Raw genomic sequence first — 57,671 nt, 5'->3', positions numbered from 1 at the left:
TCGGCGTCGAACGCGATTCCGTGATGCTTGGCGGCGCGCAGTCGTGGCAGCTGGCCAATGAAGTGGTGGAAGCCTATTCCGGGGACTACGAACACTTCACCGCAGCCAAGTCCACCCTGGTCGGCGCGGTGCTGCAGATGGCCGGCGAATGCTCCGAACACCTCCGCACCCCGGCCGAGGTCCGCGCCGAGCTCGAAGCCCACGTGGCCGCGGTCTCGGCGCTGCCGTATCAGTTCGGCAAGCCGAAGGAACCCACCCAGGCCGCCCGGAAGCTGATCAACCGCCTGCGGACGCGCATCTCCGTGACCGAACTGGTGGAAGCGTACCGGCAGGCCAAGGCGGAACGCCGGCAGCTGGACTTCGGCGACCTCGTGGAGCTGGCTGCCCGGATTGCCGCCACCATCCCCGAAGCCGTGGAAATGGAGCGCGCCAAGTTCAAGGTGGTGCTCCTGGATGAGTTCCAGGACACCTCCCATGCGCAGATGGTGCTGTTCTCCAACCTGTTCGGCGACGGCCGCTCCGTAACCGCCGTGGGGGACCCGCATCAGTCCATTTACGGGTTCCGCGGCGCCTCCGCGGGCCAGCTGGGCACCTTCCGGGAGAAGTTCCCGCTGTTCACCGACAACGGCCGGGAGCTGGCACCGCTGGCGAACCTGTCCGTGGCCTGGCGGAACTCCACCTCGGTGCTGGCGGCAGCCAATACCGTCTCCGCCCCGCTGAACGGGGTTGCCCCATGGCTTAAGCACCAGCGCCTGCCGCACGTGCCCGAGCTGCAGGCCAAGCCCAGCGCCCCGGTCGGCGAGGTATATCTGGGCCGCTATCTGTGCGATGTCTCGGTGGAGCCGGGAAAGGGCACGCCGGAACGGATCCTGGGGGAGGCGGAAGCGGTGGCAGAGCAGGTGGCGTTCCACCGCAGCCGGACCTTCGAACGGGACGAGCGCAACCAGCCCGTGAGGCCCACCGTGGCGGTGCTGTGCCGCGGACGCAAGCAGTTCGAGCCGATCCGCAAGGAACTGGAGCAGCGGGGGATTCCAGTGCAGATTGTCGGCCTGGGCGGACTGCTGTCCACGCCGGAAGTGGTGGACCTGCTCGCCGTCCTGCGGGTCCTGGGCGATCCCGGACGTTCGGATTCCATGCTGCGGATCCTGGCCGGAGCACGGTGGCGAATTGGACCGGCCGATCTCATGGCGCTGGCCGACTGGTCCCGGCACCTGGTCCGGGTCCGTGAGCGTGCCGTCCGGGTTGCCGACGCCGCCGATATCCACGGCCCTGATGAAGGCCCGGACCTCGTGGTGGAAGCCGATCTGGTGGAGGCCGGCAGCCTGGTGGAAGCCGTTGACTCCCTGCCGCGGCCCGGCTGGGTCTCCAACGCCGGCCGGTCCCTCTCCGAGGAAGGGCTGCGGCGCCTGACGCTGCTCCGGAACGAGCTGCGGGACCTGCGCGGTTTCGTCGGCGAGGACCTGACCACCTTGATCGGGGAGGTGGAACGCCGGATCCTGCTGGACATCGAGGTGGCGGCGAAGCCCGGGGTCACCCTGCACGAGTCCCGCCGGAACCTCGACGCCTTTATCGACGCCGCAGCCACGTTCAGCTCCTCGGCGGAGCGGGTGGACCTGGCCGCGTTCCTGGCCTGGCTGGAAGCTGCGAACTCCGAGGAAAACGGCCTGCCCGTGACGCCCCTGGAACCCAGCCGGGAAGCGGTGCAGCTCCTCACGGTCCACGCGTCCAAGGGCCTGGAATGGGACATTGTGGTGGTCCCGGGCCTGAACGAAGCCTCGTTCCCCAGCGACAAGGATTCCCGCTGGAGCAGCGGAGACTCGGCGATGCCGTGGACCCTGCGCGGCGACAGCCTGGACCTGCCGCAGTGGGACTGGGAACAGGTGGACCAGAAGTCCTGGCTGGAGAGTGAAAAGCTGTTCAGCGAAGATGCGAAGGGCCACGCCGAACGGGAGGAACGCCGGCTTGCCTACGTGGCGTTCACCCGCGCCAAGTCCGTGCTGATCTGCACCTCTTCCGCATGGGGCGGAGGACGGTCCAAACCGCTGGCCCCGTCGCGGTACCTGCAGGACCTCTACGACCTGGAACAGTCCGGCGCCTCCGGCTACCGGCTGCTGAACTGGGTTATGCCCGAAGACGAGGGGACGGAAAACCCGGCCAACGCCGAGGCAGAGCGGGCGGTATGGCCGGTTGATCCGCTCGGACCGCGCCGGGCGGCGATGGAAGCCGCGGCCGAGGCCGTGCTGGAGTCTGCAGGCAGCCGGACGGCGCGGGCCGGGAGCCCGGAGCAGGAACCCGGCCGCTGGAGCCGGGAAACGGAATTGGTGCTGGCACGGCACCGCCCGCCCAACGAAGTGGTGCAGGTGGAACTTCCGGCACACATTTCGGCCTCCATGCTGGTGGACCTGAAGGACAACCCGGCGGAAGTCACCCGACAGCTCCGCCGGCCGGTTCCGCGGCAGCCGGGCATGGCCGCGCGCAAGGGCACCGCCTTCCACGCCTGGGTCGAGGAATTCTTCGGCACGAGCGGCATGCTGGACATCGACGAGTACCCCGGAGCCGCCGACGCGTACGTGGATGAGGCCTATCAGCTCGAGGACATGATCGCCACGTTCGAGGCATCGGACTGGGCGCAGCGGACGCCTGCCTTCATCGAAGTACCGGTGGAGACCAAGGTGGACACCGTCGTCGTCCGCGGCCGGATTGACGCCGTCTTCCAGGACGCTGACGGCACCTGGGACCTGATTGACTGGAAAACCGGCGCGCCGCCGTCGTCGCAGAAGCTGGATGTGCGGTCAGTACAGCTCGCCGTGTACCGGCTGGCATGGGCCCGGCTCAAGGGGGTCCCGCTGGAGAAGGTGCGCGCTGCCTTCTACTACGTTGCGGCCGACAAGCTGATCCGTCCGTACAACCTGGCCGGTGAAGCCGAGCTGGAGGAGATCATCCGGCAGGCGGCAAAAACCCCGTCCGCCGGATTCTGAGTCGGCGGACGGGGTTCGGGCGGGTGGCCCGGTCGGGGATGGTCAGGGAACGGCGCGCCGGAGCGTGGCGTAAGAAGTCACGGCAAGCAGCGCCCCGGCGGCCAGCACCCACCCGCCCAGCGAGAGCGGCGTGAGCTGCACTATCCAGGCGCCGACGGAAGGCCAGGCATCCCGCCAGGAGATGAGGGCTAGCAGGCCCAGCAGCACCGCGGCGGCGCCGACCAGCGTGACGGTGAGGCCGACAGTCCTCCACCGCTTGTAGATGGTCGAGCTCCAGAAACCCAGCATAAACAGCAGGATGGTCACGCCGAAGTAGAACAGGATCTGTTCATACCAGGTGCCGTCCGCGATCCACGGAATGGCGAAGATCGCCCCGTCCATTCCCCAGCCGTTTGTCGCCTGCTCGATCAGCCCCAGCCCCCAGTACAGGACGGCCAGGGTCAGCGCCGCCAGGCTGAACAGGCCGAGCGTGCCGAGGTAGAAGGCGCGGCGGCTGACGCTCAGCGCCTGGGAGAAGGGGAAGATGAGCGTCATGGCCTGGATGCCGAGGGCGAAAAAATACCACATAACGGACTGGCCGGAGCCTGAAATGACGGTGGGTGCCTCGGGTGGGGCCATCGCGAAGACGGCAAGGGAAATGAGGGTGGACGTGGCAAGGATGATCAGCGGAATCCAGAGATAAATCCATTTATTGGTCAGCTGCATCCGCGCCACGGCTAGTGCGCGGTTCATTTCATGGCCTCCATGCTGTCAGCTGCATCGGCGCCGGATGGTTGGCCGGCGTCGACCTGCAGGGACTTGCGGACAATCAGCTGCTGCAGCGAAACCGGGGTCAGCTGCAGCCCGAGTTCGGCAGCTTCCCGGCGCTCGCCGTCGTCCAGCCGGGATTCCAGGGTCACCGAGGCGAGGGAGCCCAGGGACTCGCTGTGCAGTACCGGCCGGCCGGCGGAGAAGGCTCCTACAATCTCGGCCGTTCCGGTAACGGTTACGGCGCTGCCCCTGATGTTTTCGGCATCGTCGTTGAGCACGATCCTGCCGTGGTCGATCACGATGACGTGTTCCAGGAGGTTGGCTACCTCGTCGATCAGGTGTGAGGACAGCAGGATGGTGCGCGGATACAGGGCAAAGTCTTCGACCAGGCGGTCATAGAAGATCTGGCGGGCCACTGCGTCCAAGCCAAGATATGGCTCATCGAAGAAGGTGATGTCGGCACGCGACGCCAGTCCGAGAATGACGCCGACGGCGGAGAGCTGGCCGCGGGAGAGTTTCTTCAGCCGCCGTTTGAGCGGGAGCTGGAATTCATCCGCCAGGGAGAGGGCAAACTCCCCGTCCCAGTTCGGATAGAACAGCCGGGCCGAAGCCAGGGCATTTGCGGGAGTGAAGTCATCCGGGTACTTCTGTGATTCGCGCACGAAGCACAGCCTGGGCAGCACCCGCTCGTTTTCGAAGGGGTGCTCGCCGAAGACGCGCACCTCACCTGAGGATTCGAAGGCCTGGGCGGTGAGGATCGACATCAGGGTTGTCTTGCCCGCCCCGTTGCGTCCGAGCAGCCCGTAAATGCGGCCGCCGGAGATATCCAGGTCAACGTTGTCAAGCGCTAGCTGGTCCCGGTAACGGCGTGTGAGGTTCCGGGTTTCTATCACATTCGTGGTGCCGACATTCATGGCGCCATGCTCCCTTCGGTTTCAACGGCGCTGCGCTGAATCAATCCGGTGAGCTCCGGGGCATGAATGCCCAGCTTCCGTGCCTCGATGGCCAGGGGACGGACATACTGCTCATAGAACTGGTCGCGCCTCTTTTTCAGTACGGCTTCCCTCGCTCCGGGCGCCACAAACATGCCGATTCCACGGCGCTTGTAGAGGATGCCTTCGTCCACGAGGAGGTTGATGCCTTTGGCTGCAGTCGCCGGGTTGATCCGGTAGAAGGCAGCAAATTCATTGGTGGAAGGCACCTGGCCTTCCTCCTGAAGTGCTCGGTCGAGGATGTCGCTTTCGACGCGGTCGGCGATCTGCTGGAAGATCGGCCTGCTGTCATCAATCACGGCGTCTCCTGCGGTGGATTCCCCGGCGGTGGGGCTGATAACCAAGAACTGGTTCCCTGCTTGGTTGGTTCATTGCCTGCTTGGTTCATTGCCTGCTTGGTTCGCTACTGATGGAACTAACCGTAGGACCGGCAACAGGCCGGCGCAAGAGTTTCCAGAAAGAAAAGGCGCCCCGCCGAATCGGCGGGGCACCAGTGAAGCGGGGGCAGGCCGGCTACTTGTCCGGAACCGGGGTCAGGGGGAGAGCGGTAGTCGCGGTGCCGGGGTCTGCACTGCCTTCGGGTGCGTCCGCTTCCTCCCCGTCTTTCCCCTCTTTCCCGGAGACGGGACCTTTTTCAGGCGCAGCGTTGTCTCCGCCGGTGTCCGTGCGGAGGGCGGCGGCGTCGGCGGTGCCGGCATCACCCTTTTCCGCTTCCGCCGCGGGGCTCTCCTTTGCTCCGCCGGTGCCGCTTTGGTCTCCGTCGCCCTCTGCCGCCGGGGCAGGGCCGTCGGTGCCCGTGCCGTCGGACCCAGCGTCTGCGCCTGCCGGTGCCAGAGCCGTGTCCGCCACGGCGGGAGCCGTGTCCGGAGCGATGGGGACAACAGTGACCTTGCCGGCTGCCGGCCGGACGGCGGCGGCGGCAGCTTCGGCGGCCTCGGCCCGGGCCTCTGCAGCGCGGGACTGGTCAGCGCGCCGGTCGGACGCCTCCTGCGCCCGCACGTCTTCCTCGAGGGTGCCGAGCATCTCCACGGCTTCGTCCACCATGGTGGAGTTTTCGGCGGCGACGCCGCGCACCAGCCACTGGGCAAGGGCGAATTCCGCGGACAGTGCTGCCCGGCGGATCAGATGCGGGTCCTCAGGATCAGTGCTGGCCGCAAGGTACGCGCTGTGCACGGTCTCGGTGAACCGGGGATCGTTGGCCGCGATCAGCCACGCGAAATCATCCGCGGGGTCGCCCACCCGAAGGTCGGTCCAGCCGGTAACCGCGCTGACCCGTTCCCCGGTGAGGAGGATGTTGTCTTCATGCAGGTCGCCGTGGACCACGGTGGGCTTGAAGCGCCAGAGCGAGACGTCCTCCAGTGCATGTTCCCAGCGCCGCAGCAGTACGGAGGGAATCTTGCCCGTGGTGGCCGCCTGGTCCAGCTCGTTCAGGCGCCGCTGGCGGAACTCATTCGCGCTGTAGCTGGGCAGGTCCGCCGAGGTGACGAGTTCCCGGGGAATGGCGTGGATAGCGGCCATAGCCCGGCCGATCTCCGCTCCAACGGAACGCCCGGACGTCATCAGCTCATCGATGCTGCGTGTCGCGCCGGGAAGGTGGGAGTAGACAAAAGTGCACAGCTCTCCCTGGCGGACGGTGCCTGCCACATACGGGAGGGCAAACGGCAGCTCCGCCCGGACAGCGGGGACGAAGGTGCGCAGGACCAGCAGTTCGGTCTCCAGGCGCATGCTGGCCTCGAGATGTTTGGGGGACCGGACGCGCCACCTGCGCCCGGCGTCGTCGATCAGCAGCGCCGCGTCAAAATCCGCAGCATCGTCCGGGGAACCGGCAACGCCGGTAGGGGTCAGCCCCGGGACGGCAGCGCTGGCCATTGCAGCCAATTCCATGGGAGTCCGTTTCACATCTTCAACCGTATGGGCAGATGTGGTCCGAATAACCATTGCCGGGCGGCGAGTCGCCCAAACCGTGAGGAAAACCTCATGCCCGGTGCGGAGCCGGGGGCCAACTACAGTTTGGGGGGAGGGAGTCAGTACGGTAGGTGGTATGAGTATCCCGGCACCGTCAGCAGAAGTTTCTCCATTGGGTTTATTACCGCTGGCGCGCACGGCCGTGGACCGGGGTTCTGACCGCCGCGTCGCGGCAGACCTGTTCGAAACCATCCGCGCCGACGGTGCAACACGAGTCATGTACCTTGCCGGCGGCCGCGCCCTTGTCCGCGACAACGCCCTGGTGCTCCTGGAGCCGCCCGCAGCGGGCTTCGGCGACGTTCCCGTGTATCTGGGACGGACCCTTGAAGATGCACAGGTGCCGCTGGGAACCGACGTCGTTTTGGTGACCCTGCCCGAACCTGACCCCGGGCTGGCCGTCGGCGGCGGAGCCTGGATGAGCCTGCGTGAATGCGCCACGCACCTGGGCGCCCTGGATGCCGGACTGTTTGTCGAGGCAGCGGCGGTTGCCAACTGGCACGCCGTGCACACGCACTGCCCGCGCTGCGGCGCACCGACGGTTCCCGAACAGGGCGGCTGGGTCCGCCGCTGTCCCGAGGACGGCAGCTCCCACTTCCCCCGCACCGACCCCGCCGTCATCGTCGCCGTCATTGATGAGCAGGACCGCATCCTGCTGGGCTCGGCAGCGGCCTGGGCCGGCAACCGGTATTCCACGCTGGCCGGGTTCGTTGAACCGGGCGAGTCCCTGGAAGCCGCGGTCATCCGCGAGGTGGCCGAGGAATCGGGGGTGGTTGTCCACACCCCGCAGTACCTCGGTTCGCAGCCCTGGCCCTTCCCGTGTTCACTGATGCTGGGCTTTACCGCCCGTGCCGGGAACACCGACGCACGGGCCGACGGCGTCGAAATGTCCGATGTCCGCTGGTTCAGCCGGGCGGAACTCGCCGAAGCCGTGTCGAGCGGCGAAATCACCATTGCAGGCCCCATCTCCATCGCCCGGAACCTGATCGAGCGCTGGTACGGCGGCACCATTATTGAACCGGAGGCCAACGCCCGCGCATGAGCAGTGAATCACCCGAAGCACGAATCCTGGCAGGGCTCGACGACGAGCAGCGCGCAGTAGCCACCACCCTCACGGGTCCGCTCTGCGTCCTGGCAGGTGCCGGTACCGGAAAGACCCGTGCCATTACGCACCGGATGGCCTACGGCGTGGCCACCGGTGTCTACAAGCCGCAGCAGGTGCTGGCGGTTACCTTCACTGCCCGCGCTGCAGCGGAAATGCGTACCCGGCTGCGGGACCTCGGGTCCGGCGGCGTGCAGGCGCGGACCTTCCACGCTGCCGCACTGAAGCAGCTGCAGTACTTCTGGCCACACACCGTCGGCGGTGCAATGCCGGGCCTGCTGGACCACAAGGCCCAGATCATCGCCGAGGCCGCGCGCCGCCTGCGGCTCTCCACCGACCGGGCCGCCATCCGCGACGTCGCTGCGGAAATCGAGTGGGCGAAGGTCTCCATGCTCACTCCGGACAGCTATGTGCGGGCGGCCGGGGACCGGGAGCCCCCGGCTGGTTTCGACCTGACTGCCATTTCGCGGATCTTCCAGTCCTACGAGGACGTAAAGGTGGACCGCAACATCATTGACTTCGAGGACGTCCTGCTCATCATGGTGGGGATCCTGCAGGAAGACGAGCGGGTTGCGGCCATGGTGCGGGACCAGTACCGGCACTTCGTGGTGGACGAGTACCAGGACGTTTCGCCGCTGCAGCAGCGGCTCCTGGACCTGTGGCTGGGCGCCCGGGACGAACTGTGCGTTGTGGGCGACTCCAGCCAGACCATCTACTCCTTCACCGGCGCCACCCCGCGGCACCTGCTTGACTTCACCAAGCGGTTCCCGGGCGCCGACGTCGTCAAGCTGGTCCGCGATTACCGTTCCACGCCGCAGGTGGTCGGGCTGGCGAACCGGATCCTCGCGGCCCGCACCGCCGAGGGGGAGCGGAACCGGACCGCGCCGGCATGGCCCACGCCCCTGGAGCTGGTGGCCCAGCGGCCGGCCGGCCCGGAGCCCACCTTCACCGAATGCGCCGACGACGAGGCGGAGGCCGCGCAGGTTGCCTCCGCCATCAAGGCATTGATGGAGCAGGGGGTGCAGGCCAGCGAAATAGCCATCCTCTTCCGTACCAACGGGCAGTCGCAGGCCTATGAGCAGGCGCTGGCCTCGGCCGGCATCGGCTACCAGCTGCGCGGCGGTGAGCGGTTCTTCGCCCGGCGCGAGGTCCGCGACGCCGTGCTGCAGCTCCGTGCGGCGTCCCGGTCCGTGGGCAACGAGCCCGTGCCGCAGCTGGTGCGGGACATCCTGGCGTCGCTGGGCTACACCGCCGAGGCGCCGGCCGGAGGGGGAGCCACACGGGAGCGGTGGGAATCCCTGGCCGCACTCGTGGCCCTGGCCGAAGAGCTGCAGGCAACCAGGACCCGGGATCCGGACAGCATCTTTACCATGCAGGACTTCGTGGCCGAGCTGGAGGAACGCGCGGCAGCACAGCATGCACCCCGGGTCCAGGGGGTAACCCTTGCGTCCCTGCACTCGGCGAAGGGCCTGGAGTGGGACGCCGTCTTCCTGGTGGGCCTGAGCGAGGGCCTCATGCCCATCTCCTTTGCCGACACCCCCGAAGCCGTCGACGAGGAACGCCGGCTGCTGTACGTGGGGATTACCCGCGCCCGGGAACACCTGGCCCTGTCCTGGTCGACGGCCCGCACGCCGGGCGGCCGCGCCAACCGGAAACCGTCACGGTTCCTCGACGGGCTGCGGCCCCGCACCGAGCGCGACGCCGGCCGGACCGCGGGCCCGGCGAAGCAGACCCGGCGCAAGGTGACCGGGCCGGCAAAGTGCCGCAGCTGCGGTGCCCTGCTGAACACGGGTGCCGAACGCAAGGTCGGCCGCTGCGGGGACTGCCCCGTGACCTATGAGGAGGCTACCTTCGAGGCCCTGCGCGAGTGGCGCCGGGAAGCGGCTTCCGAGGCAGGCATTCCCGCTTTCGTAGTGTTTACCGACGCCACCCTGGTTGCCATTGCCGAGGACCGTCCGCCGTCGCTGAACCGGCTGGCCACCCTCCCCGGCGTGGGGCCGTCGAAGCTGGAACGCTACGGCGAAGCAGTGCTGAAGGTGCTGGCGGAAAGCGCCGGAGCCTAGCCGCCGGCCTCCCTCCGGCTACGCCACCTGGTCGCCCCTGCGCTGCAGGCGGCAGCCGCAGGCCGGGTGGTAGTCCAGCTTCCTGAGCTGCGGGTAACCGTCGGAGGTCCTCAGCCTCAGGACCGCGGAGAACACTGCGGGTTGATTGACTCCGTCCAGGAACACCAGCGCCGCCATGGCCGCAGCTCCGGCGGCGAGCACCGATCCGGCGAGTTCCTCGCCGGTTGGGCCTGACGGGTCCGGGGTACCGGCGGGCGCGGCCGTTTCGTCCCTGCCCTTCGCCAGGGCTTCGACGGCGGCATACCACCCGGGATCGGTGTCAGCCCGGTGCCGGTCCAGGCATTCCAGACAGGGAGTAACGCCCGGAACCACCAAGGGGCCGATGTCCCATCCGCCTTCCTGGGCGGTCAGGACGAGCCGGGGAATACCGTCGTCACTCTCCTCCGGAAGATCCGGCTGCCGGCCCTGCCTTCGGGGACCGGCACCCACCGCCCGGATGCTTACAGCCAGGTCCACGGCCGGAGGGACCTGGCGGCCGCGGCCGGCCGCCATCGTCAGCACCTGGACGGTGGGGTCGACACGGAACAGGTGCCGTTTGACCGCAGCGGCCCGGTTCATGCCGATATCGGTCATGGCATAGGCCGGACCGACGTCCGCCGGGGAGACCGGTTCCGGGTCCGCGAGCAGCAGGGTCCCGATGCCGGCGGAGGCAAGGGTCCTCGCCACCAGGGCTCCGGTACGCCCCAATCCGTCCACTGACACTGCGGCAGTGGCGCGCCGCCGGATCGATTCCTCACCGTTCACGCGGTAGGCGGACGAGAGGCGCTGCGCGTCCGGAAGCAGCCGCTCCGAGCGCAGGGAGGGTATGGGCCCGGCTGTTCCTTCGTGCGGTACCAGCAGCGGACCGAGGACCTGCAGGAGGGACACTGCTCGGTCCGGCGGGAGGGCAAATCCGGCTGCGGCTGCCTTTTCCGCACCGTCCGGAACACCCTGCCGCAGTGCCGCGAGGAACGCGACGTCGGCGTCCTGGAGGTTACGCAGCAGCAGGGATCCTGCACCGATTCCCAGTTGCCGGGCTCCCGGCGAAACTTCGAGCACATGTATTCCAGGATTGATCCGCATGGCCTGCTCCCGTGGTCTGGTTATTCCTGCCGAATGCCCGGGCCTGTCCGCCGGGCGGTCGGCACGGCCCCCCTCTGCCGGGCTGCTGACCATGCTGGCACGGCAGCCCCGGGCAGCCGGGGTTATCCACAGGCTGCAGGACTGTCAGCGGCGGCGGCTACGCTTGGAATATGCCTTCCCCGCACCGGACCGTCGACGCTTCAATCCCGGCTACCACCAGCACGGGAATACCGATCCAGGTACGCCGGTCCGCCCGGCGGAAGCGGACCGTCAATGCCGTCTTCCGTGACGGCGTCGCCCTGATCTCCATTCCCGCGCACTTCTCTGCGGCGCAGGAAGCGGAATGGGTGCGGCGGATGGTGGCGCGGCTGGAAGAACGTTCGGCCGGCACACCGGACCCGGAGACCAGCGAAAGCGAGTTGATGCTGCGCGCGGCGGAGCTGTCCCGGACGTACCTCTCCGGACACGCCCGCCCGCAGTCCGTCCGCTGGGTAAGCAACCAGAACTCCCGCTGGGGATCGGCCACGCCGGGCAGGGGAACCATCCGGCTTTCCGACAAACTGCAGGGCATGCCCCAATGGGTCATCGATTATGTTCTGCTCCATGAACTTGCCCATTTGCTGGTGCCCTCGCACGGCCCGGCCTTCTGGCGCCTGCTGGAAAGCTATCCGCAGACGGAAACCGCCAAGGCCTTTCTCTCCGGAGCTGCGTTCGCCAGCGCCCGCGGCCTGAAGGGTGAGATGGGGGAGGACTGACCACTCCTTAAATGCAGCTACTCCAAAGGCTGCTGCCTCTGGAGTAGCTGCGGGGTGGAGGGGACGGGCCGGTTAGCTGGCTCCGGGTTTGCCGTCCCCGTCGCTTCCGCTATCTGCTTCGCCTTCGTCACCTGCGTTGTCTGTCCCGGCGTCAGTGTCGGTGTCTGTCCCCGGCGTCTCCGGAGCAGCCTCTCCGGCCCCCGGTTCCCCGGCATCCGAGTCCTCCGCAGGGGTGTCGAAACCGCCTTCGAGCAGGCGCTTCAGGGCTGCATCGACGTCGGAGTCGGCCGCCTCCAGGAGCTCGCGCCGCCGCCCGAAGCCCTTCGGGTCGTCAAGGTCCTCGGAGGTGGGCATGAGGTCGGGATGCTGCCAGATGGCGTCGCGGCCTTCAATGCCGCGCTCCTGCGTCAGATGCGCCCACAGTGCGGCGGCATCGCGCAGCCGCCGCGGCCGCAGCTCCAGTCCCACCAGGGAAGCAAAGGTGTGCTCGGCCGGGCCGCCGCTTGCACGGCGCCGGCGGATCATTTCCCGCAGCGCTCCGGCCGACGGCAGGTTCACGGTTGCCGCGGCAGTGACTTCGTCTACCCAGCCCTCCACCAGCGCCAGGGCGGTTTCCAGCCGTTCGAGGGCGGCGTCCTGGGCCGGAGTGCGCTGGGGCTGGAAGACTCCGCCGGAAAGCGCGGCCTGGATGGATTCGGGATTCGCCGGATCGATGTCCCGGGCGGCTTCCTCGATCTTGGATATGTCAATGTGGATGCCGCGGGCATAGCTTTCGATGGTGCCGAAGAGGTGGGGTGCCAGCCACGGTGCCTGTGCGAAGAGGCGGGCGTGGGCTGCTTCCCGGACCGCAAGGTACAGGCGGATTTCCGCTTCCGGGATATCCAGGCCTTCCCCGAAGGCGGCAACGTTGGCGGGCAGCAGGGCCATGGTTCCGGCTGCAAGCGGCAGCCCGACGTCGGTGGAACTCACCACCTCCTTGGACAAGGCCCCTACCGCCTGGCCGAGCTGTATGCCGAACATTGCTCCGCCCATGTTGGCGAGCATCGAGGAGGCTCCGCCCATCATCGACTTCATTTCTTCGGGCATCTGCGTGGTGATGGCGTTGGAAAGCGCTTCCGAAATGCTGACGGCCACCGGTTCGGTCAGGCGTCGCCAGGAATCCATGGTCGCTTCAACCCATTCGGCCCGCGACCAGGCCCGGCCAATGCTGGCCGTGGACGCGAAATCGGTGGCGGGGTCAAGCCAGAGCTCAGCCAGGTGCAGCGCCTCGTCAACCTCGCGGGCCGCCGTCGGGCCGGTGGACGGGTCGCTGCCGGTTGCGGCGACCCGGCGGGCGTTGTCCTTGGCCAGCTGCCAGTTCACCGGACCGTCCGAGGAAGCACTGAACATGGCCTGGACCTGCTGGAAGATCATGGCCATGGCGTTGGGATCCGAGGGCAGTCCGGCGGCCTTGGCGAGCTCGGAAGGGTCCATGCCGCCCGCCCCGCCGGCGCCGAACAGGCGCGCGAGCATCTCGGACAGCGGATCCTGGGGGTTGTCCCCGCGGTCGGATGGATTGGAACTCATGGGATACCACCGGTCCTGTGGAAGAAGATAAAGCGGGAAAAATAATGCGTGCAAACGTCCGGCACCTGCCGACCATATTGCCCTTACGTTACCGGCAGTGCCCAACCTCTGTCCCGCACAGCCTGATTTCGTTCGCTGTAGGCAAAGCCTGCGCTGCACGCCCCGGCGGGGAGCCGGGCGTAGGCTTGCAGGGTTGGCAGCCCGACAGCGGGCGCCGGCCCATAACAGCACACGTGCATCAGACGTACATCAGACGCACGGCACTCGAGCGCAGGAAAAGGTTGGTCAGTTGCGCCCCTCTCATGACGACAGCAGCACAGCGGCGCAAGGCGGGCCAGGCAATCCGGTGCCCGGAACATCTCCGGTACCGGCGCCGCAGCCGGACGGAAGCTACTCCGTCTACCCGTACCAGGGGATGGGTGCGGGCCGCCCGGAACCGGCGAAACGCTCCGCCCGTTCCCGGGCCATCATCGCCGCGGGAGGGCTCGCCGCCGTACTCGGCGCTGCCGGCCTGCTGCTTCCCGCCCAGTACGTGGTGGAGTCTCCCGGACCAACGTTCAACACGCTGGGAAGTGCCGGGGACTCGGACATCATCGAGATCGAGGGGCGCAGGAGCTACCCCACGGAGGGTGAGCTGGACCTGACCACCGTCTACGTTTCCGGCGGACCCAGCACCAACATCAGCATCTTCCAGGCCGTGGGAGGGTGGGCCAACAATGACGACGTCGTCTATCCCACCGAGTTCCTCTACGCGCCGGGAACCACAAGCGAAGAAGTGGACGAGGAAAATGCCGCCGCCATGACTTCGTCCCAGGAATCCGCAGTTGCCGCTGCCCTGACGCAGCTCGATATCGGCTTTACGCAGGAACTCAGCGTGGCAGCCGTGGTTGAAGGCTCGCCCGCGGAAGGCGCGCTGCTCCCCGGGGACACCGTGGTTGCGGTCGGGGACACCCGGATCGAAGGCATCGACAGCCTGCGCGCGGTCCTGAACGACGGCGGCGGCTCGGCGGCGGAAATCACTGTACGGCGGGACGGAAACGAAGTAACCGAAACCGTGACTCCGCGGGAGTCCGAGACCGGCGCGTACCAGCTCGGCATCGAACTGGCGACGTCCTTCGAGTTCCCCTTCGACGTCAGCATCGGCGCCGGAATGGAAAGCGTCGGCGGCCCGTCGGCGGGCATGATGTTCGCCCTGGGGATCGTGGACCGGCTGACCCCGGAACCGATGACCGGGGGCAGGCACTTTGCCGGAACCGGGACCATCGATGCGGCCGGAAACGTCGGCCCCATCGGCGGGATCCGGCAGAAACTCATCGGGGCCTCCGACGCAGGTGCCGAGTATTTCCTTGCCCCCGAAGCCAACTGCGGCGAAGTGGTGGGGCACATCCCGGAGGGCCTGGACGTTGTCCAGGTTTCCACTCTGGACGAGGCAGTGAAGGCGGTCGAAAAACTCGCCGCCGGCGGGAGCGCCGCGGACCTGCCTCAGTGCACCCCCTAGTAGTGGACGGCCCGTCCTAGTTACGATCGGGACAAGGTTGTTTGCGGCACCGGATCCAAGTGGCAGCCAATGAGCAATCCAAGGCAGAATGATTCACGGACGGCTTCCGGGCCATCCGGTGGGGAACAGGGCGGGGAACACGACCCGAAGACGCTCCCGCCGGTGCATCCCGGAGAGGCCGCGAGCCGACGCACCGAACGATGAGGTAACTGTGACTTCCGGACCAAACGGCCCATTTTCCCGACCCGGCACGGCCACGGCCGTCGGCAGGCGGCGGCGGCGCAGCCCGCTGATCGCGACGCTGATCGTAGTCGCCGTGCTGGTCATTGGCTTTGTGTATTTCTCCCAGGTCTACGCAAACGTCCTTTGGTACAACCAGCTGGGTTATCTGGAAGTCTTCGTCAAGGAGAACCTGACCCGGATCTCCATGTTCCTTGCCGCCTTCCTCGTGATGGCCGCCGGAGTGTTCACCAGTATCCGGGTGGCCTACACCTCCAGGCCGATCTATGCACCGGACAGCGCACTCCAGGACAACCTGAACCGGTACCAGGCCCAGCTTGAGCCCATCCGCAAGCTGCTTATGATCGGCATTCCGATCGTGGTCGGCGGCTTTGCCGGCACGGCCGCCATGTCGATGTGGCAGCAGGCGCTGCTCTTCTTCAACCGACGCGACTTCGGCAAGACCGACCCGCAGTTCAACATGGACTACAGCTTCTACCTGAACACGCTGCCCTTTATCGGGTTCCTGGTGGGCTTCCTGATCAGCGTCGTCGTCATTGCCGGTATTGCCGGCCTGATGACCCACTACCTCTACGGCGGCATCCGGCTGGAGGAGAAGGGCGTGTTCGTGAGCCGCCCGGCCCGCCTGCACCTGGCGATCGTCGCCGCAGCCTTCCTCATCCTGCAGGGCATCAACTTCTGGCTTGACCGCTATGACACCCTGCTGAGCACCTCCGGAACCTGGACCGGCGCCCTCTACACCGATGTCGAGGCCGTCATCCCGACGAAGGCCATCCTGGCCGTTGCCTCGGTGATTGTGGCCGTCCTGTTCATCCTGTCCGCCGTTATCGGCCGCTGGCGCCTGCCCATCATCGGCACCGCCATGCTGATCATTACCGCCATCGTGGCCGGCGGCGTCTACCCCTGGATTGTCCAGCGCTACCAGGTGCAGCCTTCGGAACTGAGCCTCGAGCGCGAATACATCCAGCGCAACATCGACCTGACCCGGGAGGCCTACGGACTGACCGACACCGAGGTCATCCCGTACGACGCCACGGTGAACGCGAACGCCGGAGCCCTGGCCCAGGACGCCGGAACCACGGCCAACATCCGCCTCCTGGACCCGAACGTCGTCTCCGACGCCTTCGGCCAGCTGCAGCAGTTCCGCCAGTACTACCAGTTCCCCCAGACCCTGAACGTGGACCGTTACGAGATCGACGGCGAGGTGCAGGACACGGTTATCGCCGTCCGCGAGCTGAACGTCGGAGGCGTGCCGGCCGGCTGGGTCAACGAACACATCCTCTACACCCACGGCTACGGCGTGGTCGCAGCACGCGGATCCACGGTGGGGCCGGACGGCAAGCCGAGCTTCATGGAGTCCGGCATCCCTTCAACCGGTGTCCTCAGCGAAGGCGGCGAGTACGAGCCGCGGATCTACTTCGGTGAGAACTCCCCGCAGTACTCCGTGGTCGGCGCCCCCGAGGGCTCCGATCCAGTGGAAATCGACCGGCCGCAGACGGGCAACTCGGAAGAGGAATCCCAGACCACGTTCAGCGGCGACGGCGGCCCGAGCGTGGGGAACCTCTTCAACCAGCTGGTCTACGCAATCAAGTTCCAGTCCACCGAACTGCTCCTTGCGGACGCGATCAATGAGGAATCCCAGATCCTGTATGACCGCGATCCCCGCGAGCGGGTGGAGAAGGTCGCCCCGTACCTGACCGTGGACAGCAACGCGTACCCCGCCGTCATTGACGGCCGGGTGAAGTGGATCGTGGACGGCTACACCACGAGCAAGTACTTCCCTTACTCCACGCAGCAGGAACTGCAGGATGCAACCACCGACTCGCTGACGCCCGGCGCTGCCGCGCTGCCGCAGGAGCAGGTGAATTACATCCGCAACGCCGTGAAGGCCACGGTTGACGCCTACGACGGCTCCGTGGAGTTGTACGCCTGGGACGACGAGGATCCGCTGCTGCAGTCCTGGCAGAGCGTCTTCCCCTCCACCCTGAAGAACTACAGCGACATGTCCGCGGACCTGCTGGCGCATGTCCGTTACCCGGAAGACCAGTTCAAGGTCCAGCGCGAGCTGCTCGGCAAGTACCACGTCACCGACCCGGACTCCTTCTACAAGAACGACGACGCCTGGAGCGTTCCCGCCGATCCCACCGGCGGCAACGGCAGCGTGAAGCAGCCTCCGTACTACCTGTCGCTGCAGATGCCGGGACAGGACGAGGCAACCTTCTCGCTGACCACGCCGTTCATTCCGTTCGTGAGCGAAGGCGGCGACCCCCGCAACGTGCTTTACGGGTTCCTTTCCGCGGAGGCGGATGCGGGCACCGGAGAACCCGGTGTCAGGAGCGAGGATTACGGCAAGCTCCGGCTGCTGGCGCTGCCCACGGATACGGCCGTTCCCGGACCGGGCCAGGCGCAGAACACGTTCAACTCCGATCCCACCGTCTCAAATGCCTTGAACCTCCTGCGCCAGGGTGCGTCGGAAGTCATCAACGGCAACCTGCTGACGCTGCCGGTCGGCGACGGCATCCTGTACGTCCAGCCCGTCTATGTCCAGTCCTCGGGTGAAGCCTCGTACCCGACGCTGCAGCGGGTGCTGGTGAACTTCGGCGAGAAGGTCGGCTTCGCTCCCACCCTGGATGAGGCATTGAACCAGATCTTCGGGGGAGACTCCGGAGCCTCCACGGGCGACGCCGGCAACGTCGGGGCCACGCCTACGGTTCCGGAGGGCGGGGGAGACGTAACGGCCCAGTCCGAGCTGTCCACCGCGCTGTCCGATGCCGGCTCCGCGATCCAGGACGGCCAGGCCGCCCTGGGCCGCGGCGACTTCGCCGCCTACGGCGAGGCACAGAGCAGGCTCCAGGACGCCATTGCCCGTGCCACCGCCGCCCAGGAGCGGATGGAGGGCGCCGGCGACGGCGGTGCCACTGAAGCACCCGAGGACGGCGCCACCGCTCCGGCTGAGGACTCAGACGGCGGCAACTAGCGAAACGACGGCGGAGCCCCCGGTGCTCCGCCGTCGGTTTGCGCCCCGGGGCCGCGGCGGGTAGAGTTAGATATCGCGCCGCGGGGTGGAGCAGTTCGGTAGCTCGCTGGGCTCATAACCCAGAGGTCGCAAGTTCAAATCTTGCCCCCGCAACAAAAGGAAGTCCCTCGAGGATCCGCATGGATCCCCGGGGGACTTCTGTTTTGCCCTTGGGGGTGCGAACTAGACTCTCCCCATGGGCGATACCCCGGCGGAACGGGACCCGGACCGGGGCGAGACCCCGCTGCAGAAGCAGGACAGGAACTGGACGGACCTGCTCCAGGAGCTGCGGGTACTCCAGACCGGAATCCAGATCCTGACCGGCTTCCTGCTGACGCTGCCGTTCCAGCAGCGCTTCACCGAGTTGAACGCGGTCCAGGTGGGCATTTACCTGGCGCTGGTGGTGCTTTCGGTGCTCGTCACCGCGCTGCTCCTGTCAACGGTGGTGATGCACCGTACCTTCTTCCAGCGGCGGATCAAAAGGGACCTGGTGGATAGTGCCGACCTGCTGCTGCGTATCACGCTGGTATTGGTCGGCCTGATCCTGATCGGGACCATCGGCCTGGTGTTCGACCTCGTACTCTCGGGGGCGGCCGGCGCCGTTGCCGCGGCCTCGGTGGCGGTAATGGTGGCACTGCTCTGGCTGCTGCTGCCCCTCCTCCTGCGGCGGCGGGCCGTGCGGCGCCGTGCCTGGCAGCAGCGGCCCCGGCGGCACCGGGACGGGCGGACGAAGGACTAACGAGACGAAGGGCGGGCACCGGTAGCGGTGCCCGCCCTTCGGCAGTACTGGATGCAGCGGTGCGGTTAGTCCTCGATGGCGGACTGCGTCGTGCCGGAAGACTTCAGGGCCGCCAGGCGGGCTTCCACCTCGGTCTGCTCGCCGAGGTCCTCGAGGGACTCGAACTGCGCGTCGAGGCTGGAGGAAGCCAGCTCGTTGGCGCCGCGGACGCGGGCTTCCTCGCGGCGGATCTTCTCCTCGAAGCGGCCTACCTCTGACGTGGAGTCCATAACGTCGATGCTCTTCATGGCATCGTGCATCTGCGTCTGTGCGGACGCGTTGCGGGCGCGGGCAATCAGTTCGTTGCGCTTGCTGGTGAGCTGGTCCAGCTTGCCCTTCATCTGGTTCAGCCCGGTCTTGAGGCGTTCAACGATCTCTTCCTGGGAAGCAATGGTCGGCTGGGCGCCCTTGGCTTCGTTCTCGGAGGCGATCTGGCGCTGAAGGGCCACCTTGGCCAGGTTGTCGAACTTTTCGGCGTCGGCGGTGTTGCCGGCAGCGCGGAATTCGTCGGCCTTGCGGGAGGCTGCCAGCGCCTTGTTGCCCCAGTTCTGTGCGTTCTGGATGTCCTCGTTGTAATCGTCCTGGAGCATCCGCAGGTTGCCGATGGTCTGGGCGACGGCGCTCTCGGCTTCGGCGATGTTGTTGCTGTAATCCCGGACCATCTGGTCGAGCATCTTCTGCGGGTCCTCGGCCTGGTCGAGGATGGCATTGATGTTGGCCTTGGCCAATTGAGTGATACGTCCGAAAATCGACTGCTTAACCACGGTGTCTGCCTTTCAATCTGCTGTGTTCGGAAAAACCCCGTCTCCGCCATGGAGCGTTACGGGTACATCTTGGTGTAATTTTGCGTCTTTGGCTTGTGCGGGCTAGAAGTTTCCGCCGGAGGAGCCGAATCCTCCGCCGCCGAATCCTCCGCCGCCGCCGAACCCGCCGCCGCCGAAGCCGCCGAAGCCGCCGCCGCCCCACCCGCCGCCGTGTGAACCGCCGCGGAGGATGGAATCGATGAGGATACCGCCGAGGAGCGCGCCGCCCAGCCCGTTGCCGCCGCTGACTCCGCCGCCGAATCCTCCGCCGCCGCCGAACCCGCCGCCGAATCCGTCCACGTCCTGCTGTGCCATTTCCGCGGCCTGTGCGGCCAGGGCATTGGCCTGCTGGGCGTAGGCCAGGGCGCTCACCGGGTCACCGGCCTGCATGGCCACGGCCTGCTGCAGGTTGCGTTCCGCCTCGGCCAGACGCGTGCGTGCCTCGCTGCCGACGCCGCCGCGGCGTGCACGGATGTAGTCGGAGGTACCGGAAATCTGGGCCTGCGCCGCCATGATGGCGTGCTGCAGCGAATCGCGGGCCCTCCGCTCCTGCTCCTGGCGGTCGCGGATGCCCTCCAGTGCGGCATCGAGCTGGCTGTTGGCCGTTTCCAGCCGGCGCAGCAGATCCACCGGGTCAATGGGGCCGGCCTGCGTCGCCTGATTGACCGCATCAAGGGCGGCACGGACGCCTGCGGCCGGGCCGGCAAGGCCGGGGGTGGTTCCTCCGGCCGCAATGGCACCGGCCTGGGCAAGGTCCTGGTTGGCATCCGCCACGGCGCGCTGCAGCTCCTGCCGGGCGGCGTCGAGTTCCTGGCTGCGCTTGTCGATGGCGTCCAGCAGCACGTTCGCCTGATGGACGGCTTCTTCCGCCGCGCGGACGGACACCACTGCCGAGGAAGTGTCGCCCCCGGCCAGCTTTTCGTTGGCCGTTGCCGCGGCATTGCCCACGAATGCCAGGCGCTCATGGGCCTGGTCGATGTTGTCGCTGACCTGGCTGACCGCCGAGGCGGCATACCGGGAACGCAGCGAATCGAGTGTCGCCGCCGAGGTGCTCAGGCGTGAGGAGGTCTGGTCCGCAGCCGCCTGTGCCGCCGCCAGCGCTGCCGGTGCGTTCTTCTCCAGCTCCCGGAGGGAATCGAACTCGTCCTTGTGGGCCTGCAGCGAATCGTTCACCGCCTCGCAGCGGCGGATGATTTCCTTCAGCCAGGCGCGCTGCTGCTGTTCGGTGTCCGGAATGTGGTCGTCGAGCTGCTGCTGCAGTTTGAAGGATTCTCCCATGTGTGCCCGTGCCGCGGCCAGGTCCTCGGAGAAGGTGGTCACGGCGTTTTCGCCGTAGGCAGCCATGGCGAATCCGAGTTCCTGCTCGCTGGACTTGATCGCGTCGTCGGCTGCCACAAGCAGGCTTCCGGCGCGCTTGCGCAGGTCCGGCACGCTCATGGTGTCCAGCGGATCCACCGGTTCGGCAGGTCCCTGCTGCTGCACCGGAGCGGCAGCAACTGACTTGCGGCGGCGGTTGCGGATCAGCAGGGCGGTCCCCAGGCCGCCGGCCACTACGACGCCGCCGACCAGCAGGGGCGCCGCGTCGGCTCCGCCGGACTCTTCCGCGGCAACCTCGCCGTCTCCGCCGCGGGCAATATCCGCCAGGGACTCGGCGGCATTTACCGCACTGTTGGCCCACTGCGCGGAAGAGATGTCCTGGGCGCCCAGCAGCGGGTCGGTGGCCGCCGCGAGGATGGCATTGCGGCGTGCCTGGTTCAGGACGCTCTGGTCCCCGGTGGAAACCTGGATTTTCCGTTCCTCGGTGGCGATGCTCAGGAGCGCTTCCTTGGCCCCCATGCCCTTGCCCTGCACCACCTGTTCCGACCAGGCAACGGGATCCGAGGGGCTGGTGAAGGAATCCACATAAACGACGTACAGGGTGTAGCCGGTGCTTCGCTGCACCTCGGAAACGGCCTCTTCCACTTCGGAGGCGTCGCCGCCCAGCACATCGGCCGGATCCACAACGAATTCTCCGGGCGGTATCCGCACGGGGGATTCGACCGGTACCTGGACCGTCAATCCGGCAGCGGCGACGTGGAGGGGATCCCCGGGCCCGGCAAAAGCCGCGGCGGGTACCAGGACCGTAACTGCACTCAGGCCCAGTACGGCCGCCAACCTGTTCCGTGACCGCATAAAATTTCCTTTGGTTTTCATCTGCTGAGTTCCAGGGACCCTGCGGGGCAGCGCATGCCGCCCCGGACCTTGGTACCGATTCTAGGGGCCGCCCTATGCCCCGTCCACCGGCATCCGGGCACGGCGGCGTGCAATGCGGGTCCGGAAGGACGGCCTGACCTGCATCTTTACCGTCCCTTTCGAGTAGCCTTTCGGGTACGACGGCGTTCGGGTTGTTCACAGCTGATGTTCAGCAACCGTCCTCCTATGTCCCAGCTAGCGCTGCCATAGTGGATACCGGAACGTTGTGGCTACACCATGGGTAAACCGAACTTGAAAGGACAACCCACATGACTGAGCATCACGGGGGAGCCGACGAGCGCCCGCTGCCTCCCCGGCCGCCGGCACCGCCGTCGTCGTATTCGGGCCCCGCGCAGGGTGATCCGGCATCCAGCCAGCCCCAGCAGACCGGAGAGCGGATGAACCCGCAGACCGAACCGCTGGGAAGCGCAGGCCCCGCCGCCTACGGTGCAACCTATGGTGCGACCTACGGCTCCTCCCCGTACGGTTCCGCGGGCCACGGCACCGCCTTCTCCACTCCTGCCGGCAGCGCACCGCGCGGAGAATCCCGGACAAAGAAGTTCGGGGCCGGAACGCTGGTCGGGGGCATGCTGCTGGCCGGGCTGCTGGGCGGCGGCGTCGGCGTGGGTGCCTACACCCTCATGGACAACGGCAACAATGCCGGCCAGGCCAGCCAGCCGCAGACCGTCGTAGTGAACGACGAAGACAGCGTCAACGCAGTCACGGCAGCGGCAGTGAAGGCCTCTCCGAGCGTAGTAACCATTGAAGTCGCTGCTTCGGGAAGCACCGGCACCGGATCCGGGATCATCCTGGACAAAGAGGGCCACATCCTCACGAACACGCACGTGGTGACGCTCGGAGGCACCGCCGCCGACCCCGTGGTCGAAGTCCAGACGTCCGACGGTCGGGTGCTGACCGCCACCATCGTCGGCACGGACCCGGTATCGGACCTCGCAGTGATCAAGGTGGATGCCGATGACCTCGCACCGGCTGCCCTGGGGGATTCCGGGAAGTTGAACGTGGGCGACACGGTGATCGCCATCGGTGCGCCGCTTGGCCTGGCCGGAACGGTCACGGACGGTATTGTCTCCACGCTGAACCGCACCATCAGCGTCCAGTCCTCTGCCGCCCCCGAGGAGTCGGAAAGCTCCGACGAACCCGAGGATAACGGTTTCGGATTCCGTTTCGCTCCGCCGGACGGATCGTCGCAGGACCAGAGCGCCGCGGAGAGCTCGATCTTCCTCAACGTCATCCAAACCGATGCAGCCATCAACCACGGCAATTCCGGCGGCGCGCTGGTGAACACCGACGGTGAAGTTATTGGCGTGAACGTGGCCATTGCCTCGGCCGCCTCGGGTACGGCCGGCGAGGACAGCGGCAACATCGGCGTCGGGTTTGCCGTTCCGATGAGCTATGCCGAGCGGGTAGCCGAGGAGATCATCGACAACGGTTCCGCTACGCACGGCTATCTAGGGGTTTCCGTCACGCCGGCAACCGCGTCCGAGTCCTCATCGACCTTTACGGTGGGGGCCGAAGTCGCCGAGGTGGTGCCCGGTTCGCCCGGTGAAAAGGCAGGACTGCGCGAGGGGGACGTGATCACTTCGGTGAACGGCGTCCCGGTCACCGACGCGCAGTCACTCACCGCTGCGATCCGCATGCAGCCGGCCGGAGGCAAAGCGGACATCGACTACACCCGCGGAGGCAAAGCGGACAGCGTGGACGTCACGCTCGGCGATTCCGCAAAGCAGTAGCAGAGCCGCGTACACAGGGCAGCCCCTGTCAGGGCTGCATGCAGCGAAGCCGCGAAGGGCCGCTCCCGGAAGTGTCCGGGGGCGGCCCTTCGGCCTGTGCCGGCCTTCAGTTTGCGCCGAGGGGAAAGCCCGGCCAGTGTGTGATTAGCTTTAAACGCACCGCTCCTAAGGGCTGTGCGCGTCGGCGGGAGGATTTCCAGGCCGCCGGGAACCGATTTTCCTACCGGAAAGGCGCCGAATGCCGGAGTCAGCCACCCGTCCGCTGAACATTGTTGTCTTGGTAAAGCACGTACCCGACGCGCAGTTTGACCGGCACCTCACCGGACCCGGACATACCCTGGACCGTGCCGAGAGCATTCTCTCCGAGCTGGACGAGTATGCCCTCGAAGCCGCGCTGCAGCTGGCCGAGGCACGCGGCGGCGAGAGTGCCGGGAACCGTGTGACAGCCCTGGCCATGGGGCCGGCGGCAGCGGTAAACGCGGTAAAGAAGTCCCTGCAGATCGGTGCCTACGCCGGCGTGCACCTGGCCGACGACGCCCTGGCCGGTTCGGATGCGGCAGGTACCTCACTGGCCCTTGCGGCAGCAGTTCGTGCCATCGCGGCATCGCACGGGCCGGTGGACCTGGTCATCACGGGCATGGCTTCCACCGACGGCGAAACCTCGCTGGTTCCCGCCCAGCTCGCCGAAAGGCTGCAGCTGGCACAGGTGACCTTTGCCTCCGAACTCGAAGTGGCCGACGTCGACGGCGCCCCCGTGGTGAAAGCACGCCGCGACGGCGACTCCTTCACGGAGACCGTTGAGGCACCCCTGCCGGCACTGGTGTCGGTGACGGACCAGGCCAACAGCCCGCGCTACCCGAACTTCAAGGGCATCATGGCTGCGAAGAAGAAACCCGTCACCGTGCTTACGCTCGCCGAGATCGGCGTGGACCCCGCGCAGGTGGGGCATGACGGCGCCTGGACGGCCGTAGCGGCCTCCGCTCCGCGCCCGCCGCGCTCGCAGGGAACCATCATCACCGACGACGGCACCGCCGGCGTGCAGCTGGTGGAATACCTCGCCGCACAGAAACTGATCTAAAGACTTCCCCTGCTCGAAACCGGCGCTCCGAAGGCGCCGCCGCCTACGTCCCAAAGGAGCGCATCATGGCGTCCGTCCTGGTTTTTCTTGATGTCCCGGCCCTGCCGCTGCCGCGGGCTGCCCGTGAACTGCTGACCCTGGCCGGAACCGTGGGCCAACCGGTGGTCGCCGCCGCCCACCGCGTGGATCCGGCCATGCTCGACGCCCTTGCCTCCTACGGTGCCGTGAAGGTGTACCAGCCGGCCGGGGAACTGGACACTGTCCTGGTGGCCGCCAAGGCAGCCTTCCTGGCAGACGCCGCGAACGCCGAGCAGCCCTCCGCTATCCTGCTGGGCAACTCCTTCGAGGACCGCGAAATTGCCGCCCGCACCGGAATCAAGCTCGGGTCCGGAGTCATTACCGACGCCGTTGCCGTGGCTCCCGACCTCGCTGTCACCAAGTCGGTGCTCGCCGGCTCCTACACGTCAACCTGCCGGGTACGGACGGGCACGCCCATCATCACCGTCAAGGCCAACAGTGTTGAGCCCGGTCCGGTGAATCCGGCCGCCGCGGCTCCCCAGCTGGTCGAGGTGCCGCTTTCCGAAGCCGGGCCTGCCGCACGGGTCACCGGCCGTTCCGGGAAGCGCGTGAGCGGACGTCCCGAACTGGCCGAGGCGCGGGTCATCGTTGCCGGGGGACGGGGCATGGACGGAAACTTCGGTCCAGTCGAGGAACTCGCGGACCTGCTCGGCGGAGCGGTGGGTGCCTCGCGTGCCGCCACGGATGCCGGCTGGATCGAACATTCCGCCCAGGTGGGACAGACCGGCAAGACCGTCTCTCCCCAGCTGTACATTTCCGCCGGCATTTCCGGTGCCATCCAGCAGAAGGCCGGCATGCAGACGGCCAAGGTGATCGTGGCGGTCAACAAGGACGCGGATGCACCGGTGTTCGAGATTGCGGACTTCGGCATCGTGGGTGATGTCTTCTCCGTGCTGCCCCAGGCCGCCGAAGAGATCCGGAAGCGCAGGGACTGACATGTTTTCGACGTCGGCCCCCGCCCGGGTCCTGGCCTTCGCCGCCCACCCGGACGATATCGATTTCGGTGCCGCGGGGACATTGGCCCGCTGGGCACGCGAAGGTGCGGAAATCACCTACTGCATCGTGACCTCCGGAGATGCGGGCGGCTTCGATCCGACCGACCGCACCGGCGTCAGTGCGCTGCGCAGCGGGGAACAGCGGGAAGCCGCCCGACAGGTGGGGGTGCAGGACGTGGTGTTCCTGTGGGAGCGGGACGGCTATCTGGAGGTTCGCCACTCCGTCATCGCCCGGGTGGTGGAGCAGATCCGCCGGGTGCGTCCCGACGTCGTGCTGTCCATGCACCCCGAGCGGAACTGGGACCGGCTCCAGGCGAGCCATCCCGATCATCTGGCCTGCGGTGAAATTGTCACCAGGGCGGTTTACCCGGCTGCCGAGAACCCCTTTGCCTACCCGGAACTCGCTGAACGGGGACTGGAAGCGTACAAGGTGCCGTGGCTCTGGTTCTACGGTGCCCCGCGGGAGCGGGAGAACACTGCCGTGGATGTCAGCTCCACGGTGGACATCAAATTGGCTGCCATCCGTGTCCACGCAAGCCAGCATCCGGACATCGAGGGGATGGATGCCTCGGTCCGCCGGTTCCTGCAGGACAACGCCCGGCGGCACGGGCTGCCCGAGGGAGCCAGTGCTGAAACCTTCCATGCCGTCGGCGTGAACACTCCGGAGACCATCGCCGGGTTCTAGCGGATGCGGTTAGCGCGGGCGGTACTCCGCCCGCGTCCTCCGCCCGCGGACGGGCTACGGGCGGACAGCCGTGGCGATCAGCGTGTCGGTATTCAACGCGAAGTCCTCGCCGAGTTCGGCCAGGAACGCTGTGCGAACCCGCTCCACGGCTGCCGGGTCTTCGGGCAGCAGCATCCGGTACCCGCCGCCGAGCACCAGCGACCACGCGAGCGACGGATTGAGCTGGACCTGTCCGGGAGTGGCGGCCACGGTGATTTCGGCCAGGCCGAGGGACTCGAGCCAGGACGTGAGCTTCTCCGGGGTCTGGAGCCGCTGCGCGTTTTCTGCTGCCGGCCGGGGAATGGCAGCAAGCTCGGGCCGTTCCTGCAGGCAGGCCTTCCACAGCAGCTCCCTGAAGGGCTCCCACGATCCTTCGGCCCAGGCACTGAGGGCGAAGCGCCCGCCGCTGCGCAGCATCGACACAAGACGGGCTGCGCCGGCATCCAGGTCCGGAAGGAAAAACAGGGAGTAGGCGCAGACCACGGCATCGTAGGGCGCATCGGCCTCCCACGAGGTGATGTCCGCCTGGGCAAGGTGGACATTGTTGAGTGAAAGCGTGTCTGCCTTGGCCTGTGTCAGGGCCAGCATCTCGGCACTGAGATCCACCCCGTCGACGACGCCGTCGGGCCCGGCGAACTGGGCGGCCGGGATGGTCGTGGCCCCGCTGCCGCAGCCGACGTCAAGAACCCGGTCGCCGAGGGTGATATCCGCCGCAGCCACGAGTGCATTTCCCATGGGATTCCAGAGCGAAGGTGCGAGCCGCTCGAAGTCGGCGGCGCCGTCGTCGAACGCGTTGCCGATGTGGAGTTCAGGCATGGGAAAGTCCTTCGCTAGAGCTGGGCACCGGCGAAGCCGTGCTGGCGCCAGGCTTCGTAGACGGCTATGGAGGCGGAGTTTGCAAGGTTCAGGGAGCGCAGGGTGGGCAGCATGGGCAGCCGTACCCGGGCGGTGACATGCGGATCCTTCTTCACCTCGTCCGAAAGGCCGACCGACTCGCGGCCGAACATCAGGACGTCTCCGGCACGATACTCGATATCGGTGTAGGAAGTGTCACCGTCCGACGTAAAGGCGTACACGCGTTCGGGTTTCAGGGCTTCCCAGGCGTCCTGCAGGTTCGCATGGACGTGGAGGACGGCGAGGTCGTGGTAGTCCAGGCCTGCGCGCCGCAGTTTGGAGTCCTCCAGGCTGAAACCGAGGGGTTCAACCAAGTGGAGCTCGGCTCCGGTGATGGCGGCAAGGCGAATGGCATTACCGGTATTGCCGGGGATTTCAGGGGAATGGAAAAGGATACGGAACACGGCACCATCCTATGCCCGGCTCCTGCACGCCAACGCATCGGTCAACGGGAGGACGCGTCGATCAACGGTGCCAGCACCGGCAGCTGGACGGTGTTCGGCTGGGGGCCTTCGGCAAAGAAGCGGCGCAGTTCCCGCAGCAGCCCGCCCGGGTTGGCGGCGTGGAGGGTCGCGGGCGCTGAGCGGCTCAGGTTGGGCGGATAGTCGACAATGGGCTCGAAGGGATTGCCGTTGGGGCTGTGGAGGACAAGCCAGCCCGTGACGTTGCACTCTGGGAAGCGCGACTGCAGGGTCCGCACCGCGTCGGCCAGGCGCAAGGTGGACGTCTCCCGGCCGCGGTGAAGCAGGTGCCGGCCGTCCCACCGGTAATTGCCGGGCGAGGCCATCAGCGAACCCAGCACGGCCATGCGGTAACCGCCCAGCAGCACGTGGCCGACGTCGAGGTTGCCGCCGCGCGGTCCCGCATCGGGAATATGGAGGCCGTTGACCAGACGGGCGGCCGGGTACTCAGGCAGCAGTTCACGGTCCAGCAGGCGGATGGTCCGGTTTTCAGCGTCGAACCGTCCGGCCGTGTTGGAACCGATCCGGGAGAAAAAGCCCGGGCGGCGCGGTGTTCCGTGGATCTGCGTTCCGGCCAGGGCCAGGGGGATCAAGGGAGGGTTCTGCGGTGAAAAATCCGGGACAAACACCGGTGGGCGGTCCAGGTCCGCTGCTGTCCGTTCCGGCGCGGAGCGGGTTCCTGCGGCACGGCCGGCCGGGCCGGCTGCGGTGCGGCCACCGGTGGTGCCCGGGGTGCCTGCTGTGCCTGCATCTGTGCCGGGTCCTCCCGGATTCAGTTTCCGGTCGTAAACGGCCTTGCTTTGCGGGTCGCCAAGTATCCGGTAGGCCTCGGTGACCCGGTGGAACCTCTCGCTGCTGCCCCCTTGGTCAGGGTGGGCGTTGCGGGCTGCCTTCCGATAGGCGGCTTTGATCTCAGCCGCCGATGCTGAGCGGGGCAGGCCCAGGACCTCATAGAGAGTCGGGTCTGACGGGCTCAAAGCGGTTCCTCTCGGCGGTGCGGGTGCGGCGGTCTGCGGGGGTCAGGTGCGGTGCGGGTGCGGGAACCACCGGACCCGTGCGGCAATTGTACCGACCGATTCTTGGGCCTCCCTGCGCAGGGGTTGTACCGGGACCGGGGTCCGGCCGCGCGGGATTTCGCCGGCGATATGGGGGCGGAAAACGGAACTAGTCAGGGGAGGGGGCGGGTAGGTAGTTTGGCGGAAAAAGACGGGTATGCGGGCGGGTCCGTTTCGGGGCGTTCCGGCGGGTTTCCGGGCCGGGAATGTCGGTGCGGGCTGAAAGCCTTGGGGTATGGAAAAGCATGGATATGAAACCGGCGGCGGTGTGTTTTATGCCCGTCCCGGCGCACCGGCACGGGCGGCCCGGTTCCCGGACGGATTCACCGGCACCCTGGCCCTGCAGCACCCGGACCGGCTGAACGAGGAAGCCACGGCGGCTGTCCTGCAGCGCCTGCACGCCCTGGACGCCTGGAGGTACGCCCAGCAGGCCCGTACCCTGCACCGCCTGCACGAACACGTCCGGGACGCCTGCACCACCCCGGGGACACCGGGCGCGGACGCTCCGGACGCGGAACAACCTACGGACGCTTCGCAGGTGTTCAGCCTGACCGCCACCGAGGCCCAGACCCTGCTCTGCCTGTCCTACCCGGCAGCGGCCCGGCTGCTGGCCGACGCCCTGGACCTGTGCACCGGCTTCACCGCCACCCTCGCGGCCCTGGAGGCCGGGACCCTGTCCTGCCGGCAGGCGGGCGGTACGCCTGCGGGAGAACCTGCACCCCGAAACCCTGATCCCCCGCCACCGCAAAGCCCTGGAATCCCGGAAGGTCTGGCTCGAGGCCCGGCCGGACGGGATGGCCGAACTCGGCGCGTACCTCGCCGCGGAACAGGGCCAGCTGATCTACGGTGCACTACCACCGCGGCCCGTAGCGGGCAGGCCGCCGGAGACCCGCGCAGCGTGGGCCAGCTCCGGGCCGACATCCTCGCGTCCCTGCTCACCGGCGGGATCGTTGACGGCAGCCCGGCACCCGTGCCCGACACACCGAACCGGCAGGAACCCCGCCCGGCACCCCGCCCGGAATCCCGCCGGACACCGGCAGGACAGGACCGGCGTGGCAGCGAACCGGCAGGTGCCGGCACTATCCCCGGCCCCGGTGCCGGAGTGGGTGTGGGTGCAGGTGCCGGGATGGGTGTGGGTGTGGGGGCACGGACCGAGATCATGGTGCTGGTCAACGCCGACACCCTGCTGGGCCTGGACGATACGCCCGCCGAGCTCAACGGCTACGGACCGATCAGCGCCGAAACCGCCCGCCGGCTGGCCGAAAACGCCTCCCACCTCACCGGCCTGGTGCAGGACCGGGCCAGCGGGGAAATCCTCGGCGTCGGGAAACGCCGCCGCATCCCGCCCGGCCTGCGCCGCTGGCTCCAGGCCCGCGACGGAACCTGCCGCTTCCCCGGCTGCGACACCCCCGCCGCGGGACACACCACCACCGAAATCGACCACATCCTGCCCTTCGCCCACGGAGGCGCCACCGAGCATTCGAACCTGGCGCACCTGTGCCGGAAACACCACCGGTTCAAGACCCTGGGCCACTGGCAAGCACACCGGGACGCCACCGGGCCCGCCGGGGCCCTGGAATGGACATCACCCCTGGGACGGACCTACCGGACAACACCCCAACTCCACCTGCGCGTCCCGGCTGACCCGGCTGACCCGCCGGACCTGCCGGACCACGAAACGCAGCCGCCTCTATGAAGCCAGTGAATAAGCCCCCGGTCGCACGCGTTAGGTGCCCTGCCGGTAACTGACGTCGTGCGGGCTGATCGCCTGCAGTGTTCCTTTATGGCTGTTGTCCAACAGGAGGTCTGCCCGCGCGGCGGGATCTGCTGCAGCGAAATACTGCAGCTGCCCGCCGACGTACCGATCCGCCCGCCGGTCCTTCACCACCAATCCTGTCGGTGGACGCTCCATCGCGGGTCCGTCCCTAACTGCCATTCGTGAAGCAGTCACATCGAACGGCACATCCAGGAACACGGAGAAATCCCAATACTCCCTGAGCTCCTCCCGATGCAGGAAAAGCCCGTCGATAAGCACTACCGCATCCGGAGCGGCCAAAACCGGTTCCGGATCCAGCAGCGCATCCGTTGCAAGGTCATGCCCTTGGCTCCGGAACTTCTCGGCACCCGAGCTGAGAGGCACCAGGACATACTGTCGAAACTGGTCCAGGTTGTAGGAATCCCGCCAGAAACCTTCCGGGGACCGGCGTCCGTGCCGGTACCGGACGCTGCGGACATTGTGGAAGTCATCGATGGTGACCCGCAGGATCTGCCGGGCGGCGCCGCCGTCGGTGCCATGAAGGGCGGACGCCAGCTCGTCGGCGAATGTGGTCTTGCCTGCGCCGTCGACGCCGTCTACCGCGACCAGGAGCCGCGAACCGGGACACAGGGCAAGCAAATCCGAGGCCAGTTCCGAAAGGAATGCCGTTCGATGTACACCGGGTTTACCAGGGGCGGGGGACCGGGGCACTGCAGACTCAAGCTCCATCGCCGCCATTCTGCCACCCCGGATGCGTGCATCCGGCTCATCAAAGGAAAACGTCAGGAAAGTCCCAGCGGCCCGAATCGGCAGCAGGCGCGATGGCCGTTAGAATTGGCAGGTGCCCGTGTATCTAGATCACGCGGCGACCACGCCGATTTCGGCTTCGGCCCTCGCCGCACTCACCTCAGAACTCAGCCGCAGCGGCAACCCTTCGTCCCTGCACGGCTCGGGCCGCCGTGCCCGAATGGTCGTGGAGGACTCCAGGGAAGTCCTGGCGGCCGCCGCAGGCTGCCATCCCTCGGAGATCATTTTCACTTCAGGCGGGACCGAAGCGGACAACCTGGCCGTCAAGGGTCTTTTCTGGGCCCGGCGCGATGCCGACCCGGTACGCAACCGCATCCTGGTCTCCGGCATCGAACACCATGCCGTACTGGACGCCGTCGAATGGCTGGAGAAACACGAAGGCGCGGTGCCGGTGTGGATCCCGGTGGACCACGAGGGCGTCATCTCCCTCGATGCCATCCGACGGGAACTCGAAGCCAACGCGGACAGCACGGCCCTGCTCACCGCTATGTGGGCAAACAACGAGGTCGGTACCGTCCAGGACATCCGGGCCATTACCTCCCTGGCCCACGAATACGGTGTCCCGGTCCATTCGGATGCCGTCCAGGCTTTCGGCGCGCTGCCGATCGGTTTCCGGTCCGCAGGCCTGGACACGATGGCCCTGAGCGCCCATAAGATCGGGGGCCCGGTGGGGGTGGGTGCGCTGGTCGTAGGGCGCGCCGTGAAGCTCACGCCCGTCCAGCACGGCGGCGGACAGGAACGGGACATCCGCTCCGGCACCCTGGACACCGCGGGAATCGCAGCATTCGCCGCGGCAGCGCAGGACGCCGCCGAGCACCTGACGGACGAGTCCGAACGCCTGCGCACGCTCCGGGACTACCTCATCACCGGCGTCGAGCGGGCCATTCCGGAGGCTGTCCTGCGGGGCGCACGGGACGACGACGGCGGCGGGCGCCGCCTGCCGGGCAACGCGCATTTCACGTTCCCCGGCTGCGAGGGAGATTCACTGCTCTTCCTGCTGGATCTGGCCGGAGTGGAGTCCTCCACGGGGTCCGCCTGCACCGCCGGCGTCCCGCGGCCCTCGCACGTACTCCTGGCGATGGGACTGACCGAAACCGAGGCACGCGGTGCCCAGCGGTTCAGCCTCGGGCATACAACCACCGCCGAAGACGTTGACACTTTGTTGCAGGCACTTCCAGAAGCATATGAGCGGGCCAAGAAAGCCGGCATGGCCGGACACGTAAGCAGCATCCAGACAGCAGGAACAGGTTTTACTTCATGAAGGTATTGGCAGCAATGAGTGGCGGAGTCGACTCCGCCGTGGCCGCGGCACGGGCAGTTGAGGCCGGACACGACGTCGTCGGCGTCCACCTTGCGCTGTCCCGGATGCCGGGCACCCTGCGCACCGGCAGCCGCGGCTGCTGCACCATTGAGGACTCCCGGGATGCCTGGCGCGCCTGTGACATCCTGGGCATTCCGTACTACGTCTGGGACTTCTCCGAGCGGTTCAAGGAAGACGTCGTGGACGATTTCGTGGCCGAATACGCCGCCGGCCGCACTCCCAACCCCTGCATGCGCTGCAACGAACGGATCAAGTTCGCCGCCCTGCTGGAAAAGGCGCTGGCGCTGGGCTTCGACGCCGTGTGCACCGGGCACTACGCCAAGGTACTCACCAACGCCGAAGGCAACCCGGAGCTGCACCGTGCCGCCGACTGGGCCAAGGACCAGTCCTATGTGCTGGGTGTGCTCACGGAAGAGCAGCTGCGCCACTGCATGTTCCCGCTGGCCGAAACGCCGTCCAAGGCCGAAGTCCGGGCCGAAGCCGAGCGCCGTGGCCTGTCCGTGGCCAACAAGCCGGACAGCCACGACATCTGCTTCATTCCCGACGGTGACACCCGCGGCTGGCTCGAAGAGCGGATCAATATGACCGAGGGTGACATCGTTGACGAGACGGGCGAGAAGCTGGGTACCCACCCCGGCGCCAATGCGTTCACCGTCGGCCAGCGCCGCGGCCTGAAGCTCGGCACCCCGGCCGCTGACGGCAAGCCCCGCTTTGTCCTGGAAATCCGGCCCAAGGAAAACAAGGTTGTGGTCGGACCCGAGCAGCTGCTGAACATTGACCAGATGCGTGGAATCAAGATTTCCTGGGCCGGGGTGCCGATCCGCGAGATCGCGGCCCGCACCACGTTCGACTGCATGGTCCAGGTCCGGGCCCACGGCGACCCCGTGGCGGCCACCGGCTGGATGGAAGACGTAACCGACGAGACCGGAGCTGCCCGGGAAGAGCTTGTGGTCCGGCTGGTCGAGCCCATGCGCGGGGTAGCCCCCGGCCAGTCCATGGTGCTCTACCAGGGGACCCGTGTGCTGGGACAGGCAACCATCGACTCGGCGCGTTCGCTCGAGTGGGACCCGGCGGCGGTTGCGTAACCTGCTCGGGCCTTGAGTCCGCTCCACCTAAACTGGAGCAATGAGCCAGACTGGACCAATGAGCGAATCACCGGACGATGAGTTCGATCCGCGGGCAAGTTCCCTCTCCGGGAAGGTTGCCGAGGACGTGATGGAAGAGCTGCTTGCCATGCGCAGCAGCATCGACAACATCGACGCGACCCTTGTCTACCTCCTAGCTGAGCGTTTTAAGGCAACCCAGAGGGTGGGCCACCTGAAGGCGGAGCACAGCCTGCCGCCGGCGGACCCGGGACGGGAAGTGGCCCAGATTGCACGCCTGCGCCGCCTCGCCGAGGACGCCCACCTGGACCCGGCCTTCGCGGAGAAATTCCTGAATTTCATCATCAGTGAGGTGATCCGCCACCATCAGGCGATTTCCCAGACCCGTAACGGCGGAACAGATGCCGCAGAGGCCTGAGCTCCAGGAGGGGCACCGGGAGGAGGCGCCTCCGCAGGTGCCCGCCCGCCCTGAAGCGCGAAACGGTATTGTCACGGCCACGGCGCCGGGGAGCTGGCCCGGGACGGATCCGGTGGAAGCAAGCCGGGTCATCCGAGGCGAGCTGGGCGATCCGCATCTGCCCTTCCTGGTGGAGCTGCCGCAGCGCGGTCCCGGTGCCGACGCGCTCGGACGCAGCGCGGCCCTGCTGGTGGACCTGTTCGTGGACACCCAGCCGCACGGCTGGCGGCTGGTGGAACGCCCGGGCAGGGACCACCGCCGTGCGGTCTCCCTGCTGACGCAGGATCTGAACGCGCTGGCGGACGTTATCGGCGCCGAGGAACGCACCGGCGAGGCCCTGAAAATCTCCCTGCGCGGACCTCTGTCGCTTGCCGCGAACCTGTATCTGCACAACGGTGAGCGGGCATTGTCCGACGCCGGGGCACGCCGGGACCTGCTCCAGTCCTTCACCGCCGGGGTGGGGGAGTACGTGGCCCGTGCGTCGTCGTCGGCTCCGGGCGCCCGAATCACGGTGCAGATTGACGAACCGGACATCGCTGCCGTCCTCGCCGGAGGAATCCCCACGGCCAGCGGTTACCGCACGCTGCGGTCCGTGCCCTCCTCAGAGGTATCAGCCGCCTGGCACCAGGTCTGCGAGGCAGTCGAGGCCGCTGGTGCGGACGCAGTCTTTGCCGTTCCGCGTACGGAGGGCTTCGGGCCGCTCCGCCCTGGCACGCAGTCGCCCTTTGGACTCGCGGTCGGCGCCGGTGCCCGGGGCATTGCGCTGGCAGCCGAAGGGCTGGAGGCACGTGACTGGGAAGGCATCGCCGAAGCCGTCGAGGGCGGTTCCCGGGTCTGGCTCGGGATCCTGCCTGTTCCGGCCCCCGGAGCCGAACTGCCGCAGGTGAGCGCCCTGGTGGAGCGTGTGCTCCGGCCTTGGCGGAAGCTTGGGCTTTCGCTGCAGGACCTGCCCGCGCTTCGGCTCACGCCTTCCGCCGGGCTCGCCGACCTATCACCGGAAGCAGCGCGGAAGGTCCTGGCCCGCCTCACGCAGACAGCGTCTGCGCTGGACCAGGTGGTCGCTGAAGGGTAGTTCCGCCTGCACTGCACTGCGCCGGTCCCGGTGCCGGCCTCGCCTAGGTGCGGCGCTGCCAACGTTCGGGTTCGACGCCGGCCGGCAGCACGCCGTCGTAATCCCGGTAGGCATAGGTGAAGGAGCCGTCATATTCGAAGACGGTGCCGACCTGCCGCTGGATGACCTCGGCGCGGATCCGGAACTGCTCCTGCTGCGGGTCCCACCACTGTTCCACCTGTGCATCGGCACCGGCGAAGTCCGGAAGGGGCACCCGCAGCGGACCGAGGAACAGCCGGCTGCGGGGGGACTTCATGTGCAGGTGCCCGTCCTCCGAAACCCGCAGCAGCAGGTCCGTGGCGAGGTTGCGCCGCCGGCCGAGATAGTCCGTCAGGATTCCCGGCCCGGTCAGCACCGTGGTGTCTTCGAAGATCCTGCGCCTGCCCGGAAAATCAAAGCTGCGGACGGCCGTCAGCGCCGGCCGGCCCCATGGGTCGCGGTGCGCGTAGTTGCGGATGGAGAAGGGAACCGAGGACCCGTATTCGGGGAAGAAAGCGTTGGACACCGGAACCAGGCGCAGCAGCGGACGCAGCCAGGGACGCGGGCAGCCGGCCCGGGTAAACACTCCGGTGCCTTCGCCGGACCGGCCGCTGTCTGCCGCAAGGCTGAAATACTGCTGCAGCTGAGGCTGCAGGCGGAGAAAGCCGGGCCCCAGGACCTGCCGGTACACCGAGTCCACGGCTATAGCCTTCCGGACGCCTTGAGCCGGAGATACATGTCTGCGAGTTTCGGGGCCAGTTCGTGGGGAGGTTCGTCGACCACTTCGGCACCCATCGAGCGCAGCTGCGCGCCGACGGCTGCCCGGTCAAGGAGGGCACGCTCGGCGGCCGCGGCACGGAAGACAGCCGGTGTTGTGCCGCCGCCGCGGCGCAGCCCGTCCAGGCCCGGGTCCCGCACGGAGGCAACCACGACCACGTGCTTTTCCAGCAACCGGGGCAGGACCTGTACCAATCCCTCTTCCACCGCTCCGGAATCCAGCGTGCTGATCAGCACCACCAGGGACCGGCGTGCGGAAACGGCGTGTACGGCGCCGGGCAGGAGGGAGAAATCCGCTTCGATGAGCTCCGGTTCCAGCGGCGCGGCGGCGGTGACGAGCCGGCTCAGGAGGTTCTCCTTGCCGCCGGAATCCACGCGTGCCCGGATCCTCCGGTCGAAGGCCAGGAAATCAACGCGGTCACCTCCGCTGCGGGCAAGTACGGCCAGGAGCAGGGTGGCTTCAATGCCGGTGTCCAGCCGGGGTTCGTCGTCGATCCGCGCGGCGGAGGTCCGGGACGTGTCCAGGGCGATGATCACCCGGCGGTCGCGTTCGGGCCGCCAGGTCCTCACCACAGTGTCCTGTCGGCGTGCGGTGGCACGCCAGTCGATCGAGCGGACGTCATCGCCGCGGACATATTCGCGCAGGGAATCGAATTCGGTTCCGGCACCGCGCAGCTGTACCGAGGTGTTGCCGTCCAGCTCCCTCAGCCTGCGCAGCTTGGAGGGCAGATGCCGTTTGGAGTGGAAGGGAGGCAGTACCCGGATCTCTCCCGGCACCGGAAGCGTCCGTTGGCGGGCCGCGAGTCCCAGGGGTCCGAAACTGCGCACCGCTACGTGGCCGCTCTTCAGGATGCCGCGGCGGGCAGGTTCCAGTTGGACGTCCATGCTGCGGGCTTCACCGGCGGGGACCGTCATACGCTGCTGCGGGTTGCGGGCGCCGGCGGAGGGCTGCCACCCGTCCCGGACCACGGCCCGCAACCGGGTCCCGGTGTCATTGCGGACCACCAGGGTGCCCACAGCTGCCTCGCTCAGCCGCACGCTGTCCGGCATGCGGCGTTCCACCCTCAGCCTCCGCGGAGAGGCAGCCAGAAGCAGGTCCACACCGGCTGCGGCGGCAATGAAAGCCAACCAAAGCAGGATCGACACGGCGCCGGGATAAACGAGAACGGCAACGGAGCCCAGGAGCGCCAGCAGGACAAACCGGCCTGAGACAGCCATCAGCGCTACCGGGGAACCGGTACGGTGGCGAGGATGCTTCCCAGCACGTTGTCCACATTGACCCCGTCCATCTGAGCTTCGGGGCGGAGGGCCACACGGTGCCGCAGGGCGGGAAGGGTCAGCGCCTTGACGTCGTCGGGCGTTACGAAGGCCCGTCCCGAGAGCCAGGCCCAGGCCCGCGCAGTATTCAGCAGCGCAGTGGCTCCGCGCGGTGACACTCCGAGTTGGAACGACGGCGCCGAGCGCGTTGCCCGCACGAGGTCCACAATGTAGGCGAGGACCTCTGGTGCCACGGAGACCCGGGCGACTGCCTCGCGTGCACGTTCAAGGTCCTGCGCCGAAGCCACCGCACGGATGCCGGCCGCGGCAAGGTTCCGGGGATCGAAGCCGCCGCTGTGCCGGCGGATCACTTCGATCTCATCTTCTCGGCCGGGGAGGTCCAGCGTCATTTTCAAGAGGAAACGATCCAGCTGGGCCTCAGGAAGCGGATACGTACCTTCGTACTCCACCGGGTTCTGCGTTGCCGCAACAATGAACGGTTCCGGCAGGGGACGGGTGACCCCGTCCACGGTCACCTGGCGCTCTTCCATGGCTTCGAGCAGTGACGCCTGGGTCTTGGGCGGGGTGCGGTTGATTTCATCCGCGAGCAGGATGTTGGTGAACACCGGTCCCTCCCGGAAGGAGAACTCAGAGGAACGGTTGTCATAGATCAGGGAACCGGTGACATCGCCGGGCATGAGGTCGGGGGTGAACTGGACACGCTTGGTGTCCAGGTCCAGCCCTGCGGAAAGGCTCCGCACCAGCAGCGTCTTGGCCACGCCGGGCACGCCTTCGAGCAGCACGTGGCCCCTGGCCAGCAGGGCAATAATAAGCCCCGTCACGGCCGCGTCCTGACCCACCACTGCCTTGGCCACCTCCCGGCGGACCTGCGCCAGGGCTGCACGGACGGGATCCTCTTCCGGAGGAAGGGGCGGGACCGGTGCGGTGCCGTTGGCGGCGCCGGAAGGTGCGGGTGCATAGGGTTCGTACTGCTGGCTCATGATGAAGTGGCCTCTTCCTCTAGGTCTTTCAGGTCCCGGGCCCAGTGCACGAGTTCGGCGCCGGTTCCGGGCAGTCGTTGGTTCAGCAGATGATCGGTTTCGGCGTAGCTTCGGCCGGATGCGTCCGCAGCCGCGCGCGTAACGTCGTCGGTGCCGGCTCCCGGGCCGAGGCGCAGATGTGCGGCCAACCGGGTCATGGCGGCGGCACGCAGGGTTGCTGCGGCATGGCCGACAGCGTGGCTGTCCTGATACAGGCGCGCCCGGCCTTCGGCGGTTTCCGCCGCCTGGACGACCACAGGCAGGGGCTCCTCCACCAACGGCCCCAGCCTGCGGCCGCGCCAGAACGCGGCCAGGGCGGCAACCAACAGGAACCAGAACAGGAGCGGATTCACCCACGCGGGCAGCAGGGAGAAGGGATCGGTGGGTGCTTCGGACGGTGGAACATCGAAGGGACCGGCCTGGTACCAGACGAGTGTTTCGTCCGCGCCGAGGGTGCGGAAGGCCAGTGCGGCATTGCCTTCCAAAGCAACGCTCTCGTTGGAGAGCAGGTCGGCGCTGCCCAGGACCACTGCGGAACCACCCTTGGTGGCTGCATAGGAACCCGCGGCGTCGTTACCTTCGCTGCCCGGCTCCTCAAAACAGGTGACGGGCCCCCGGTAGGTCTTCCCGCCGGCCTCGATGGTGCCGGCGGCCTCCGCGTCGTCGTTGGTGCAGCCGGCATCGAGCCGGTGGCGGGCGGGTTCCTGCGGAAGGAGCCCGGCGGATCGGATCTGCGGGGCAAAGTCGGCCAGCTGCTCAAGGGACGGCTCCACCAGCACCACCCGGCCGGCGGCGTCGGCCAGGTCCTCCCGTTGCTCACTGGTGAGGAACCCGGCGGGATCAAGGAACAGCAAAGTAGCGCCGGGATTGTCTTCGAGGGCCGCCTGTGCCTCCGCCAGCTGCTCGTGGTGCTGCACGTCCACGCCTTGGCCGGCCAGGATTTCAGCGGTGGCCATGGCGCCGTCGGGTGCGGGATTGGCGGGGGAGAGCGGGGTGGTGTCATGATCCGCGCGACCCCAGACCGACGCGAGGACCACTGCGCACAGCAGCAGGAGAAGCAGAAGCGGGACCCGGTGACGGCGGAGCCTGCCCGCGAACCGGCTGCGGCCAGCCGGCGTCCGCAGCTCGTCGCTGTGCGCCTCTTCCGGGCTCTCCGATTCAGCGGTGCCTCCCGGCTTGCCTGCAGCCACCCTCATTTCGGCACCGCCAGCATGGGTTCGTCTGGTTCGGAAGCCGAGGGAACGGCGGATTCCAGAGCTGTGTCGAGGGCCGCTGCGCGCAGGTAATCAGTATCCGCAGCGACCCCCTTGCCGTAGAGCACTTCATCGAACCGCTGCCGGAGTTCCATGATCTGCCGGCGGTATTCCGGGAAGGCAGCAGCCAGGCCGGTACCGGCTTCGGCTGCAGTCCGGGCCGGCCGGGTATCGAAGATGACCCGTTCCTCTGCCGAACGGACCATCGCGCGGAAGCGCTCGGCCACGGCGTCGTTCCAGCGTAATTCGGCTGCGGCCTGCTCCGCGCGGGCACGGTGGTCAGCTGCCCGTTCCACCAGGTCGTCGCCAAAGACCTCCGCCCGCTTTTTCACGGACGCATTCAGCCGCGGCCGGATGATGAGGACGGCAACTGCCACCAGCACGACGGCGGCCAGTACCAGGACCAGGACTCCGGGACCTGCGCCAAGGCCGTCCGCATCCTCGAGCAGCTCGTTCAGCCATTTCCCCACCCGCTCCCAGAACCGGTCCAGAAGACCCGGTTTGGCTTCTTCGTACGCCCGCTTCGACAACTCGTCCCGGGCCCATTCCCGTGCCTGGTCTGCGTCCGGCTCGATCGGGGTATCCATGGGCGCAGCTCCGGCGAACAGGTTCCCTGCAGGGCGGGGCGGCAGCAGCAGTGAGGACAGCATGGCTAGTGCGTACCTGCAGGCGGACCGTACGGCGTGGTCCGTGCCATGGGTGCGGCATTCCGGCCGGGTAGGAAATCGGGGTCCTGTGCCTGCGGGCTCTCCTGCTCCTTCATCAGGGCGAGGTCGAAACCTTCGCGGCGGATCCGGAGGTCCACATACAGCAGTGCAGTGACGGCGCCCTGGAAGGCGCAGGCCACAGCGGTCAAAAGCAGGGTGAGCGCGAAGAACAGGACAACGCTCAATACGTTGAGGACCGTGCTCTCAGCCACCATGATCAGGCTGACGAGGAAGGTAAGCGGCACCGAAAGGACCTGGGACAGGATGTTTACGATCAGGCCCGTGAGGGCCAGGATCCCGAACGTCCGCCACCAGTTGCGACCCGTGAGGCGCCAGGACCGCCTGATCGCAGGGAAGACACCGATACCTTCCAGTACCAGTGCGGCAGGTGCCAGCGAGAGTTTCACCGAGATCCAGGCTGTGGCGGTAAACACCGCGGACAGGGCGGGGATCAGCACCAGGAGCCCCATTTCAGCGAAAGCATCGAAGATCATATACACCAGCAGGGCAAGGACCGTGATTCCGACGGCGGCGCCGGCCAGCAGCAGCAGTGCCAGGCCGGCAAGCGAACCGAGGGTGCTGCGGGCCAACCGCCAGAGCTGGCTGAAGCCGGTCTTCAGGTTCAGGGCAGAGCGCACCACGGGCAGGACCAGGAGGCCCTGGACAAGCAGCACACCGGCCAGCGACACCCCGCCCAGCGTTGAAACCATCCCCGCAACCGTTCCTACCACCGGTCCCGTGACTTCACCTTCGAAGGCAGCGCCCTGCAGCCATCCGTCAATGGAGAAGGCCAGGCCAGCCCCGAGCCCGACAAGCAGCAGGGTAACCACGGCCTGGATCACAAAGGCATTGCCAAAGGCGGCTAATGCATTGCGCCGGCAGGCCTGGAAGGCACCGTCCATGATCTCGCCCAGACCCAGGGGCCGCAGGGGAATGATGCCCGGCTTGGGCGGCGGCGCATAGCCGGGCTGGGGGAGGGGGCCGCCGCGGTAGGGGTTGGGCTGGTCCCAGCCGTTCACCTGCGGTGCGGAAGCTGCGGGCTGCTGCGCCCAGGGATTTACCTGCTGCTGGGCCCATGGGTTCACGGCCGGCTGCGGCACACCGGGCGGCGGCGGAGCCGGCTGCTGGCCCCACGGGTTAGCGGCGGGCTGCGGAATCCCCGGCGCGGGAATCCCGGGCACGGGCTTTCCCGCGCCGCCGTCCTGCGTCTTGGGCTCCCGGTCGCTTTGCTCCCGCCCGCTGTGTTCTTGCTCGCTCATTTTTACCCGTTTTCCCCGCAGGCCCTTGCGTTTATTACCTCGACTATAGTGACGCTCCGTCCAAACGGTACCCGGCGAGCCGCGGCGGTAATTGTGTCCCTTAGGATGATAGGGATTAACGTAGGCGGCTTTAGCACGCCGTGGGGAGCGGCAGCCGATGCTGCTCCGGGCGCGCACCGGCGCGTGGGTCAAGCAGCGAAAACAGGGAGTTATGAAGGCACGCATACTGGTCGTAGACGACGACGAAGCACTCGCCGAAATGATCGGGATTGTGCTGCGCAACGACGGTTTTGAACCGGTGTTCTGCGCAGACGGCTCCTCAGCGCTGGAAGTGTTCCGCAACAGCAAGCCGGACTTGGTCCTGCTTGACCTTATGCTCCCGGGCATCGACGGCATCGAAGTATGCCGGCAGATCCGCAGCGAGTCCGACACCCCCATCGTGATGCTCACCGCCAAATCCGACACGTCCGACGTCGTCCGCGGACTGGAGTCCGGTGCCGACGACTACGTACCCAAGCCCTTTAAGCCGGCGGAGCTGGTGGCGCGGGTCCGTGCCCGGCTGCGCCCGGGTGACCAGAAGTCTCCGGAAACCCTGCGGATCGGCGAAGTCTCGATCGACGTTGCAGGCCACTCCGTGGCCCGTGGCAGCGACAGTATTTCGCTGACGCCGCTGGAATTCGACCTGCTCGTAGCCCTGGCGCGCAAGCCCTGGCAGGTTTTCACCCGCGAGATGCTGCTTGAACAGGTCTGGGGATACCGCCACGCCGCCGACACGAGGCTGGTGAATGTGCATGTGCAGAGGCTCCGCTCCAAGATTGAACGCGACCCCGAAGCACCCGAGATTGTACTGACGGTGCGCGGTGTCGGATATAAAGCGGGCCAGAGCTAAGTTGCCGGATTTCCTGGCCGGGGCGGTCAGGAAATCCCCGAAACTCGACATGACGCTGCAGCGCCTGGTGCGGCTGCGTGATTCCTTCCGTCGGGCCACCTTTCACCGGATAGCCCGCCAGTGGCGCAGGTCCCTGCAGTTCAAGACGATCGTTTCCACGCTCCTGCTGGTGGCCCTGGCCGGGGCGGGGATCGGCGCTTTCCTCTCACACCAGATTGCCGGTTCCCTCTATGAAGAGCGGCTGTCCCAGTTCCGGACCGAAGCGACGTCGGGCCTGACCAATGTGAAGGAAAACTTCAGGGACACTGCCGCCAGCGACCGGGAAAGCACCGACCGGCTCGTTATGGACACGCTGGCGCTGCTGCAGGGCGAGGGCGCGGACACGCCGCGCACCTACCTGCTCACGCCGTTGCCCACGAAGGACCCCCTGTACATCACGTCCGTAAACAGCGGCACCATTACTGCCAGCGGAATCCCGGTGGCACTCAGCGACGCCGTCGTTGCCAGTGATGCCACCGCAGCGGCGACGGACTACGTGTTCTGGTCTCCGCTGGAGCTTGCCAACGGGGAACCCGGCATTGCTTTCGGCACCAAGGTCACGCTGCCTCCGGACAGCTCCGAATATGCCCTTTACCTGATCTACGACCTGCATTCCATGCAGGAAACCCTGGACGATATCCACCGCATCCTCTGGATTGCGGGATTCCTGCTGCTTGCCATCAGCGGCACGATCGCGTGGATCGTCACCAAGGCGGGACTGGGCGCAGTCAGCGATGCGGCAGCGGTCTCGGAGAAACTGGCCGCAGGCGAACTGCAGGAGCGTATGGAGGTCAAGGGGGAAGACGAGGTTGCCCGCCTGGCGGCGTCGTTCAACCACATGGCCGGCACCCTCCAGGACCAGATCACGCAGCTGGCGACGCTCTCGAGCATGCAGCAGGTCTTCGTCTCCGATGTCTCCCATGAACTGCGAACGCCGCTCACCACCGTGCGTATGGCGGCCGAGGTGCTGTACGACGCGCGGGACAGCTTCGACCCCATGTACCGGCGTTCCACTGAACTGCTCTACCACCAGGTGGAACGATTCCAGGCGCTGCTGGCGGATCTGCTGGAGATTTCCCGGTTCGACGCCGGGGCCGCGGTGCTCGATGTGGAGCCCACCGATGTCTTCCATATTGTCCGTGACGTCATCGACGCCACCGAGCCGCTGGCGAACAACTGCGGTTCCGAGGTTGTTGTGGTGTCCAAGGAGTCGAGCTGCGTGGTCGACGCCGATCCGCGCCGGATTGAACGCATCCTGCGTAACCTGCTGGTAAACGCATTGGAGCATGGTGAAGGGGAACCCGTCGAAATCGCCATAGCTGCTTCCGCTGACGCCGTGGGGATAGCTGTCCGCGACCACGGCATCGGGATGACCGAAGAAGACGCCGACCATGTCTTTGACCGTTTCTGGCGTGCGGATCCGGCACGTGCACGAACCACGGGCGGCAGCGGGCTGGGCTTGTCCATCGCCACGGAGGACACACGTCTTCACAACGGCTGGCTGGAGGCCTGGGGCGAACCGGGAAACGGATCATGCTTCCGGCTGACACTACCCCGCCGCCATGGTGTGGACTTTGAGGCATCGCCGGTGCCGTTGTCCCCCCGCGAGGTGCCGGCCGGTCCCCGCGCGCTAACCGCTGCGGCTCCGGCCGGGGAAGAGGAACCCAATGCCTACTAACACAAGGATGCTGACCGGGTCACGGAAGGGGCAGCCCGGCAGGATGCTGGTGCTGTGGCTCAGCGCCGTGCTTGTCCTGGCCGGCTGCTCGTCAATACCCACTGTCGGCCCGGTAGGCACCGCGTCGGCTGAGCACAACGGGGAAACGGGAGAGGACGCCGTTTTCTCCCCCGATGGCCCGGTCGAGGACGCCTCGCCCGAGGACATCGTCCAGGGCTTTATAGACGCAGGCAAGGGCGCCGTGGACGACTACAGTGTTGCCCGGCAGTTCCTGGCCCCGGACGTGGCCAACACCTGGTCGCCTACCGAACGGGCGACGATTTACCGCTCGTCACGCATCGTGGCCCTGCCGGAACCGAACGCGTTCCAGATTCAGCTGGAGGTGCAGGGCAGCGTGAATGCCCAGGGCATCCGTACCGACGCGCCCGAAGGCAGCACCGAAGCTTTCCCTGTTCGGCTTGAACAGGTGGATGGACAGTGGAGGCTCAGTGCCGTCCCCGACGGCATCATCGTGTCGCTGGCGAATTTCCCTGCGCTGTTCATAGCCCACAACCTCTACTTCTATTCGAGCGACTACCAGTACTGGGTACCGGATACCCGGTGGTTCATCCAGCGCGCCGGCATCGCGGCCAACATCGTCAAGGAACTCCTCGTCGGTCCCGCGCCGTATCTCCAGGGCGCCGTCGTGAGTGCCTTCCCGGCCGGCACCACGCTGGCCCGGGATGCAGTGCCGGTGGCCTCGGGGGAGGCGGTCGTGGATTTCGCAGCCGACTCGCTGCGGGACTCAAGCGATCAGAACCGCCAGCAGATGGTGAAGCAGCTGAGGCAGAACCTTCGCCTCAACAACATCACGTCCGTGAGCATGACGGTGGAGCAACGGGAAGTGGATCTCGGCAAGGGCAGCGGCGACATGCAGTCAGCCGAGGAGGATCCGTCTGCCGGCGCCACCCAGATCGTGGTGTACCAGGATGAACTGGCCTATTACGCGGACGGTCCCGAGCCGATCGGGGATGTCCCCTCGGTGGCGGAATACGGACCCCGGTATCCGGCCATGTTTCGGGACGGATCGATCATCGCGTTCCTGAACAGCCAGGAAGACACCTTGCTCGTTACGGGTACCGGACAGGACGTTCGGGTGGCGGCCGAGGGCGGCAGGTTCACGGCACCCAGTGTGGATCCCCGCCGGTGGATCTGGACTGCCCAGCCCTCGGGCACCGGTTCCCGCGTATTGGCGATACAGCCGGGGGGAGACCGCAGTTCCGCAGCTGTCCTCTCCGCCCCGTGGCTGGAGGGCCTGACGGTGACTGAATTGCGGATTTCCCGCGACGGTACCCGGGCACTGGTTGCCGCGCACCGCGGGGGGCGCAGCGAAGTGATGATTGCCGGCGTCGTCCGCTCTCCCGAAGGCGTTCCCGTATCCCTCACGGTTCCGATGGTCCTTCAGGTCCCCTCGGATGCCGGGGCCGTGAACCGGGTCAAATGGGCTTCGGAGGATACAGTGGTTGCCGTGCAGACCGGAGCGGAGGAAGCGGCGCCGGTTATTCTCGGCACCGGACGTGCCCCCCAGATGCTTTCCCCGAAGGCGGGGATCGTGGGCCTGAGCGCTGGAAACGGTGTCGAGGACATCTTCATCCAGACCGGTGAGGGCATCTTCAACAAGGTAGGGAGCAGCTGGTCGCTGCGAACCGAAGGAACACGGGACCCGGCCTTCCCGGGCTGACGGAGAGGCAGCCTTCCTCCACAGCAGCAGAAACCGCGCCGCCCGTCGGCCGGTTGTCCCCACAGCACCCTGCGCCGCCGGAGGGCGGTCCGGGCACAGGCAGTATGAACTGATGGATATGCCGAACGGCCGCCTGGACCGGTTGCTTTACTCCCGCACGGGACAGGGGATCGCCGCAGCAGTGTCCGGTCTGGCAGCCGTGCTGGCTCCCGTTTCGTGCGTGGCATGCGGGGCTCCAGACCGTTCGCTGTGCAGCGTGTGCGCGGCAGGGATCCGGCACGGAACGCTGCATCCGTACTCTGCGCAGGAGGGTGCCGGCGCGCTTCCGGCGGCAGAACCGGCAGAACCGGCAGCACCGGCGCCGACGCCGGGATCAATCCCGGGAACGCTGTCTCCGGGCCGGGAGGCTGATCTTTTTACCCCGCTGCCGGTCCTGGCCGCAGGAACCTATACGGGCGGACTGGCCCGGATCCTGCTGGCCTTCAAGAACGGAGGGCATACCGACCTGGCCGGGTTCCTGGTCCCGGTGCTGGCAGGCGTCCTGCAGTCAGCGGTGACGGATGCACGCGGAAGGAAATGGAGTGGTCCTCTTGTCCTCGTTCCGGTGCCCGGCACCGGCGCCTCCGTGCGGAAACGCGGCTACGTTCCGCTGGCGCTGCTGCTGAAGCGGCTCCGGCGTCGGCAGCTGCTTCCGCCCGGCTGCGCCGTGGCTTCCCTTGTGTCGGTGTCGGCCGGGCACGGCAGGGCAACCGGGCCGGGCGGCGGCGTCCGGCCCGGCGGCAGATCCGGCCCGCAAAAGGGGCTCGGGGGAACCGCACGGCGACGCAACGTACGGAACACCATGGACGCCGGACCGCCCGGAAGACTTTCAGGGGTTGACTGCCTGGTGATCGACGACGTACTGACCACGGGAGCCACCATTGCGGAAACGGCGCGGGCACTGCGCGTGGCGGGGGCACGGGTAGCCGGGGCAGCCGTTATTGCAGCCACACCAGCCCCGGGACGTAACACAACTCTCACTTACCGTGCTGTTCCGGGGGCGCGTTCCATCGTTCCTGGAAACGGAATCCCGAGACGTGAATAAAGCTCGGCGGTGTTCTAACGTGTTGAGTATGGATAGCTTCAAGTAGCGGGGTTATCCTGCGGCAACGGTCGCGAAGGAAACTGACAGCGGCCGTTGTTGTGTCACCGAAATCTATTGGAGGGCACCATGGAATTCATGATCAGCGGACGTAACGTTGCAGTATCAGACCGGTTCCGCGAGTACGCCGAAGAGAAAATCGGCAAAGTGGAGGCGCTCGGCGACAAGGTCCAGCGGGTGGAGGCCAGGGTCACGAAGCAGGGTAACGTCCGGGACGCAGACAGCGCCCTCACCGTGGAAATCACGGTCACCGGACGCGGGCCTGTAGTCCGTGCCGAGGCAACGTCCGGAGACAAGTTCGCGGCGTTCGACCTCGCGTACGGAAAGCTGCTGGAACGGCTGCGCCGGGCAAGCGACAGGCGCAAGGTGCACCACGGGCGCCACGCCCCGGTACCCGTCCGGGTTGCCACTGCTGATCTTGGTCCCGTGAGTACTTCCGAGCCGCTGTATGCCCAGGTGGCCGCAGCCGCTGAGGAACGTGCCAGCGACGCCGCGGATGCGGAAGCGGAAGCGGAGGAAGCCGCCGGTGAGTGCCCCGTATTGATCCGGCGCAAGGTTTTCCCGGGTGCCCCCATGAGCCTTGACGACGCCGTGGACAATATGGAGCTGGTCGGCCACGACTTCTACCTCTTTGTGGATTCCGCCACCGGCGCGCCGTCGGTGGTTTACCGCCGCCGCGGCTGGACCTACGGCGTCATTACCCTGGACTCCAAGTGCGCAGAAGGCACGGAAGAACCGCGGGAGGAAATCCGCGGCTACCGTGCGGCGGAAATCCCGACGGATGGTCGCGCAACCGCCTGACCGCAGCCCCCGCGAAATCCGCCGGGGCCGTGGGATTCCGACGGTTCCGCTGGACTCCGACGGCTCCCCTAGGATAAGGGGATGAAAACTCAGCTCTCGCTCCGCCAGGCACGCCGGACGGCGCTGGCGGCGCAGGGACTGGCCCGGGTACGGCCCACCGGCCTTGTTGGCGCAAGGCAGGTGGGCCGTACCTTTGAGCGGCTTGGCCTGCTGCAGATCGACTCCGTGAACGTGCTTGCCCGCAGCCATTACCTTCCGCTGTTTTCCCGGCTGGGGCCCTACGACCGGAAACTCCTGGACCGGCTTGCCACCCGGCGGCCGCGTCGCATGGTCGAATACTGGGCGCACGAGGCAAGCTTCGTCCGGCCCGAACTCTTTGCGGATCTGCGCGCCGTCCAACGGCGTACCTGGATGACCGCCCACTCCCTGCCGCCGGCTGTTGCCGAGGACCTCCGGCAACGGATCCTCGAACTTCTGGAGACTGCAGGCAAGGCCCTGACCTCCCGCCAGGTAATGGAGCTCCTGGGGCACAGCACGGTACGGACGACCTCGGACTGGGGCTGGAACTGGAATGCCGCCAAGCGCGTCCTGGAGGACCTTTTTGCCGCCGGCCTGATCGGCTCCGCCGGGCGGACGCCGCAGTTCGAGCGGCTGTACGCCCCCACTCCGGCAGTCCATCCCGCGGGCGCAGCGGCGCTGGAACCATCCGATCCCGAGCAGGCAGTGCTGCGCCTGACCGAGATTGCAGCACGGGCCCACGGCATCGCGACGGTTCGGGGACTTGCCGATTATTTCCTTCTACAGCAGCGCGAGACTTCAATCGCCGCCGAGGTCCTGGCAGGCAAGGGCATCCTCGAGCCGGTGGAAGTGGCCGGCTGGCGGCAGCCGGCGTATCTGCACGCGGAAGCAGTGATTCCCAAGTCCGTATCCGGTCAGGCGCTGCTGAGTCCGTTCGATTCGCTGATCTTCGAGCGGCGGAGGCTCGAGGAGCTCTTCGGCTTCCATTACCGGATCGAAATCTACACACCGCCGGAAGCCCGCAGATACGGCTACTATGTGCTTCCCTTCCTGCTGGGGGAGGAACTCGTCGCCAGAGTGGACCTCAAAGCGGACCGCGCCGCGGGTATGCTGCTTGTTCAGGCAGCCTTTGCGGATCCCGGGGCACCGCCGCATACGGCGCGTCAGCTGGCTGCCGAGTTGCGTCTCATGGCACAGTGGCTGGGTCTGGGGCAGATTATGGTCAAACCCATGGGAGACCTGGCTCCCGCCCTGAAGCTGGCAGTATGCAGGGAATAACGGTCAATAGGGAATCACGGACCGTCACCGCACGTCTCTCACGTAGACTGGGGACGCCAGATTTCGGCAACTAGATTGGGAGCAAATCAGTGGCATCACTACTCGAACGAGTTCTTCGTACCGGCGACAAGAAAACGCTGAAGACACTGCGTAACTACGCCGACGCGATCAACGTGCTCGAGGACGAGTTCAAGGGCATGTCCGATGCCGAGCTCAGGGGTGAAACGGATCGCCTCAAGGAGCGTTACAACGACGGCGAGTCCCTGGACGATCTCCTTCCCGAAGCCTTTGCCGCGGTCCGTGAGGCCGCCGGACGTACCCTGGGCATGCGCCACTTCGATGTCCAGCTGATGGGCGGCGCAGCGCTGCACCTTGGCAACATTGCCGAAATGAAAACCGGTGAAGGCAAGACCCTCGTGGCCACCGCCCCCGCCTACCTCAATGCGCTTACCGGCCGCGGCGTTCATATCGTCACGGTCAACGATTACCTGGCGGAGTACCAGTCGGACCTGATGGGTCGGGTTTTCCGCTTCCTCGGCATGACCAGCGGCTGCATCCTCTCCAACCAGGACCCCGCGACCCGGCGCGAGCAGTATGCCGCCGACATCACCTACGGAACCAACAACGAGTTCGGCTTCGACTACCTGCGCGACAACATGGCCTGGAGCGCTGCCGAACTGGTCCAGCGCGGCCACCACTACGCCATCGTTGACGAAGTGGACTCCATCCTCATTGACGAGGCACGTACTCCGCTGATCATTTCCGGTGCGGCCAGCGGTGACGTGAACCGTTGGTACACCGAGTTCTCCAAGGTCGTCCAGCGGCTGAAGATCGACGCCGACTATGAAGTGGACGAAAAAAAGCGCACCGTCGGAATCCTCGAGCCGGGCATCGAGAAGGTCGAGGACTACCTCGGCATTTCGAACCTGTATGAAGCTGCCAACACGCCGCTGATCGGCTTCCTGAACAACGCCATTAAGGCAAAGGAACTCTTCAAACGGGACAAGGACTACGTGGTCCTCAACGGCGAAGTCATGATCGTCGACGAGCACACCGGCCGCATCCTGGCCGGACGCCGCTACAACGAGGGCATGCACCAGGCCATCGAGGCGAAGGAAGGGGTGGTCATCAAGGCGGAGAACCAGACGCTCGCGACCGTCACCCTGCAGAACTACTTCCGCCTCTACGAAAAGCTCGCAGGCATGACCGGTACGGCCGAAACCGAGGCCGCCGAATTCATGAGCACGTACAAGCTGGGCGTGGTTCCCATTCCCACCAATAAGCCCATGGCCCGCATCGACCAGGCAGACCTGATTTACAAAAACGAAGTGGCAAAGTTCGACGCCGTCGTGAAGGACATTGCCGAGCGCCACGCGTCAGGCCAGCCCGTGCTGGTCGGCACCACCAGCGTGGAGAAGAGCGAGTACCTCTCCAAGCAGCTGGCCAAGGCCGGCATCCGGCACGAAGTGCTGAACGCAAAGAACCATGCACGTGAAGCCGCCATCGTCGCCCAGGCCGGCCGCAAGGGAGCCGTCACGGTAGCCACCAACATGGCCGGCCGCGGCACCGACATCATGCTCGGCGGAAACGCCGAGTTCAACGCGATTGCCGAACTGGAACGCCGCGGGCTGGATCCGAACGAAAACCCCGAGGACTACGAGGCCGCCTGGCCGGATGCCTTGGAGAAGGCACGGACGGCGGTTGCCGCCGAACAGCAGGAAGTAGTCGAACTCGGCGGGCTTTACGTGCTCGGCACCGAACGCCACGAGTCCCGCCGCATCGACAACCAGCTCCGCGGCCGGTCCGGGCGGCAGGGCGATCCGGGCGAATCCCGGTTCTACCTTTCGCTGACCGATGACCTGATGCGCCTGTTCAACTCCGGTGCTGCCGAACGGATCATGAACAGCTCGTCCATGCCCGACGACGTCGCGCTGGAATCCAAGCTGGTTTCCAAGGCAATCCAGAACGCACAGGGACAGGTTGAAGGCCGCAACGCCGAACAACGCAAGAACGTCCTCAAGTACGACGACGTCCTGAACCGCCAGCGTGAAGCGATTTACGGCGACCGCCGGCGGATCCTTGAAGGCGATGACCTGCAGGAGAAGATCAGCTTCTTCCTGGAGGACGTAGTCACTGCGATGGTCAACGAAGCGACCGCGGAGGGCCACGGAGACGACTGGGACCTCGAGCAGCTGTGGACCAACCTCAAGACGCTGTACCCGATCAGCCTAACCATCGACGAGGTGGTCGAGGAAGCCGGCGGCCGGTCCAGGCTTTCGCGCGACTTCCTGCACAACGAGATCCTGTCCGATGCAAAGCTGGCCTACCAGGCACGCGAGGAAGCCCTGGGATCAGCCACCATGCGCGAACTGGAACGCCGCGTGGTGCTTTCGGTAATCGGGCGCAAGTGGCAGGAGCACCTCTACGAGATGGATTACCTCAAGGAGGGCATCGGGCTGCGGGCCATGGCCCAGCGTGATCCGCTGGTGGAATACCAGCGTGAAGGATTCGTGATGTTCCAGACGATGATGGAGTCCATCCGCGAGGAAAGCGTCGGCTACCTCTTCAACGCCGATGTGCAGGTCAGCGAACCGGCAGCCCCGGCAGCGAATGCGTTGGCAGGGGTCAAGGACGCCCGCGGTGTCCTCGGTGCTCCGGTGATCAAGGCCGCGGGCCTTGAAGCTCCGCAGCAGCCGGCCAGCCTGCAGTTCACCTCACCGAACAGCCAGGGCGGGGTCGAGACCAGGGTGGAGCGGACAGCCCGCGACAAGCAGGACACCAAGGCAGCTCCGGCGGCCGGCAACAAGTCCGCCGGCAAGAAAGCCAAACGCCGCAGGTAATCCCGCTATACCGGGGCCGGTTATCCGATCTCCAGGGCAGTAACTTTCCAGAGCCCGCGCCGCAGCTGAACCCTCAGCGCGACGGCGCGGGCTCTTTCGTGTTCCTGTGCCACCACCGCGGCCTCGTAGACTCCTTCCGACACCGGACAAAGGCGGCAGGAACGAATGCGTACCCCCCGGTGCAGCAGCTGCGGATCGGGTGTTGAACGCCCCTGAGGGGCCTGCTGCAGCCCGCGGACGAGGTTGGCACGCAGCTGCAGCCGTTCATAATTTTCGGGATCCAGCCAGCGGGCCATCTGCTGGAGCGGACGGACGCCGCCCAGGACTTCCAGCGCGGCCAGCGCCACGGATTGGCAGATGGCCTTCACCCGGGCATCGTCTTCGGGGTCCGAGGCCCAGCGGGCAGCGCCGGGGACGGGGGCGGCCGGTGGATCGGCTGCCCGGTTGCACCGTTCACGCGGCGTCGCCGGAACGGGCGCCGGAAGCACCTCCTGCGAAGGAGCGACATAGACGGCGATGGGACCGGCGTCCCCGTCCGTGTGCGGTGCAGGCGGGGCATCGGGGGAGGGCAGGAATATCACGCTGGTCATGGTGCGTCCTTTCCTAGCGCAGAAGGGCCGGGCTTTGGCAGCCGGACCGGTGGCTTGCGGGCCGTGGAGCGGCCGGTCCTCATGGCGGCGGGACGGCCAGGACCTGGCCCGGGTGGATCAGCCCCGGATCCGGCCCGATGACCTCCCGGTTCAGTTCGTACCAGCGGGGCCAAAGCGCGGCAGTTTCAGCGTCCGTAGCCAGCGGGCCCAGCTGTGAAGCCGCCAGCGACCACAGCGTGTCGCCCGCGGCAACCACGACCTCGCGCTCATTGGGCCGGGGCACACCGGTGAGTAGCCCGCCGGCGGCAGGCCGCGGGGGAGAAGGGCGCCAAAGGGGAGAGACGGACTCCGCCGAATCTGCGGCCCCCGGACCGGCGGTCTCGGAAGACGCAGGTTTGGCGGGCGCGGTACCGGACAGTGCAGTATCCGGCAGTGCAGTATCCGACAGTGCAGTGCCGGATGAAGCTGCCGCCGGGACGGCTGCTCCGAGTGCGACAGGCGCTGCGCCCAGCGTGCCGCCGGCCGCCAGCGACATCCCCAGTGCGGCCGAGGCCAGGCGGCGCAGCGGTCCCGGCGCCAGGGACAGCGCCCGCCGGCCCGCTGTGCGGAAGCCGAAGCGGTGCAGGAGGCAGCCGGATAGCGCGAAGCAAAAGCCCAGTACCCACCAGAGCGTGAGCAGCACGCCTGCCGCCGCCGCGCAGAATCCGGCAACCTGCGTCAGCGTAGCCAGGGAAAGCGTAGCTTCGGAGAACGAATCCGGGGAGAACACTGCCGTGCCCGCTGCCATGGCGCCCGGGAGCATCCGGGTTCCGCACCACAGCAGGAGTAGGCCACCACCTGCTGCCGCGGCGGCGGCAAGCGCATCCATAGCCGGCCCGGGGCGGGAGCCTGATCCGGTCATAGCATTCTCCAATCCGGAGAGGTGGGCCGGCGGAGCATCGGTAACCTGCCCGTTTAGGCCCTTTGAGGGGGTTTGATGGTGACTAGGTACGTTGGATAACTCTCAGGCTTTTTGATGCGGTCTGGCCCGTGTGATGCCTGTGTCTACACTTCGCTTTGATCAGTGTCCAGAGTGGCCGGGCGGCTTAGTGGGAGCTAGCCTTGGGCGATGCGATGGGACGCCCTGTTCAGGGACATGGAGGCACAGCTTGCCGCGGCTGCCGGTCTGGCGGCCGAAACCGAGATTTCCGACCGCGTGCGGATGGAACTGCGCGGGATCAGCCTGCAGGACAGGCTGCGCAGCCAAGGCGGGAAGCAACTCGTCTTCGACCTCGGAACAGCGGGGATGCTGCGGGGGGCCCTGAAGCACGTGGGTGACGGATGGGTGGCGCTGGAACAGGAACACGGTGCCGCTTTGGCGGTGTTGTCCCATGTGGTTGCCATCCGGGGCATGGACCGGTTTGCCAGTCCGCCGCCGGGGAAAGTGCGGCTGGGGGTGACGTCCGCACTGCGCGGCATCGCCCGGGACCGCAGTGCCGTCGTCGTCCGGTCCGCCGGGGTACCGGCTGAAGCTGCCCTGAACGGAACGATTGACCGGGTGGGCAGCGATTTCCTGGAGCTGGCAGCGGTACCGTCCGACCAGCCGCGGCGCAGCGCAAACGTAACGGGTGTCTATGTCCTGCCTATTGCCACGGTGGCGGCAGTTCTGTCACAACGGAACGGGTGGGAGTGACAACGGCCCGGCGCCCGGCTCAGCTCCTAAGAGGTCTCCCCTACCGGAATACCCTGCCGGACGGCTGCAGCCGACTTCCGGTAGGCCCGGGAAATATAGTCCTCAAGCTGCTGCGACTCGACCCGCCACTGGCCCCGGCCGCCGATCTGAATGGCGGGGAGTTCTCCGCTGCGGACAAGGGCGTACGTCTGTGAGGAGGATATGTTCAGCACCTCGGCGACATCTGCCAGCGTCAGGAATCTCTTCTCGCCCACGGCACTCACCTTTCGCACCGCACCACTGCGGCTTGCACCCGTTGTATACCAGCAGCACCAGTGTGGCACCAGCAGGATCGTGCTTACGGGTTATCCACAGATTCGACTTTCCTCGAAACCACCGTTTCCTTCTCCCCGGGCTTCCTCCACAATGGCCCCATCGAGGGCCCCGTACGGGGCAGGGGGAACGGGGGAGCATGAGCCTGCATCTAACCGACCGTGTATCGGGTGAAGAACCGGCCGCGGCACGGTTGCGCAAGCCGTCATGGCGGGATCCCCGGCTCCTGCTGGGAATACTCCTGGTACTGGGTTCCGTTGCCGGGGTCGTCACTTTGGTGGACAGCGCCGACCGGACCACGGAGGTTTATGCAGCAAAGCGCGACATTCCTCCGGGCACGCCGGTCCGGGCCGAAGACCTGCATCCGATCCCGGTCCGGCTTGGCAATGCAGAGCAGCTGTACCTGCCGGTTGCTGCAGGCATACCGGAGAACGCCGTCGCAGGTGCAGCACTGCGTGCCGGCGAACTGGTGGCAGGCTCCTCGCTGATTGAAGCGGACTCGCTGGACCGCAAGCCGGTGGGACTGCGGGTGGAGGATCCGCTGCCTGCCAGCACCGACGCCGGATCACGCGTGGACATCTGGGCCGCCATGCCCAACGCGCGGAACGGATTCGACGAGCCGGAACAGCTGATTGAAGCCGCGGAAATATCGGAGCTGACCGTCACCGAGTCTGCCCTGGGCGCCAGCCGCAGCACGGAACTGCTGGTCCTGGTTGACGATTCGGACCTCCCGCTGCTGTTGAGCGCCCTGTCCAACCAGGCGAAGATCACGGTGGTCCACAACCCTTCTCCGGGCTCGTGAACATCCCCGTTGCCACCGTAGGCGCCGCTACCGCCGGTGCCCTCGACGGCTTGGAACGCCTGCAGGGCCCGGTCACCGTGGTCCGGCGGTGCACGGAGCTGACGGAGCTCGTGGCCGTCTCGCAAAGCGGCATTGTTCGGGCAGCCGTGGTGGCCGACGAGGCGGGCGACCTTACTGCAGCACTGGCGGAACGGCTCGCCGCTGCCGGCGTTGCCCTCGTGGCACTTACGGATGATTCGAGCCTCCGGCTGCGGCTGGACGCCATGCGGATCGTGAATGCCCCAGGTTCAGTGGACCCGGGAGCGCTCGCAGACCTGATTGCCGTTGCCGTACAGGCGCTGGAGCAGGCCGGGGACGGCGCGGGTACGGCAGGCGGCAACGCGCTCGCCGACCCGGCGGCTGCCTTCGGACCAGGTGCCGCGGGGCCGGAACCGGAAGGCGCTGCGGAACCGGAGGGGCGCAGGGGTGTCGTCACCGCTGTCTGGGGTCCGGCCGGAGCGCCGGGCAGGACAACGCTGGCCGTCAACCTGGCTGCCGAAGCGGCTGCCGCCGGCGCACGGGTGCTGCTTATCGACGCCGACACGTACGGCTCCAGCGTGGCTGTCAGCCTCGGTCTCCTCGACGAATCCGCCGGGCTGGCACAGGCCTGCCGCCTCGCCGACCAGGGAATGCTCGACGACGCCGCGCTGCACAGGATCTCGGCCAGTGTCTCCCTCCGGGGGCACCGGCTGGCAGTGCTTACCGGTATCACCCGTTCCGACCGGTGGGTCGAGCTGCGCCCCGCTGCCCTCTCGGGCGTCCTGGAAGCGGCGCGCCGGGTGGCGGACCTGACCATCGTCGACTGCGGGTTCTCCCTGGAGACAGACGAGGAGCTGAGCTTTGACACCATGGCCCCGCGCCGCAATGCCTCCACCCTCCTGATGCTCGAGGCGGCGGACACGGTCTACGCGGTCGGGGCGGCCGACTCGGTCGGAGTTCCCCGCCTGGTCCGCGCCCTTTCGGACCTGGCCGATGCGGTCCCGGGACTCGAGCCGAGGGTCGTCCTCAATAAGGTTCGGGCCTCGTCAGTGGGCCGGGAGCCCCGGAGCCAGCTGCGGGGGGCCTGGGAAAGGTTTGGGCCGGGAGGGGAAATCGCTGCCTTCCTTCCTGCCGACTACGACGCCGCCGATGCCTCCCTGCTCTCCGGAACGGCGCTGCTGGAGACCGCGCCGGCGTCGGCGCTCCGCACCTCCATAGCCGAGCTTGCAGGCGTGCAGGTGGCCGGCCGCCGCCGCGGCGCACTCCGGCCACGGGCAAAGTGACCTTTGGCGTATTCGCGGCTAGGCTCGTTAGGAACAGGCTGCAACGGAGCAGGCGGACGTAAGTACTATCGGAGGCGTATTACATTGTCGTCAGGGTCCCGCATCGCGGATCTTTTCAGTTCGGACACTTCCCTGGATGAATTCATCGGGAACTACTACGAGCATCTGGCGCGTGAAGATGCCCAGGGCTATGCTCCGCCGGTCCTCAGGGAGCGGGCCCAAAAGCACATGGAACTGGCGCTAAGCCGCGCGGAAGGCACCGCCGCCGTCGAGATAGTGGACCAGGGCGACACCAGCATCATCCTCATCGTCACCGATGACATGCCCTTCCTTGTTGACTCGGTTACCGCGGAGGTAGTGCGCCGCAACGCCGCCATCCGCCTCGTGGTACACCCCATTTTCCTCGCCACGCGGGAGCCCCGGACCGGTGAACTGCAGCAGGTACAGCGGGTTCCCGCAGCCGCCGGCGTCTCCAGCGGCGACACCGCAGCCATGCCGAACCTGGCAGCCCTTCTGGGAAGCAACGGCGGTACCACCAAGGTGGAATCCTGGATAGCCATAGAGGTTGCCCGGATCACCGACGAGGGCAAGCGCTCCGAACTGGTCGAAGGCCTGCAGAAAGTGCTGGGAGACGTCCGGGTTGCGGTATCCGACTGGTCCGCCATGCGGGCCAAGGTGCACGAGGTTGCCCGGTCGCTGGAGACGGTGCCCGGTGCCCGGGACATTCCGGACCTGCAGCAGGCACGTGAACTGCTGTCCTGGCTGGACAACGGCAATTTCACTTTCCTTGGCTACCGCGAATACGACCTCATCACCGAAGACGGGGAAGACGCGCTTCGCCCCACTGAAGACAGCGGGCTGGGTCTGCTG

At 66.9% G+C, this 57,671-nt stretch carries 48 protein-coding genes and 1 tRNA gene (2 of these 49 cut by a window edge); 28 read left to right on the top strand and 21 right to left on the bottom strand.

The window, feature by feature from the left end; translation table 11 throughout:
- Positions 1 to 2,978 carry the 3' portion of an ATP-dependent helicase gene (locus LOC60_RS01110; RefSeq protein ID WP_230020890.1) on the top strand. Its footprint begins 475 nt before the window's first position, so only the last 2,978 of its 3,453 coding nucleotides appear in the window; its start codon lies off the left edge, out of view; its stop codon occupies positions 2,976 to 2,978.
- 42 nt (positions 2,979 to 3,020) lie between these two features.
- On the opposite strand, the gene LOC60_RS01105 is transcribed toward LOC60_RS01110, so the two are convergent.
- The 4 genes from LOC60_RS01105 to LOC60_RS01090 all read right to left on the bottom strand — a co-directional run bounded on the left by LOC60_RS01105 (position 3,021) and on the right by LOC60_RS01090 (position 6,604).
- Positions 3,021 to 3,710, bottom strand: coding sequence for a hypothetical protein (locus tag LOC60_RS01105; RefSeq protein ID WP_230020889.1), 690 nt, complete (start codon positions 3,708 to 3,710; stop codon positions 3,021 to 3,023).
- A complete protein-coding gene (locus tag LOC60_RS01100) occupies positions 3,707 to 4,642 on the bottom strand; it encodes an ABC transporter ATP-binding protein (RefSeq protein ID WP_230020887.1) in 936 nt (311 codons plus the stop codon). Before LOC60_RS01100 ends, LOC60_RS01105 begins: the two co-directional genes overlap by 4 nt.
- On the bottom strand, positions 4,639 to 5,019 hold the full coding sequence (locus LOC60_RS01095) for a GntR family transcriptional regulator (RefSeq protein ID WP_230021341.1): 381 nt from the start codon (positions 5,017 to 5,019) through the stop codon (positions 4,639 to 4,641). Before LOC60_RS01095 ends, LOC60_RS01100 begins: the two co-directional genes overlap by 4 nt.
- A 214-nt stretch (positions 5,020 to 5,233) precedes the next feature.
- Entirely contained in the window at positions 5,234 to 6,604 is a 1,371-nt protein-coding gene (locus LOC60_RS01090) for a phosphotransferase (protein ID WP_231713052.1), read from the bottom strand.
- Between the two features lie 157 nt (positions 6,605 to 6,761).
- Between LOC60_RS01090 and nudC the strand changes: the two genes are divergently transcribed.
- Both nudC and LOC60_RS01080 read left to right on the top strand, forming a co-directional pair.
- Positions 6,762 to 7,724 carry an NAD(+) diphosphatase gene (nudC, locus tag LOC60_RS01085; RefSeq protein WP_230020885.1) on the top strand — a complete coding sequence of 321 codons (963 nt, stop codon included), beginning with the start codon at positions 6,762 to 6,764 and terminating at the stop codon, positions 7,722 to 7,724.
- Positions 7,721 to 9,847 carry an ATP-dependent DNA helicase UvrD2 gene (locus tag LOC60_RS01080; RefSeq protein ID WP_230020884.1) on the top strand — a complete coding sequence of 709 codons (2,127 nt, stop codon included), beginning with the start codon at positions 7,721 to 7,723 and terminating at the stop codon, positions 9,845 to 9,847. Before nudC ends, LOC60_RS01080 begins: the two co-directional genes overlap by 4 nt.
- A gap of 18 nt (positions 9,848 to 9,865) precedes the next feature.
- On the opposite strand, the gene LOC60_RS01075 is transcribed toward LOC60_RS01080, so the two are convergent.
- Complete coding sequence (locus LOC60_RS01075) at positions 9,866 to 10,969, bottom strand: ThiF family adenylyltransferase (protein ID WP_230020883.1); 1,104 nt, start codon at positions 10,967 to 10,969, stop codon at positions 9,866 to 9,868.
- Between the two features lie 170 nt (positions 10,970 to 11,139).
- On the opposite strand from LOC60_RS01075, the gene LOC60_RS01070 reads away from it, so the two are divergent.
- Positions 11,140 to 11,724 (top strand): M48 metallopeptidase family protein, encoded by a 585-nt coding sequence (locus tag LOC60_RS01070; RefSeq protein ID WP_230020882.1) that lies wholly within the window; start codon positions 11,140 to 11,142, stop codon positions 11,722 to 11,724.
- A 72-nt stretch (positions 11,725 to 11,796) separates the two neighbouring features.
- On the opposite strand, the gene LOC60_RS01065 is transcribed toward LOC60_RS01070, so the two are convergent.
- Positions 11,797 to 13,290 (bottom strand): zinc-dependent metalloprotease, encoded by a 1,494-nt coding sequence (locus tag LOC60_RS01065; RefSeq protein WP_230020880.1) that lies wholly within the window; start codon positions 13,288 to 13,290, stop codon positions 11,797 to 11,799.
- Between the two features lie 346 nt (positions 13,291 to 13,636).
- Between LOC60_RS01065 and LOC60_RS01060 the strand changes: the two genes are divergently transcribed.
- The 4 genes from LOC60_RS01060 (at position 13,637) to LOC60_RS01045 (ending at position 18,783) form a co-directional block, all read left to right on the top strand.
- A complete protein-coding gene (locus LOC60_RS01060) occupies positions 13,637 to 14,788 on the top strand; it encodes a YlbL family protein (RefSeq protein ID WP_230020878.1) in 1,152 nt (383 codons plus the stop codon).
- A 211-nt stretch (positions 14,789 to 14,999) separates the two neighbouring features.
- A complete protein-coding gene (locus tag LOC60_RS01055) occupies positions 15,000 to 18,005 on the top strand; it encodes a UPF0182 family membrane protein (protein WP_442860355.1) in 3,006 nt (1,001 codons plus the stop codon).
- Between the two features lie 79 nt (positions 18,006 to 18,084).
- Positions 18,085 to 18,158: transfer RNA gene (locus tag LOC60_RS01050), tRNA-Met, on the top strand.
- 82 nt (positions 18,159 to 18,240) lie between these two features.
- A complete protein-coding gene (locus LOC60_RS01045; protein WP_230020876.1) occupies positions 18,241 to 18,783 on the top strand; it encodes a DUF6328 family protein in 543 nt (180 codons plus the stop codon).
- Between the two features lie 65 nt (positions 18,784 to 18,848).
- Here LOC60_RS01045 and LOC60_RS01040 read toward each other — a convergent pair whose 3' ends face one another.
- Together LOC60_RS01040 and LOC60_RS01035 are read right to left on the bottom strand one after the other, a co-directional pair.
- Complete coding sequence (locus LOC60_RS01040; protein WP_230020873.1) at positions 18,849 to 19,586, bottom strand: PspA/IM30 family protein; 738 nt, start codon at positions 19,584 to 19,586, stop codon at positions 18,849 to 18,851.
- Between the two features lie 102 nt (positions 19,587 to 19,688).
- On the bottom strand, positions 19,689 to 21,797 hold the full coding sequence (locus tag LOC60_RS01035; protein WP_230020872.1) for a TPM domain-containing protein: 2,109 nt from the start codon (positions 21,795 to 21,797) through the stop codon (positions 19,689 to 19,691).
- Positions 21,798 to 22,126: 329 nt separating this feature from the next.
- Between LOC60_RS01035 and LOC60_RS01030 the strand changes: the two genes are divergently transcribed.
- The 4 genes from LOC60_RS01030 (at position 22,127) to LOC60_RS01015 (ending at position 26,444) form a co-directional block, all read left to right on the top strand.
- Entirely contained in the window at positions 22,127 to 23,608 is a 1,482-nt protein-coding gene (locus tag LOC60_RS01030; protein WP_230020869.1) for a S1C family serine protease, read from the top strand.
- Between the two features lie 238 nt (positions 23,609 to 23,846).
- The gene (locus tag LOC60_RS01025) at positions 23,847 to 24,686 is read left to right on the top strand and encodes an electron transfer flavoprotein subunit beta/FixA family protein (protein ID WP_230020868.1); all 840 of its coding nucleotides are present in this window, start codon (positions 23,847 to 23,849) and stop codon (positions 24,684 to 24,686) included.
- Between the two features lie 65 nt (positions 24,687 to 24,751).
- Positions 24,752 to 25,699, top strand: a complete 948-nt coding sequence (locus tag LOC60_RS01020; protein WP_230020866.1) for an electron transfer flavoprotein subunit alpha/FixB family protein — start codon at positions 24,752 to 24,754, stop codon at positions 25,697 to 25,699.
- Between the two features lies 1 nt (position 25,700).
- Positions 25,701 to 26,444 (top strand): PIG-L deacetylase family protein, encoded by a 744-nt coding sequence (locus tag LOC60_RS01015; RefSeq protein WP_230020865.1) that lies wholly within the window; start codon positions 25,701 to 25,703, stop codon positions 26,442 to 26,444.
- Between the two features lie 54 nt (positions 26,445 to 26,498).
- On the opposite strand, the gene LOC60_RS01010 is transcribed toward LOC60_RS01015, so the two are convergent.
- From LOC60_RS01010 to LOC60_RS01000, 3 genes are read right to left on the bottom strand one after another with little or no spacing between them, the layout of a single operon-like run.
- Complete coding sequence (locus LOC60_RS01010) at positions 26,499 to 27,299, bottom strand: class I SAM-dependent methyltransferase (protein ID WP_230020864.1); 801 nt, start codon at positions 27,297 to 27,299, stop codon at positions 26,499 to 26,501.
- A 14-nt stretch (positions 27,300 to 27,313) separates the two neighbouring features.
- Positions 27,314 to 27,781, bottom strand: a complete 468-nt coding sequence (locus tag LOC60_RS01005) for a tRNA (cytidine(34)-2'-O)-methyltransferase (protein WP_230020863.1) — start codon at positions 27,779 to 27,781, stop codon at positions 27,314 to 27,316.
- A 41-nt stretch (positions 27,782 to 27,822) separates the two neighbouring features.
- Complete coding sequence (locus tag LOC60_RS01000) at positions 27,823 to 28,815, bottom strand: J domain-containing protein (RefSeq protein ID WP_230020862.1); 993 nt, start codon at positions 28,813 to 28,815, stop codon at positions 27,823 to 27,825.
- Between the two features lie 313 nt (positions 28,816 to 29,128).
- Here LOC60_RS01000 and LOC60_RS00995 point away from each other — a divergent pair, with 313 nt between their 5' ends.
- Positions 29,129 to 30,589 (top strand): HNH endonuclease, encoded by a 1,461-nt coding sequence (locus LOC60_RS00995; RefSeq protein ID WP_230020860.1) that lies wholly within the window; start codon positions 29,129 to 29,131, stop codon positions 30,587 to 30,589.
- Between the two features lie 30 nt (positions 30,590 to 30,619).
- Here the strand turns inward: LOC60_RS00995 and LOC60_RS00990 are convergent, their stop codons facing one another.
- A complete protein-coding gene (locus LOC60_RS00990; RefSeq protein WP_230020859.1) occupies positions 30,620 to 31,378 on the bottom strand; it encodes a uridine kinase in 759 nt (252 codons plus the stop codon).
- A 112-nt stretch (positions 31,379 to 31,490) separates the two neighbouring features.
- Here LOC60_RS00990 and LOC60_RS00985 point away from each other — a divergent pair, with 112 nt between their 5' ends.
- From LOC60_RS00985 to LOC60_RS00970, 4 genes are read left to right on the top strand one after another with little or no spacing between them, the layout of a single operon-like run.
- Positions 31,491 to 32,717: a cysteine desulfurase family protein gene (locus LOC60_RS00985; RefSeq protein ID WP_230020857.1), complete on the top strand. Its 1,227-nt coding sequence runs from the start codon at positions 31,491 to 31,493 to the stop codon at positions 32,715 to 32,717.
- Entirely contained in the window at positions 32,714 to 33,862 is a 1,149-nt protein-coding gene (gene mnmA / locus LOC60_RS00980; RefSeq protein ID WP_269440125.1) for a tRNA 2-thiouridine(34) synthase MnmA, read from the top strand. Before LOC60_RS00985 ends, mnmA begins: the two co-directional genes overlap by 4 nt.
- A 58-nt stretch (positions 33,863 to 33,920) precedes the next feature.
- Positions 33,921 to 34,298: a chorismate mutase gene (locus LOC60_RS00975; protein ID WP_230020855.1), complete on the top strand. Its 378-nt coding sequence runs from the start codon at positions 33,921 to 33,923 to the stop codon at positions 34,296 to 34,298.
- Entirely contained in the window at positions 34,282 to 35,409 is a 1,128-nt protein-coding gene (locus LOC60_RS00970; protein ID WP_230020854.1) for a hypothetical protein, read from the top strand. Before LOC60_RS00975 ends, LOC60_RS00970 begins: the two co-directional genes overlap by 17 nt.
- A gap of 43 nt (positions 35,410 to 35,452) precedes the next feature.
- Here the strand turns inward: LOC60_RS00970 and LOC60_RS00965 are convergent, their stop codons facing one another.
- The 6 genes from LOC60_RS00965 to LOC60_RS00940 are packed head-to-tail and all read right to left on the bottom strand — an operon-like array spanning position 35,453 to position 41,720.
- Positions 35,453 to 36,127 carry a DUF4166 domain-containing protein gene (locus LOC60_RS00965; RefSeq protein ID WP_230020853.1) on the bottom strand — a complete coding sequence of 225 codons (675 nt, stop codon included), beginning with the start codon at positions 36,125 to 36,127 and terminating at the stop codon, positions 35,453 to 35,455.
- Positions 36,128 to 36,129: 2 nt separating this feature from the next.
- Complete coding sequence (locus tag LOC60_RS00960; protein ID WP_230020851.1) at positions 36,130 to 37,422, bottom strand: DUF58 domain-containing protein; 1,293 nt, start codon at positions 37,420 to 37,422, stop codon at positions 36,130 to 36,132.
- A 5-nt stretch (positions 37,423 to 37,427) separates the two neighbouring features.
- Positions 37,428 to 38,462: an AAA family ATPase gene (locus LOC60_RS00955; protein ID WP_230020850.1), complete on the bottom strand. Its 1,035-nt coding sequence runs from the start codon at positions 38,460 to 38,462 to the stop codon at positions 37,428 to 37,430.
- Positions 38,459 to 39,697, bottom strand: coding sequence for a DUF4350 domain-containing protein (locus tag LOC60_RS00950; protein ID WP_230020848.1), 1,239 nt, complete (start codon positions 39,695 to 39,697; stop codon positions 38,459 to 38,461). The genes LOC60_RS00955 and LOC60_RS00950 overlap by 4 nt, the downstream gene beginning before the upstream one ends.
- Positions 39,694 to 40,404 carry a DUF4129 domain-containing protein gene (locus tag LOC60_RS00945; protein WP_230020845.1) on the bottom strand — a complete coding sequence of 237 codons (711 nt, stop codon included), beginning with the start codon at positions 40,402 to 40,404 and terminating at the stop codon, positions 39,694 to 39,696. The genes LOC60_RS00950 and LOC60_RS00945 overlap by 4 nt, the downstream gene beginning before the upstream one ends.
- Positions 40,405 to 40,406: 2 nt before the next feature.
- Positions 40,407 to 41,720, bottom strand: a complete 1,314-nt coding sequence (locus LOC60_RS00940; RefSeq protein ID WP_230020842.1) for a hypothetical protein — start codon at positions 41,718 to 41,720, stop codon at positions 40,407 to 40,409.
- Between the two features lie 211 nt (positions 41,721 to 41,931).
- Here LOC60_RS00940 and mtrA point away from each other — a divergent pair, with 211 nt between their 5' ends.
- The 7 genes from mtrA to secA all read left to right on the top strand — a co-directional run bounded on the left by mtrA (position 41,932) and on the right by secA (position 52,124).
- Positions 41,932 to 42,609 (top strand): MtrAB system response regulator MtrA, encoded by a 678-nt coding sequence (mtrA, locus tag LOC60_RS00935; protein ID WP_230020841.1) that lies wholly within the window; start codon positions 41,932 to 41,934, stop codon positions 42,607 to 42,609.
- A gap of 49 nt (positions 42,610 to 42,658) precedes the next feature.
- The gene (gene mtrB, locus LOC60_RS00930) at positions 42,659 to 44,326 is read left to right on the top strand and encodes an MtrAB system histidine kinase MtrB (protein ID WP_230020840.1); all 1,668 of its coding nucleotides are present in this window, start codon (positions 42,659 to 42,661) and stop codon (positions 44,324 to 44,326) included.
- Entirely contained in the window at positions 44,316 to 46,046 is a 1,731-nt protein-coding gene (locus tag LOC60_RS00925) for an LpqB family beta-propeller domain-containing protein (protein WP_230020839.1), read from the top strand. Before mtrB ends, LOC60_RS00925 begins: the two co-directional genes overlap by 11 nt.
- Positions 46,047 to 46,158: 112 nt before the next feature.
- Positions 46,159 to 47,130 (top strand): ComF family protein, encoded by a 972-nt coding sequence (locus LOC60_RS00920; RefSeq protein ID WP_230020837.1) that lies wholly within the window; start codon positions 46,159 to 46,161, stop codon positions 47,128 to 47,130.
- A 126-nt stretch (positions 47,131 to 47,256) separates the two neighbouring features.
- Entirely contained in the window at positions 47,257 to 47,988 is a 732-nt protein-coding gene (gene hpf, locus LOC60_RS00915) for a ribosome hibernation-promoting factor, HPF/YfiA family (RefSeq protein ID WP_230020836.1), read from the top strand.
- A gap of 81 nt (positions 47,989 to 48,069) precedes the next feature.
- Positions 48,070 to 49,284: a winged helix-turn-helix domain-containing protein gene (locus tag LOC60_RS00910; RefSeq protein WP_230020833.1), complete on the top strand. Its 1,215-nt coding sequence runs from the start codon at positions 48,070 to 48,072 to the stop codon at positions 49,282 to 49,284.
- A gap of 89 nt (positions 49,285 to 49,373) precedes the next feature.
- Positions 49,374 to 52,124: a preprotein translocase subunit SecA gene (secA, locus tag LOC60_RS00905; protein WP_331460759.1), complete on the top strand. Its 2,751-nt coding sequence runs from the start codon at positions 49,374 to 49,376 to the stop codon at positions 52,122 to 52,124.
- Between the two features lie 20 nt (positions 52,125 to 52,144).
- Here secA and LOC60_RS00900 read toward each other — a convergent pair whose 3' ends face one another.
- Complete coding sequence (locus LOC60_RS00900; RefSeq protein ID WP_230020832.1) at positions 52,145 to 52,714, bottom strand: Rv3235 family protein; 570 nt, start codon at positions 52,712 to 52,714, stop codon at positions 52,145 to 52,147.
- Between the two features lie 79 nt (positions 52,715 to 52,793).
- Complete coding sequence (locus LOC60_RS00895; RefSeq protein ID WP_230020831.1) at positions 52,794 to 53,615, bottom strand: LysM peptidoglycan-binding domain-containing protein; 822 nt, start codon at positions 53,613 to 53,615, stop codon at positions 52,794 to 52,796.
- Between the two features lie 207 nt (positions 53,616 to 53,822).
- Between LOC60_RS00895 and LOC60_RS00890 the strand changes: the two genes are divergently transcribed.
- Positions 53,823 to 54,386, top strand: a complete 564-nt coding sequence (locus tag LOC60_RS00890) for a hypothetical protein (protein ID WP_230020830.1) — start codon at positions 53,823 to 53,825, stop codon at positions 54,384 to 54,386.
- A gap of 26 nt (positions 54,387 to 54,412) precedes the next feature.
- Here LOC60_RS00890 and LOC60_RS00885 read toward each other — a convergent pair whose 3' ends face one another.
- Entirely contained in the window at positions 54,413 to 54,640 is a 228-nt protein-coding gene (locus LOC60_RS00885; protein WP_230020829.1) for a helix-turn-helix domain-containing protein, read from the bottom strand.
- A gap of 197 nt (positions 54,641 to 54,837) precedes the next feature.
- Between LOC60_RS00885 and LOC60_RS00880 the strand changes: the two genes are divergently transcribed.
- The 3 genes from LOC60_RS00880 to LOC60_RS00870 form a co-directional block, all read left to right on the top strand.
- Positions 54,838 to 55,500, top strand: coding sequence for an SAF domain-containing protein (locus LOC60_RS00880; RefSeq protein WP_230020827.1), 663 nt, complete (start codon positions 54,838 to 54,840; stop codon positions 55,498 to 55,500).
- Positions 55,497 to 56,801 (top strand): AAA family ATPase, encoded by a 1,305-nt coding sequence (locus LOC60_RS00875; protein WP_230020825.1) that lies wholly within the window; start codon positions 55,497 to 55,499, stop codon positions 56,799 to 56,801. Before LOC60_RS00880 ends, LOC60_RS00875 begins: the two co-directional genes overlap by 4 nt.
- Positions 56,802 to 56,885: 84 nt before the next feature.
- Positions 56,886 to 57,671: the 5' portion of an NAD-glutamate dehydrogenase gene (locus tag LOC60_RS00870; RefSeq protein WP_230020824.1), read on the top strand. 4,053 nt of this gene lie beyond the right edge of the window; the window shows 786 of its 4,839 coding nt (coding positions 1-786); it begins with the start codon at positions 56,886 to 56,888; its stop codon lies off the right edge, out of view.

This window comes from Arthrobacter sp. zg-Y769, from assembly GCF_020907405.1.
Lineage (GTDB): Bacteria > Actinomycetota > Actinomycetes > Actinomycetales > Micrococcaceae > Arthrobacter_B.
This window is presented reverse-complemented; position numbering and strand designations above follow the sequence as displayed.

Bases quoted from the DNA above. Each gene is read 5' to 3' on its own strand.
- mtrA (WP_230020841.1), top strand. From the start codon at position 41,932: ATGAAGGCACGCATACTGGTCGTAGACGACGACGAAGCACTCGCCGAA.
- LOC60_RS00920 (WP_230020837.1), top strand. From the start codon at position 46,159: ATGGATATGCCGAACGGCCGCCTGGACCGGTTGCTTTACTCCCGCACG.
- nudC (WP_230020885.1), top strand. From the start codon at position 6,762: ATGAGTATCCCGGCACCGTCAGCAGAAGTTTCTCCATTGGGTTTATTA.
- LOC60_RS01025 (WP_230020868.1), top strand. From the start codon at position 23,847: ATGCCGGAGTCAGCCACCCGTCCGCTGAACATTGTTGTCTTGGTAAAG.
- LOC60_RS01030 (WP_230020869.1), top strand. From the start codon at position 22,127: ATGACTGAGCATCACGGGGGAGCCGACGAGCGCCCGCTGCCTCCCCGG.
- LOC60_RS01090 (WP_231713052.1), bottom strand. From the start codon at position 6,604: ATGGAATTGGCTGCAATGGCCAGCGCTGCCGTCCCGGGGCTGACCCCT.
- LOC60_RS00990 (WP_230020859.1), bottom strand. From the start codon at position 31,378: ATGGAGCTTGAGTCTGCAGTGCCCCGGTCCCCCGCCCCTGGTAAACCC.
- mtrB (WP_230020840.1), top strand. From the start codon at position 42,659: ATGACGCTGCAGCGCCTGGTGCGGCTGCGTGATTCCTTCCGTCGGGCC.
- LOC60_RS01015 (WP_230020865.1), top strand. From the start codon at position 25,701: ATGTTTTCGACGTCGGCCCCCGCCCGGGTCCTGGCCTTCGCCGCCCAC.
- LOC60_RS00940 (WP_230020842.1), bottom strand. From the start codon at position 41,720: ATGAGCGAGCAAGAACACAGCGGGCGGGAGCAAAGCGACCGGGAGCCC.
- LOC60_RS01065 (WP_230020880.1), bottom strand. From the start codon at position 13,290: ATGAGTTCCAATCCATCCGACCGCGGGGACAACCCCCAGGATCCGCTG.
- LOC60_RS00900 (WP_230020832.1), bottom strand. From the start codon at position 52,714: ATGACCAGCGTGATATTCCTGCCCTCCCCCGATGCCCCGCCTGCACCG.
- LOC60_RS00970 (WP_230020854.1), top strand. From the start codon at position 34,282: ATGCCGCAGAGGCCTGAGCTCCAGGAGGGGCACCGGGAGGAGGCGCCT.
- LOC60_RS00995 (WP_230020860.1), top strand. From the start codon at position 29,129: ATGGAAAAGCATGGATATGAAACCGGCGGCGGTGTGTTTTATGCCCGT.
- LOC60_RS01100 (WP_230020887.1), bottom strand. From the start codon at position 4,642: ATGAATGTCGGCACCACGAATGTGATAGAAACCCGGAACCTCACACGC.
- LOC60_RS00955 (WP_230020850.1), bottom strand. From the start codon at position 38,462: ATGAGCCAGCAGTACGAACCCTATGCACCCGCACCTTCCGGCGCCGCC.
- LOC60_RS00960 (WP_230020851.1), bottom strand. From the start codon at position 37,422: ATGGCTGTCTCAGGCCGGTTTGTCCTGCTGGCGCTCCTGGGCTCCGTT.
- LOC60_RS01010 (WP_230020864.1), bottom strand. From the start codon at position 27,299: ATGCCTGAACTCCACATCGGCAACGCGTTCGACGACGGCGCCGCCGAC.
- LOC60_RS00925 (WP_230020839.1), top strand. From the start codon at position 44,316: ATGCCTACTAACACAAGGATGCTGACCGGGTCACGGAAGGGGCAGCCC.
- LOC60_RS00950 (WP_230020848.1), bottom strand. From the start codon at position 39,697: ATGAGGGTGGCTGCAGGCAAGCCGGGAGGCACCGCTGAATCGGAGAGC.
- LOC60_RS01045 (WP_230020876.1), top strand. From the start codon at position 18,241: ATGGGCGATACCCCGGCGGAACGGGACCCGGACCGGGGCGAGACCCCG.
- LOC60_RS00975 (WP_230020855.1), top strand. From the start codon at position 33,921: ATGAGCGAATCACCGGACGATGAGTTCGATCCGCGGGCAAGTTCCCTC.
- LOC60_RS01105 (WP_230020889.1), bottom strand. From the start codon at position 3,710: ATGAACCGCGCACTAGCCGTGGCGCGGATGCAGCTGACCAATAAATGG.
- LOC60_RS01020 (WP_230020866.1), top strand. From the start codon at position 24,752: ATGGCGTCCGTCCTGGTTTTTCTTGATGTCCCGGCCCTGCCGCTGCCG.
- LOC60_RS00910 (WP_230020833.1), top strand. From the start codon at position 48,070: ATGAAAACTCAGCTCTCGCTCCGCCAGGCACGCCGGACGGCGCTGGCG.
- LOC60_RS01035 (WP_230020872.1), bottom strand. From the start codon at position 21,797: ATGCGGTCACGGAACAGGTTGGCGGCCGTACTGGGCCTGAGTGCAGTT.
- LOC60_RS01070 (WP_230020882.1), top strand. From the start codon at position 11,140: ATGCCTTCCCCGCACCGGACCGTCGACGCTTCAATCCCGGCTACCACC.
- hpf (WP_230020836.1), top strand. From the start codon at position 47,257: ATGGAATTCATGATCAGCGGACGTAACGTTGCAGTATCAGACCGGTTC.
- LOC60_RS01080 (WP_230020884.1), top strand. From the start codon at position 7,721: ATGAGCAGTGAATCACCCGAAGCACGAATCCTGGCAGGGCTCGACGAC.
- LOC60_RS01075 (WP_230020883.1), bottom strand. From the start codon at position 10,969: ATGCGGATCAATCCTGGAATACATGTGCTCGAAGTTTCGCCGGGAGCC.
- mnmA (WP_269440125.1), top strand. From the start codon at position 32,714: ATGAAGGTATTGGCAGCAATGAGTGGCGGAGTCGACTCCGCCGTGGCC.
- LOC60_RS00880 (WP_230020827.1), top strand. From the start codon at position 54,838: ATGAGCCTGCATCTAACCGACCGTGTATCGGGTGAAGAACCGGCCGCG.
- LOC60_RS00890 (WP_230020830.1), top strand. From the start codon at position 53,823: ATGCGATGGGACGCCCTGTTCAGGGACATGGAGGCACAGCTTGCCGCG.
- LOC60_RS00945 (WP_230020845.1), bottom strand. From the start codon at position 40,404: ATGCTGTCCTCACTGCTGCTGCCGCCCCGCCCTGCAGGGAACCTGTTC.
- LOC60_RS00895 (WP_230020831.1), bottom strand. From the start codon at position 53,615: ATGACCGGATCAGGCTCCCGCCCCGGGCCGGCTATGGATGCGCTTGCC.